The 56,160-nt window shown below is 42.0% G+C and carries 57 protein-coding genes and 2 tRNA genes; 26 read left to right on the top strand and 33 right to left on the bottom strand.

All coding sequences use genetic code 11. From position 1 onward, the window contains the following. Positions 1-263 (top strand): hypothetical protein (locus tag ABWK04_08970; protein MEZ0362004.1); only part of this gene is annotated, 263 nt, incomplete at its 5' end. 87 nt (positions 264-350) lie between these two features. On the opposite strand, the gene ABWK04_08965 is transcribed toward ABWK04_08970, so the two are convergent. From ABWK04_08965 to ABWK04_08955, 3 genes are read right to left on the bottom strand one after another with little or no spacing between them, the layout of a single operon-like run. Then, positions 351-1,070, bottom strand: coding sequence for a Crp/Fnr family transcriptional regulator (locus tag ABWK04_08965; GenBank protein MEZ0362003.1), 720 nt, complete (start codon positions 1,068-1,070; stop codon positions 351-353). Then, complete coding sequence (locus tag ABWK04_08960; protein ID MEZ0362002.1) at positions 1,028-2,107, bottom strand: aminopeptidase; 1,080 nt, start codon at positions 2,105-2,107, stop codon at positions 1,028-1,030. The genes ABWK04_08965 and ABWK04_08960 overlap by 43 nt, the downstream gene beginning before the upstream one ends. A 33-nt stretch (positions 2,108-2,140) precedes the next feature. Further along, positions 2,141-3,712 (bottom strand): MlaD family protein, encoded by a 1,572-nt coding sequence (locus ABWK04_08955; protein MEZ0362001.1) that lies wholly within the window; start codon positions 3,710-3,712, stop codon positions 2,141-2,143. A 110-nt stretch (positions 3,713-3,822) separates the two neighbouring features. On the opposite strand from ABWK04_08955, the gene ABWK04_08950 reads away from it, so the two are divergent. Further along, positions 3,823-4,029, top strand: a complete 207-nt coding sequence (locus tag ABWK04_08950; GenBank protein ID MEZ0362000.1) for a hypothetical protein — start codon at positions 3,823-3,825, stop codon at positions 4,027-4,029. Here ABWK04_08950 and ABWK04_08945 read toward each other — a convergent pair. The 12 genes from ABWK04_08945 to ABWK04_08890 form a co-directional block, all read right to left on the bottom strand. Then, complete coding sequence (locus tag ABWK04_08945) at positions 4,021-5,604, bottom strand: alkaline phosphatase D family protein (GenBank protein ID MEZ0361999.1); 1,584 nt, start codon at positions 5,602-5,604, stop codon at positions 4,021-4,023. The two genes, ABWK04_08950 and ABWK04_08945, sit on opposite strands and share 9 nt — an antisense overlap. A gap of 1 nt (position 5,605) precedes the next feature. Further along, entirely contained in the window at positions 5,606-6,355 is a 750-nt protein-coding gene (locus ABWK04_08940; GenBank protein MEZ0361998.1) for a TonB family protein, read from the bottom strand. Next, complete coding sequence (locus ABWK04_08935; GenBank protein ID MEZ0361997.1) at positions 6,352-6,777, bottom strand: biopolymer transporter ExbD; 426 nt, start codon at positions 6,775-6,777, stop codon at positions 6,352-6,354. Before ABWK04_08935 ends, ABWK04_08940 begins: the two co-directional genes overlap by 4 nt. Further along, positions 6,774-7,205 (bottom strand): MotA/TolQ/ExbB proton channel family protein, encoded by a 432-nt coding sequence (locus ABWK04_08930; protein MEZ0361996.1) that lies wholly within the window; start codon positions 7,203-7,205, stop codon positions 6,774-6,776. The genes ABWK04_08935 and ABWK04_08930 overlap by 4 nt, the downstream gene beginning before the upstream one ends. Position 7,206: 1 nt before the next feature. Further along, the gene (locus ABWK04_08925; protein ID MEZ0361995.1) at positions 7,207-9,471 is read right to left on the bottom strand and encodes a TonB-dependent receptor; all 2,265 of its coding nucleotides are present in this window, start codon (positions 9,469-9,471) and stop codon (positions 7,207-7,209) included. A 79-nt stretch (positions 9,472-9,550) separates the two neighbouring features. Further along, complete coding sequence (locus tag ABWK04_08920) at positions 9,551-9,889, bottom strand: SCP2 sterol-binding domain-containing protein (GenBank protein MEZ0361994.1); 339 nt, start codon at positions 9,887-9,889, stop codon at positions 9,551-9,553. Then, complete coding sequence (locus tag ABWK04_08915) at positions 9,873-10,130, bottom strand: hypothetical protein (protein ID MEZ0361993.1); 258 nt, start codon at positions 10,128-10,130, stop codon at positions 9,873-9,875. Before ABWK04_08915 ends, ABWK04_08920 begins: the two co-directional genes overlap by 17 nt. After that, positions 10,127-10,408 (bottom strand): hypothetical protein, encoded by a 282-nt coding sequence (locus ABWK04_08910; GenBank protein ID MEZ0361992.1) that lies wholly within the window; start codon positions 10,406-10,408, stop codon positions 10,127-10,129. The genes ABWK04_08915 and ABWK04_08910 overlap by 4 nt, the downstream gene beginning before the upstream one ends. 4 nt (positions 10,409-10,412) lie before the next feature. Next, the gene (locus ABWK04_08905) at positions 10,413-12,500 is read right to left on the bottom strand and encodes a heavy metal translocating P-type ATPase (protein ID MEZ0361991.1); all 2,088 of its coding nucleotides are present in this window, start codon (positions 12,498-12,500) and stop codon (positions 10,413-10,415) included. Next, the gene (locus ABWK04_08900; protein MEZ0361990.1) at positions 12,497-12,700 is read right to left on the bottom strand and encodes a hypothetical protein; all 204 of its coding nucleotides are present in this window, start codon (positions 12,698-12,700) and stop codon (positions 12,497-12,499) included. Before ABWK04_08900 ends, ABWK04_08905 begins: the two co-directional genes overlap by 4 nt. 12 nt (positions 12,701-12,712) lie before the next feature. Then, entirely contained in the window at positions 12,713-13,027 is a 315-nt protein-coding gene (locus ABWK04_08895) for a hypothetical protein (GenBank protein ID MEZ0361989.1), read from the bottom strand. 10 nt (positions 13,028-13,037) lie between these two features. Continuing rightward, positions 13,038-13,406 (bottom strand): hypothetical protein, encoded by a 369-nt coding sequence (locus ABWK04_08890; protein MEZ0361988.1) that lies wholly within the window; start codon positions 13,404-13,406, stop codon positions 13,038-13,040. A 169-nt stretch (positions 13,407-13,575) separates the two neighbouring features. On the opposite strand from ABWK04_08890, the gene ABWK04_08885 reads away from it, so the two are divergent. Both ABWK04_08885 and ABWK04_08880 read left to right on the top strand, forming a co-directional pair. Next, complete coding sequence (locus ABWK04_08885; GenBank protein ID MEZ0361987.1) at positions 13,576-13,968, top strand: PA2779 family protein; 393 nt, start codon at positions 13,576-13,578, stop codon at positions 13,966-13,968. Continuing rightward, entirely contained in the window at positions 13,965-14,444 is a 480-nt protein-coding gene (locus ABWK04_08880; protein MEZ0361986.1) for a C39 family peptidase, read from the top strand. The genes ABWK04_08885 and ABWK04_08880 overlap by 4 nt, the downstream gene beginning before the upstream one ends. Here ABWK04_08880 and purC read toward each other — a convergent pair. The 5 genes from purC to ABWK04_08855 form a co-directional block, all read right to left on the bottom strand. Continuing rightward, complete coding sequence (purC, locus tag ABWK04_08875; GenBank protein ID MEZ0361985.1) at positions 14,435-15,133, bottom strand: phosphoribosylaminoimidazolesuccinocarboxamide synthase; 699 nt, start codon at positions 15,131-15,133, stop codon at positions 14,435-14,437. The genes ABWK04_08880 and purC overlap by 10 nt on opposite strands. Before the next feature lie 42 nt (positions 15,134-15,175). Beyond that, a complete protein-coding gene (locus tag ABWK04_08870) occupies positions 15,176-16,423 on the bottom strand; it encodes an outer membrane protein transport protein (protein MEZ0361984.1) in 1,248 nt (415 codons plus the stop codon). Positions 16,424-16,539: 116 nt separating this feature from the next. After that, the gene (locus ABWK04_08865; protein MEZ0361983.1) at positions 16,540-17,274 is read right to left on the bottom strand and encodes a 6-carboxyhexanoate--CoA ligase; all 735 of its coding nucleotides are present in this window, start codon (positions 17,272-17,274) and stop codon (positions 16,540-16,542) included. A gap of 2 nt (positions 17,275-17,276) precedes the next feature. Next, positions 17,277-18,794, bottom strand: a complete 1,518-nt coding sequence (locus ABWK04_08860) for a YifB family Mg chelatase-like AAA ATPase (GenBank protein ID MEZ0361982.1) — start codon at positions 18,792-18,794, stop codon at positions 17,277-17,279. A 232-nt stretch (positions 18,795-19,026) separates the two neighbouring features. Continuing rightward, positions 19,027-19,584: a flavin reductase family protein gene (locus tag ABWK04_08855; protein ID MEZ0361981.1), complete on the bottom strand. Its 558-nt coding sequence runs from the start codon at positions 19,582-19,584 to the stop codon at positions 19,027-19,029. Positions 19,585-19,770: 186 nt separating this feature from the next. On the opposite strand from ABWK04_08855, the gene kdpA reads away from it, so the two are divergent. From kdpA to ABWK04_08810, 9 genes are all read left to right on the top strand, one after another. Then, positions 19,771-21,441, top strand: a complete 1,671-nt coding sequence (gene kdpA, locus ABWK04_08850) for a potassium-transporting ATPase subunit KdpA (protein ID MEZ0361980.1) — start codon at positions 19,771-19,773, stop codon at positions 21,439-21,441. Positions 21,442-21,444: 3 nt separating this feature from the next. Next, positions 21,445-23,484 carry a potassium-transporting ATPase subunit KdpB gene (gene kdpB, locus ABWK04_08845; GenBank protein MEZ0361979.1) on the top strand — a complete coding sequence of 680 codons (2,040 nt, stop codon included), beginning with the start codon at positions 21,445-21,447 and terminating at the stop codon, positions 23,482-23,484. Between the two features lie 3 nt (positions 23,485-23,487). Beyond that, on the top strand, positions 23,488-24,069 hold the full coding sequence (gene kdpC / locus ABWK04_08840) for a potassium-transporting ATPase subunit KdpC (GenBank protein MEZ0361978.1): 582 nt from the start codon (positions 23,488-23,490) through the stop codon (positions 24,067-24,069). Next, entirely contained in the window at positions 24,047-25,306 is a 1,260-nt protein-coding gene (locus ABWK04_08835; protein MEZ0361977.1) for a histidine kinase, read from the top strand. Before kdpC ends, ABWK04_08835 begins: the two co-directional genes overlap by 23 nt. A 46-nt stretch (positions 25,307-25,352) precedes the next feature. Continuing rightward, on the top strand, positions 25,353-27,107 hold the full coding sequence (gene ilvB / locus ABWK04_08830; GenBank protein ID MEZ0361976.1) for a biosynthetic-type acetolactate synthase large subunit: 1,755 nt from the start codon (positions 25,353-25,355) through the stop codon (positions 27,105-27,107). Positions 27,108-27,120: 13 nt separating this feature from the next. Continuing rightward, on the top strand, positions 27,121-27,696 hold the full coding sequence (ilvN, locus tag ABWK04_08825; GenBank protein MEZ0361975.1) for an acetolactate synthase small subunit: 576 nt from the start codon (positions 27,121-27,123) through the stop codon (positions 27,694-27,696). Position 27,697: 1 nt separating this feature from the next. Next, positions 27,698-29,164 carry a leucyl aminopeptidase gene (locus ABWK04_08820; GenBank protein MEZ0361974.1) on the top strand — a complete coding sequence of 489 codons (1,467 nt, stop codon included), beginning with the start codon at positions 27,698-27,700 and terminating at the stop codon, positions 29,162-29,164. After that, positions 29,155-29,226, top strand: a tRNA-Ala gene (locus ABWK04_08815). Before ABWK04_08820 ends, ABWK04_08815 begins: the two co-directional genes overlap by 10 nt. Before the next feature lie 77 nt (positions 29,227-29,303). Continuing rightward, positions 29,304-29,387: transfer RNA gene (locus ABWK04_08810), tRNA-Leu, on the top strand. Here the strand turns inward: ABWK04_08810 and ABWK04_08805 are convergent. The 10 genes from ABWK04_08805 to ABWK04_08760 are packed head-to-tail and all read right to left on the bottom strand — an operon-like array spanning position 29,369 to position 39,925. Continuing rightward, the gene (locus ABWK04_08805) at positions 29,369-29,722 is read right to left on the bottom strand and encodes a DUF190 domain-containing protein (GenBank protein MEZ0361973.1); all 354 of its coding nucleotides are present in this window, start codon (positions 29,720-29,722) and stop codon (positions 29,369-29,371) included. The genes ABWK04_08810 and ABWK04_08805 overlap by 19 nt on opposite strands. Then, entirely contained in the window at positions 29,719-32,715 is a 2,997-nt protein-coding gene (locus ABWK04_08800) for a DUF2309 domain-containing protein (protein MEZ0361972.1), read from the bottom strand. Before ABWK04_08800 ends, ABWK04_08805 begins: the two co-directional genes overlap by 4 nt. Position 32,716: 1 nt before the next feature. Then, entirely contained in the window at positions 32,717-34,990 is a 2,274-nt protein-coding gene (locus tag ABWK04_08795) for a proton-conducting transporter membrane subunit (protein ID MEZ0361971.1), read from the bottom strand. A gap of 25 nt (positions 34,991-35,015) precedes the next feature. Continuing rightward, on the bottom strand, positions 35,016-35,906 hold the full coding sequence (locus ABWK04_08790; GenBank protein ID MEZ0361970.1) for a CobW family GTP-binding protein: 891 nt from the start codon (positions 35,904-35,906) through the stop codon (positions 35,016-35,018). A 3-nt stretch (positions 35,907-35,909) separates the two neighbouring features. Then, on the bottom strand, positions 35,910-36,203 hold the full coding sequence (locus ABWK04_08785; protein ID MEZ0361969.1) for a hypothetical protein: 294 nt from the start codon (positions 36,201-36,203) through the stop codon (positions 35,910-35,912). 2 nt (positions 36,204-36,205) lie between these two features. Next, entirely contained in the window at positions 36,206-36,430 is a 225-nt protein-coding gene (locus ABWK04_08780; protein MEZ0361968.1) for a ferredoxin oxidoreductase, read from the bottom strand. A gap of 26 nt (positions 36,431-36,456) precedes the next feature. Beyond that, complete coding sequence (locus ABWK04_08775) at positions 36,457-37,140, bottom strand: 2-oxoacid:acceptor oxidoreductase family protein (GenBank protein MEZ0361967.1); 684 nt, start codon at positions 37,138-37,140, stop codon at positions 36,457-36,459. After that, the gene (locus ABWK04_08770) at positions 37,137-38,003 is read right to left on the bottom strand and encodes a thiamine pyrophosphate-dependent enzyme (GenBank protein MEZ0361966.1); all 867 of its coding nucleotides are present in this window, start codon (positions 38,001-38,003) and stop codon (positions 37,137-37,139) included. The genes ABWK04_08775 and ABWK04_08770 overlap by 4 nt, the downstream gene beginning before the upstream one ends. 21 nt (positions 38,004-38,024) lie before the next feature. Continuing rightward, positions 38,025-39,194, bottom strand: coding sequence for a transketolase C-terminal domain-containing protein (locus tag ABWK04_08765; protein ID MEZ0361965.1), 1,170 nt, complete (start codon positions 39,192-39,194; stop codon positions 38,025-38,027). Between the two features lie 17 nt (positions 39,195-39,211). Further along, the gene (locus ABWK04_08760; protein ID MEZ0361964.1) at positions 39,212-39,925 is read right to left on the bottom strand and encodes a carbon monoxide dehydrogenase beta subunit family protein; all 714 of its coding nucleotides are present in this window, start codon (positions 39,923-39,925) and stop codon (positions 39,212-39,214) included. A gap of 146 nt (positions 39,926-40,071) precedes the next feature. Between ABWK04_08760 and ABWK04_08755 the strand changes: the two genes are divergently transcribed. The 3 genes from ABWK04_08755 to ABWK04_08745 are packed head-to-tail and all read left to right on the top strand — an operon-like array spanning position 40,072 to position 43,370. Then, the gene (locus ABWK04_08755; GenBank protein ID MEZ0361963.1) at positions 40,072-41,895 is read left to right on the top strand and encodes a 2-oxoacid:acceptor oxidoreductase subunit alpha; all 1,824 of its coding nucleotides are present in this window, start codon (positions 40,072-40,074) and stop codon (positions 41,893-41,895) included. Positions 41,896-41,907: 12 nt separating this feature from the next. After that, complete coding sequence (locus ABWK04_08750; protein MEZ0361962.1) at positions 41,908-42,795, top strand: 2-oxoacid:ferredoxin oxidoreductase subunit beta; 888 nt, start codon at positions 41,908-41,910, stop codon at positions 42,793-42,795. After that, entirely contained in the window at positions 42,792-43,370 is a 579-nt protein-coding gene (locus tag ABWK04_08745; GenBank protein ID MEZ0361961.1) for a pentapeptide repeat-containing protein, read from the top strand. The genes ABWK04_08750 and ABWK04_08745 overlap by 4 nt, the downstream gene beginning before the upstream one ends. Here the strand turns inward: ABWK04_08745 and ABWK04_08740 are convergent. Both ABWK04_08740 and ABWK04_08735 read right to left on the bottom strand, forming a co-directional pair. Beyond that, complete coding sequence (locus ABWK04_08740) at positions 43,355-43,534, bottom strand: hypothetical protein (protein ID MEZ0361960.1); 180 nt, start codon at positions 43,532-43,534, stop codon at positions 43,355-43,357. The two genes, ABWK04_08745 and ABWK04_08740, sit on opposite strands and share 16 nt — an antisense overlap. Beyond that, positions 43,527-44,399 carry a class I tRNA ligase family protein gene (locus tag ABWK04_08735; GenBank protein MEZ0361959.1) on the bottom strand — a complete coding sequence of 291 codons (873 nt, stop codon included), beginning with the start codon at positions 44,397-44,399 and terminating at the stop codon, positions 43,527-43,529. The genes ABWK04_08740 and ABWK04_08735 overlap by 8 nt, the downstream gene beginning before the upstream one ends. Before the next feature lie 40 nt (positions 44,400-44,439). On the opposite strand from ABWK04_08735, the gene murC reads away from it, so the two are divergent. From murC to ABWK04_08720, 3 genes are read left to right on the top strand one after another with little or no spacing between them, the layout of a single operon-like run. Continuing rightward, a complete protein-coding gene (gene murC / locus ABWK04_08730; GenBank protein ID MEZ0361958.1) occupies positions 44,440-45,798 on the top strand; it encodes a UDP-N-acetylmuramate--L-alanine ligase in 1,359 nt (452 codons plus the stop codon). Further along, a complete protein-coding gene (gene recJ / locus ABWK04_08725; protein ID MEZ0361957.1) occupies positions 45,795-47,447 on the top strand; it encodes a single-stranded-DNA-specific exonuclease RecJ in 1,653 nt (550 codons plus the stop codon). The genes murC and recJ overlap by 4 nt, the downstream gene beginning before the upstream one ends. Beyond that, positions 47,434-47,919, top strand: a complete 486-nt coding sequence (locus ABWK04_08720) for a metal-binding protein (GenBank protein MEZ0361956.1) — start codon at positions 47,434-47,436, stop codon at positions 47,917-47,919. Before recJ ends, ABWK04_08720 begins: the two co-directional genes overlap by 14 nt. Here ABWK04_08720 and ABWK04_08715 read toward each other — a convergent pair. After that, positions 47,914-49,227: a nucleotide sugar dehydrogenase gene (locus tag ABWK04_08715; GenBank protein MEZ0361955.1), complete on the bottom strand. Its 1,314-nt coding sequence runs from the start codon at positions 49,225-49,227 to the stop codon at positions 47,914-47,916. The genes ABWK04_08720 and ABWK04_08715 overlap by 6 nt on opposite strands. Before the next feature lie 21 nt (positions 49,228-49,248). On the opposite strand from ABWK04_08715, the gene thrS reads away from it, so the two are divergent. The 7 genes from thrS to ABWK04_08680 form a co-directional block, all read left to right on the top strand. Next, the gene (gene thrS / locus ABWK04_08710; protein MEZ0361954.1) at positions 49,249-51,162 is read left to right on the top strand and encodes a threonine--tRNA ligase; all 1,914 of its coding nucleotides are present in this window, start codon (positions 49,249-49,251) and stop codon (positions 51,160-51,162) included. Then, a complete protein-coding gene (locus tag ABWK04_08705) occupies positions 51,159-51,947 on the top strand; it encodes a universal stress protein (GenBank protein MEZ0361953.1) in 789 nt (262 codons plus the stop codon). The genes thrS and ABWK04_08705 overlap by 4 nt, the downstream gene beginning before the upstream one ends. Continuing rightward, positions 51,926-52,588, top strand: a complete 663-nt coding sequence (locus ABWK04_08700) for a lysophospholipid acyltransferase family protein (GenBank protein ID MEZ0361952.1) — start codon at positions 51,926-51,928, stop codon at positions 52,586-52,588. Before ABWK04_08705 ends, ABWK04_08700 begins: the two co-directional genes overlap by 22 nt. A 32-nt stretch (positions 52,589-52,620) precedes the next feature. Next, positions 52,621-53,301 carry a thioredoxin family protein gene (locus tag ABWK04_08695; protein MEZ0361951.1) on the top strand — a complete coding sequence of 227 codons (681 nt, stop codon included), beginning with the start codon at positions 52,621-52,623 and terminating at the stop codon, positions 53,299-53,301. Next, the gene (locus tag ABWK04_08690; GenBank protein ID MEZ0361950.1) at positions 53,288-53,611 is read left to right on the top strand and encodes a tetratricopeptide repeat protein; all 324 of its coding nucleotides are present in this window, start codon (positions 53,288-53,290) and stop codon (positions 53,609-53,611) included. The genes ABWK04_08695 and ABWK04_08690 overlap by 14 nt, the downstream gene beginning before the upstream one ends. Then, complete coding sequence (locus tag ABWK04_08685) at positions 53,575-54,333, top strand: DUF3108 domain-containing protein (protein ID MEZ0361949.1); 759 nt, start codon at positions 53,575-53,577, stop codon at positions 54,331-54,333. Before ABWK04_08690 ends, ABWK04_08685 begins: the two co-directional genes overlap by 37 nt. 27 nt (positions 54,334-54,360) lie before the next feature. Then, the coding region (locus tag ABWK04_08680; GenBank protein ID MEZ0361948.1) for an endonuclease MutS2 at positions 54,361-56,160 on the top strand (1,800 nt) is incomplete at its 3' end.

The raw sequence follows: 56,160 nt of genomic DNA, 5'->3' as shown, positions 1-56,160 counted from the left end.
CGCAAGAGAAGTTTGAGTGTAGGTTATGTGGTAGGAAGCTGAATGCGGATGTGAATGCGTCCAGAAACCTGTCTGACCGTGTCAGATGGGGGATGCATTTACGCCGTATTCCGCAAGCCCTTGTCAGGCAGGTGGATAGGTTTTTGAAGAACCTGTCTGATGAGCGGTTCAAGTGCCTCAGGAGTAAGGCACTGGGCTTACTGTCTGAAAATCCTTATTTTAGAGGGTTTTCAGGCACAGCCCTAAACCCGATGCATAGATAGATGTCTATAAGTGGGATATCTGTCTATGCAAAGGGATACTCTTTGACGCTATGCACGACTGGGGAATTGAGTATACAAAAGCTTCATCTAAATGACGAGCTTTTCCAGTTCCCTCCTTTTTATGATCTCTATGTAGCCTCTTTCTGTGTTTATAATACCTTGCTTTTTCCATTTGCTCATAACCCTTATGGTAGTTTCAACAGTTGTTCCGGTCATTTCTGCTATGTCAAGCCTTGTGAGAGGTGCTTCTATGATTATTGTGTCTTCATACTTTTTACCGATCCTGTCAGCTATCTCTAAGAGTACCTTTGCGATGCGCTCTTCCACCTTACCTCCTGCTATGCTTTTTAGGGTCTCGTAAGTCTGTATCAGGTTGGCTGTGGCTTCGCAGGTCATCTTTATAGCTACAGCAGGATGTTTTATAGCGAGGTTTATAAAGTCTTTGTTAGATATATACAATGCCTTTGATTCGGTCATGGATTTTGCCGTGTATGTGTTTTTAGGAGCTTTCTTGCCCCACTCTATCCATCCGAAAACATCTCCAGGATAAACGAGCCTGACTATGACTATCCTCGCATCTTGCGTCTCCTTCAAGAGCTTTATAAGACCTTCTACGAGTATGTATATGCCCGGTTCAGCTTCCTCCTCAAAGAAGATGTATTCATTCCGCCTAAATTCTTTGAGTTGCATATACTTTACAGCATCCTTTAGCTCCTCCTCTCCAAGACCCTCAAACATGTGGACATTTTTGAGCATGTCCAGCTTTAAGTGCATATCTTCCCTTTCTCTAAGAGCCTCTTTTGCCATCCTTTACCTCCTACTATAACTTCTGGTTGAAAAACTACGTAATCGGTGTGAAAAGGTACTTTGTTTTTACCACCGAAAGTGTGGTTGTCTCCTATCGCTATATGGATTGTCCCCAATATTTTCTCCGCCTCAAGCACGTTGTCAGCCCTTTTTGCTCCAGGATTGGTTCCAATGCCGAACTCGGCTATAAATCTCGCCTGATCGTATTTTTTAAAAATATCTTCAAGAGTATGTCTGTATGGCTCAAAGCCTTCTATCTCTTCAACAGCACCGTCCTTAAACTTTAGGCTTATAGGTCTTTCAAGCTTTCTATTAGGACCGTATGTGATCACGAGCCTCCCGTATGCTGATGTTTCAATTGGTGCTACAAAACCTTCACCTGCGGGTAGGTTGCCAAAATCTCCACCTTTGTGAAAGATACCTGTATCTGCTATAGCCCTTCTCCCATTTAGCGAGAATTCCACATTCGTACCTTCAGCCCCTCTCACTACAGCCCACTCCGCTTCTGTGAGTATGTCCGCAACATCCGTACTTAATCTGCTCACAGCTTCCCAATTTACATTCATAGGACCTTCAAACATGCTCGGTTCAAAAAGTGGCATAGATGCGTATCTTACCCTAAAGCTGTCTGTAAGTACTTTTCTGTAAAAGGTGTGTGTGGTAGAGTAGTAGGGAAAGGCAACTACTACGTGCGGGACGTCATTCGCGTAGTTTTTGAGGATGCTTATAACTTCATGCTCCGAATAAGGCTCTTTGTTAAGGACTTTTTCAAGAAGATTTGCTTCTTTGAGCATGTTTATTGCGCTATCCCCAAAGGTTATCCTCCATACTTCCTCTGGTGGTTCTGTGCCATGTACTTTCAGTGAGGGATAAACTAAGTACCTTACCTTAGGAGTTATCCGCTTAGCCACATCCAAAAATTCGTATAGAAGTTCAACAAGGTAATCCTTCTCGTCATCCGTTAACAAAAGTATACTCTCCCATTCTCTGAGATCCATATTCACCCTGTAGAGCCTATAAATATGATCTTCATACATGGCACTCAATAATAAAATTTAGATCAATTTCCTTCAAGGCAAGGGTATTTTTAAGGCGCCCAGTAGGTACTTAAGATCGTTGTCGGTAAAGAGAAGTCCTACACCACCAAAAGCGCCTCTGAGTTTAGGATTGAGAAGGTCATCACCACCAAAGCGCACAAAGAGAGGTCCGCTTACTTTGTAGTTTACGCCCACTTGAAAGTTCGGTTTGAGGTTTTTATCTTGAGGTCTGTCCCTTCTCCCAAAGTCCCATAAGTCTGATGTAAATGTGATCCTGTTGCTGTATATAAGATCAGCTCCTATGCCTCCAGTGGATTCTTTGAGACCTCCTCTAAGCACAACGTATTTATCTTCAAACAGCGGGAAGATTCTCGCATACTGCAATGTGAATTCAGGTTTGAACTCTTTTTTTACTATGGTTTGATTTGGTAATATCTCCTCCCTGTAAACTCTACCTCTTGAATTTCCTACCACTTCAAGTAAATAATACTTGCTGTTATCGGGTTGAAGAGTCACACTTATCACACCTTTAGAATCCCCGCCTTTATAAAGCTCTCCCCTGAAGCCTATGTAAAGATTGGTTTTATCAGCAACTTCTCCAGCCTTTGCAAAGGTTTTTGTAGCCGATGTTATGTTCGTATAGAGCTCTTCATCCTTTATGAGCTTCCCAAGAGTACCTTCCCCTCTCTCTATACGGGCGAGTATTCTGTGGAGGTCTTCCGAACTTTTTTTGAGTGAAGTGGTAAGATCTGCGAGGTTTGAAGTGGTACTTCTCAAGTTGTCCCTGTTTTCCGCAACCACGAGGTTTAAGTTCCTTGAAAGGTCGTTGAGATTTTTCACAAGCTCAGGAAAGGTGCTTTTGAGACTTGCGGACAGATCCCTAAGATTTTCAACACTTTCCCTTATGTCCTCTCTGTTTTCAAGAGCTAACCTGTCAATATCTCTGGAAAGCCTTTCTATGGAAGCTATAGTAGAGGGGAGGCTTCTGTTCAAGTTTGCGACCAGAATATTCAAATTGGCTAAGGTTTCCCTCAGATTCTCCCTGTTTTCAAGAGCCATTTTATTGAGATTATCCGAAAGAACCTCAAGATTTTGGACTATCTTTCTTATGTCTTCCCTGTTTTCTGTCAGTATGAGTTGGAAGTTTTCCACCATAAGTCTTACAGCTTCTGATGTGTTTGTAAGCTCTTTCACAAGCTTATCCGTATCGGCGTATCCGTACGTTTTCTGTATAACCTCCCCTTCAGATAAAGTGCCAGAAGATGGGTCGCCGGGATTTATAGAGAGGTATTTATCACCCATTAGTCCAAGAGTACCTATCTGTGCGCTCGCATCTCTGTACAGTCTTATACTTTTGTCTACTTCAAAGATCACCTCCACTTTTCCATCTTTTAATTCCACGCTTCTGACTTTTCCGCTCTTTATTCCCGCTACCCTCACTTCAGCACCTTTTGAAAGACCTCCCACGTTGTCAAAGTACACTCTGTAAACTTTAACGCCAGGCTTGAAAAAGGGTATCTCTCCAAAAGTCAGCACGAGGAAGGCAAAAGCAAGAGAAACAGCAGTTACTAAGGCACCGACCTTAAATTCGGTGGAAAATCTCATGCTATCATTATATTATTTCTCAGCAATCTGTTATATTTTTTTTTGCTTGGTCTTAGAGGATAGCTTCTTAACGATTTCTTAACAATTTATCTTTACGATCAATACCGGCTATGAAAAATAGAGTTGAAGAACTTATAAGCAAGATTGAGGCGGAAAAGGAAGGGTGCAGGAAGCTCCTGAAAAGAGGAGAAAAGTCAAGAAAGCGAGAAAGGGACACTTTTCTTACAGAAAAGGACAGAACCATACTGATTGGGTCCTTTGTGGCGGGTGGATTGTTAGAGAACCTTATCACTAAGGCAATAAACAGGTTATTCTAACATTAAGGGTCTGCCTCTCTCATAGCTGAGACTTGCAAGTAAGCTTTTGGGAGCTTGTTTTTTATACTTATCGACTGAATAAAACTTAACACGTACCTTTTCTTTACTAAGCTCAAGCACAGAATATCCCCACGTCTTCTGATTTAAGAACCTTATCCAAGGGTTTTGAGTTAATTCCACCTCTGTGATTTCTTCTATAGTTTTATACTGAGGAAAATCTCTCTTCCACCAGCCTGCTTCTGAAGTGTTTATAGAGGATAAGGCACCTGTCATGAACTCAGCTCCTAAAACCCTTTCATAACTAGGTCTGAAGTCTTCTGGAATGTCTGAAGCCATAAAGGCATGTCTATCACCCGTCAAGACTATGAGGTTATCTATGTTTTCATTCTTTAAAAACTCTATTATCCTGCTTCTTTCACCTATGTAGCCATCCCATGCATCTGTACTACTATACAAACCATCTATCCTTGAAAGAGCAAACTGTACCTCATTAGCCCAAATTTTCCAGCGAAAGTTTCTTTCGGAAAGCCTACTAAAGAACCATTTTCTCTGTTCCTCTCCCAGCATTGTGTGAGTTATCTGTGTTGAACAACCGGGAGACCTATACCTGATAGGACACTGCTTTTGCCGGTATGAGCGTTCGTCGGTGCATATAAGATGAGCGAGGTTTCCTACTTTGAAATTCCTGTATATGCTTATCCATTCAAGAGGATTCTTACTGTCAGCGCTTAATTTTACCACCGCAGGTGTGTATTCGTACCACGCTTTAATGGAAGCTCTTTTTAGCCTTAAACAAAACTCTCTATTATTTCTTATGCTTTCAGGATAGCTAACAGGTACCCAATACTGCCTATCGTAGTCATAGTAGTAGTCGTTTGCAAACTCGTGGTCGTCCCATATGTATATGAAAGAATGCATAGCGCGCGCTATCTGATAGTTAGGGTCAGAAAGGTAAGTTCTGTAGAGATGGCGGTAGTCTTCTAAGCCTATGGCACATGGTTGCCCAGATGGAAGGTTTAGTTTTCTATCAGCTATCTTTGCTCCGTAGATGCACTCGTATATGGCGTCCCCAAGGTGCAGAACAAAACCAATATCTTCTTCCTCCGCGATATGTCTAAAGGCTGAATAATATCCATCTTCGTAGTTCTGACAGGTTATAAAGACTATGGAATAGTTATCCACTTCCTTATCGGGTAAAGTTTTGAACCTTCCCATTCTCTTTACCCCTGCATACTCAAACACATAAAAGTAAGTTCTGCCGGGTAGCAGGTTTCTTATCTTTAACCTAACTGTATAGTCGTTCATCGGGCTTATGTAATTTGTAGGCACTTCATACTCCTTATACAGTTCTTTTCCTTCTAACAGTACATACACCTTTAGGTTCTTAGACAACCTCGCATGTACAGAAGGCTCTATACGCGCCCAAAGAAGGATGCTCTCTTGGGTAGGGTCTCCGCTTGCTATACCTTGAGGAAAGACCTCCACGCTCTCTTCTGAAATAGCCACAAAAGGATGGAGTAGCAGGAGGCTGATAGATAAACCAGCTATCTCTAAAAACTCTCTCCTCGTAAGCATATCAATCCTCCAGTTTGTATTCTATGACTACTTGAAAGGTGTATTCTTCTCCGCTGGGTAAAGGGGGAAACTTTAGGGATGATATGAGTTTTTGAGCTTCTCTGTCTAGTATGAAGCTTCCGCTTGAACGCACTACCTGAAGATTTTTTAACCTTCCATCCCTGTCCAGAGTAAGCCTCAAAGTTACTTTCCCTTCAACACCATATCTTTTTGCCTCTTCTGGATAGACCTTCTTTGCTTCTATAAGCCTCTTTACTTTGAGAAGGTATTCAGCAAAGGGGTCCTTATTTGGTTTTGTAGGTGGGCTGGTCTCTTCTTTTTCAGGTTTGTGCGACTGCTCTAACTTTGGATTCGCCTTGTCTTCTTTTATCCCCGTCTTCTCTGAAGGGCTTTGTATTGCTTGTTCCTGTTTCTGTTCCTTTATTTCTTCCTCCCTCTCGTTGAGCTCTTCTATGGGACTTTTTATGAGTGGGTTTTGAATAGGTGTAAGTTTAGGTTTTTCTGTTGCCTGGCTTTTGGAAGGCTCCTTTCTTATAAATTTTTCTGTTTTCGTGGTTTTTGTAGGTTCTTTTGTTATTTTCTTTGTATTTTCCTGCGGAAGTTCGAGTAGTTTAACCTGTATATACTGAGGTTTGCTTTCTTTGTATGCTACGAGGGCTAAAGGAAGTTTGAGAAGGAAAAAGAGTGAAAGCGAGCTAACAGTAAGGCTAAGTATAAAAGCTTTTATTCTGTCTTCTAAGTAGGTGTTCATTTTTTCTCACTTGCAATGCCTACGTTGGATATGCCTTCCATCTTCATAAGGTCGAGTACCTGCATAAGAGGCTCTACTTTTGAGCGCTTGTCCGCTACTATTAAAACGCTTTCTATATTTTGCCTATTTTCTCTTATATAGTTTCTTATAGCCTGTAATCCCTCTAAATTATTTTCAGCCTTCACTCTTCCCTCCTGGTCAATATACACCCGTAAAATTTTTGATTTTCTCTCCTCTTGAGCTGTCTTTGTAGCTGGAAGTAGGATAGACTGCTGGAAAAGGGGTATTACGTTGAGGGTATAGAGGATAAAAAACACTAAAAGAAACAGCATCACATCTATAGTTGGTACTATCTGTATTTCCTCTTTGCCCTCTTGCTCTTCTTCCAAGAGGAGTATTAATAACTTAAGCTTTTCCATCATTTTAATACCTCTTGGAGTATTGTGGCTTTTATGCGTTCTCTGTACTGGTGTAGTCGTGAAGAGAAGAGCTTGAAGAAAAGATAATTCCAAAGAGAGAGAAGGATTCCTACCGCTGTTGCTACCAGGGCAAAGCCTATGGCAGAGCTTATTTGAGAAGCATTGGATACACCAAGCTGTGTAAGTTTGTTGAAGGCTTCTATAAGTGCTATTATGGTACCCAGCAGTCCTACGAGGGGAGCGGTAGTTGCAGAAAAGTCAAGCCACCAAAGACCTTCTCTAAAAAGGTGCATCCACTCATAAGCTTCTTGAGGAGATGTTTGCGGTCTTCTTCTTAACTGTAAAAACTTAAGCACTATCACGTAATTAGAAGCCAAGAACATAAGAAACATACCTACAAAAACAATCTTGTGTAAAAGCTCGAGGCCCATCTCAGAAACTCCCTTTTAAACCAACAGCCACACTGAAGGGCGCACCCACGTAGTATGTTCCGCTAGTATCTCCTACCGATATCCTGCCTATGTACTTCTTATCAAATAGGTTTCTGATATCGATGTATAGATTTGCGTATCCCTTGTATATATCCCTGCTTATGTAGAGGTTTGCAAGGGTATAACCTCCCACTTTTTCCGTATTTGTAAGATTTCCGTACCTTGAACTTATGTAAATTACGCTGGGTCTTACATCAAATCCCAAAATCATGTAGTCCATACCCAACTTAAACATGTATTTGGGCGTATCTGGAACAGTTTTGTCTTTTATGTTTATGGGTTGATTTCCGCTATAGTAGAGTTCATCTTTAAACTTGGCTTCGTTGTATGAAAAAGAGCTGTATAGACTAAGACTTTTGAAGATGTTGGCACCTATCTCCAGTTCAGCACCGTAAGCTATTACCTTTCCTGCATTTCTGAGGTATATTAGGTTAGGGTCCGTGGGGTCCGCAATCCTTATTAACCTATTTTTGTAGTCAACGTAATAAGCGGAAGGTACTATGTATATACCGCCAAAGTCAAACCTTATGCCAATATCATAAGAGTCGGACTCTTCTGGCTTTAACTGGTCTGCTACAAACTGCGCGCTTATGTTCGTTGGTATGGCTCCTATAAAGTTCTGTGGAACCCTGAAATTCTTAGCGTATGCGAAGTAAGGATACACCACATTTGAAAGCTTGATGCCTATACCGATGTTGGGCAAGATGCGTCTGTAGGTCTTTATGTAAGAGGTATTACTGTCTTTTTTAAGATTCGGATAGTCAAATATGTTGTCCTCTGGAAGGTAAGGCAGACCCTGAGTAGAGTAGTTTGTAAAATCTCTTTTTACCTGAGCAAATCTCAAGCCGAGATTTAGGTCTATCCTGCCTCCAAAGAGGCTTCTTAAGTCCGTAAATACGTATGGCGTGTTGGTAGTTGTTATGGTCTTTTGTATGTAGTTGTATTGAAAGCGGGGTGTTCCAACTGTATTAGTTAAGAGGGTAAAGGAGTCATTAGGGTTTACCCTCACCGGTCTTGAAGGCTGCCACTGTTTTAGCTCTGACCTTTCGTACCAATAACCCGCATAGAGCTCTCCGTAAGGCACGTCAAACCTTAACTCTGTGATGACTCCTGGTCTATCCGTGTAGTTAAAGGACTCTCTGAAGGCTATATAGGTATTCCCACCAGAGGTAAAGGTGGTGGCTGATGTGCCACTTCCCCTTCCGTACCAATAGTAAGGCTTTAGGATTAGCGTTATGTTCTTTGCCACGTCCAGTTCTATGTTCGCTCTTGCCTCCCTGTTTATGTAGGGGTTTTTATAAAACTTGTAATAGTTAAGGTTGTTATCCCTTATAGCTGGGTTGTTGTGAACTGTACCGTTGCCACCTGGGAATATGAGCCTGTCCGTGTAGTCAAACCTTCTGTATCTATCCAAATCCATAGCCTGTGCATAGTTTAATCCCCTGTAGAAATAGTTAGTTTGAGCGTTGTTGTCAAAGTAGAACTCCCACCTTAGCCTTCCTAGATTTTGAGCAAGTCCAAAGGCTAAGTGGTCCCTGTAGTCCGGGTTTTTACCAGGACCTTTCCACTTTTCAGCGCTGGTATGCGAAAAGGAGATGAAACCCTTAAGGTTTATCTTCGGTATCAGTCCCGTATCAAGCCTAAGGTACTCTCTAACAAAGCTGAAGCTACCCGCGGAAAGGTTATAGCTATACCTTAGTTTGTTACTCGGAGGTTTTACCCTAAGTTTTATTGAGCCACCTATATCTACGTAGAAAGGTGACCTCTTTCCTACTGCTCCCCTCTCTACTGTGATGCTTTCAAGGTTTTCTACATCCACGTACTCATGAGGATATAGGGCAAAGTTTCCCGAGTCGTTTAAAGGCATACCGTCTAATGATACGCCTATCTGCGTGTTATCAAAGCCCCTTATTCTAATAGAGCCTCCACCAAGACCGTAAGGGTCGTCCGTCTGCACGTTCAAGGATGGTGTGAGTTCTACCGCTTTGAAGATATTTACGGAGCCCGCACCCGACTGTTTTGTAAGCTCTTCGCCTTTTATAGTGGTTTCTGTGCGCGGAGTTGCGGTTTTTTTCTCAACAGGTAGTTTTTGTCTTTCTTCCTCACTCCTCTTTTCTTTCACTTCTACCTGTATCTGGGTTTCTTGAGCCAGCGCGTTCAAACAGCTAAGAGACAGAACAGCACCGATGAGGTACCACCTTCTCATCGTTTTACCTCCTCTACGATTTCGTTCTATATACTACTGATTTTTTGTTAAGATTCTGTTAAGCGTCCGTTAAAGTTTTTTAAACAAAGAGTCTATTTAGAGTATCAAGCACGTTAAGATAGTCTCCTTCTACTCTTAACCTGCCTTCTAAAAGATACCTCACCACTTTTGAGGGCTTTTCTATAAGTCTTAGAAGGTCTTTGTATGCTACTATTACCTTGTTTTTTACTTTTATTGAGTCTTCTACGAAATGTATGCCTTCTTGATTTATGAGAAAATAGAAGTTTTTACCGTCTTCTAACCTTACTTCAAGAAGGATAGGCTCCTTTATCTTTTTGAAGGCTTCCTTGTGCTTTTCCTGCGTATGATGGGCTAAAAGTTTCAGCTCCCTTAATACTTCTTCAGTACTCGCTCTCAAGACTTATAACCTTCTCATCTTGAGATAACCTTCTTATTATTTCCTCTAACACCTCAAAGGCTCTTTCCTCGGTGGAGTATATTCCGAGTACCGCAGGAAGCAAAGGCTGGCTCATGTAAGCCACCACCTTATACACTATCCTTTTCTTGCCCTCCACCTCTATCTTTGTTTCCTCCACAGAAAGAGATATTAGGTGGAGGGCGTTTAAATACCTTCCGCTTCTTGTTTTAATAAAGTTCATTCTTGTTTTTTCTCCTCTTCTTTTTGTTCTTCCTTAAAAGCCTTCTTTGCACCTTCTACCGCACCCTCTACTGAGTATTTGACTACCTTAAGAGCCTTTTCACCTATCTCCGCTGCGGTTTTAACGATATCTTTGCTTAAGTCTAACACCTTGTTTAGAGCCTCTGATGGTAGTTCTTTGAGGCTTTTTTCTTCTGTAGCTCCCAACTTCTTCTTTAGTTCTTCCAGCTCTTGCTTTATTTTTTCTAACTCCTGAGCTAAGTCTTTTCTTTCTTCCATGATACTACCTCCTTTTGGTTTTTTTTATTGAGTATATACTTAAGGCTACGGTAACGCCGTTATTTATAAGAGTAGAAATAGTAGGTCCAAAAAGACCCACCACAGAGCCGAATAAACCTACCGTGTTGGCAAATGTATTTATGGCATATATCTTCCTTAGCTTTTCCATCGTATATTCCGAAAGCTCCACGACATCTATTAAGTGCCAGAGGCTATCTCCTATCACTATATCTGCCACTTCTATGGCTATGTCTGTACCGCTTCGTAGGGAAATACCTACGTGGGCGGAAGTCAAAGCTGGAGAGTCATTCACTCCATCACCAACAAAGGCTACTATTCTACCCTTTCCCTTTAGCTCTTCCACAATCTTCGCTTTTTCCGCAGGAAATACGCGCGCATAAAACTCATCTATGCCCAACTCTTCTGCTATATACTTTGCGATACCTTCATTGTCTCCTGTACACAGTACAACTCTCTTGCCTCTTCTCTTTAGTTCAGCTACTACATCCTTTGCCTCCTCTCTCAGTGGGTCCTTAAAGGTTAAAAGTCCTACTATCTTCCTGTCTTTTACCAAATAAAGCACGGATTTGGCTTCCGCGTGAAACCTATCCACCATATCCCTTATTTCCGGGTCTATCTTAATGCGTTTCTTCTGCATGAAGCGCGTGCTACCTAACAAATACCTCTCGCCAGATATGTCTCCTTCAACACCAAGACCTATATGGTACTGCGAATTTTTCCTTGGCATAAGCTCAAGCCCCCTTTCCTGTGCAAGCTTTACTATAGCCTTAGCCACAGGATGGGTTATCCTTTGGTCTAAAGATGCAGCGTAGAGGAGTGTATCTTCCAGACTTAATTCAATTCCAACCACATCTTCTATTTGAGGACTTCCTATAGTGAGAGTGCCTGTTTTGTCAAACACGAAAGTATCCACCCTTGATAAGGTTTCTAACTTGCTACCACTTTTTATGAGAACACCGTAGGTAGATGCATAAGATATACTGGATAGTACCGCCAGAGGTGTAGAAAGGTGTATGCCTGTATGGTAGTCTATTATTAGAGTAGAGGTTAGCCTGCTTACCTGCCCGCTCAGGGCAAAGGTGCCAAGACCAAGGGCTAAGGTGGGGAGCACCATCCTGCTGGCCGTCTCTTCTGCAAGTCTTTGCAGGCCTATGGGTTCCTTTATGCTTTCCTCCACCAGCCTTGCTATCTTTGCCACCACCGTCTCCTCACCCACCTCCTCCACCCTTATGTAGAGCTTTCCGTCCTCTACAAAGGTGCCCGCATAGACCTTATCGCCCGCCTTCTTATGAACAGGGTTTGACTCCCCTGTAAGAGAAGCCTGATTGACGAGGGCATCACCCTCCTGCACCAACCCGTCTGCGGGTATCTTCTCCCCCGCATAGACCACAATAAGGTCTCCGCTTTTTAAATCTAAAGCTTTTACCTTGATAGCTTGTCCATCTCCGATTACAAGCCACGCGGTATCCTCTCTGTAAGAAAAGAGCCTTTCTATTTCCGCGTAGGCTTTTTTCTCCACTTTTTCCGAAAGATAGTCTCCGAGGACAAGCAAGAACACCATAGTATGAGCGGACAGAGGGCTTCCCGTAAGGCTTGAAAGCACTATGGCAGAAGAGTCAAGAAAATGCACGTCAGGCTTCAGAGCTTTGAGGGAGCTTAAGCCTTTTTCCAGTATGGGCTTTGCAAGGAGAAGCGTTATGGCAGACAGCAGAGGACTGGGCAGAAGCCCCCTGGCAAGATAGGGCAGAAAGCCAAGAGAGGTCAGAAGCAGCCCCCTTCCAGCTTTGGTTTCTTCCCTCCTTTTCTCCACCTTCAGCAGGGAAAGGTCTCTTAAAAAAAGCTCTCTTGCGGTGGAGGCAAGGTAGTTTAAAAACTCAATAAGGTCAAAGCTGTCTGGCTCATACTCTAAGAGGAGCCTTCCGCTCCTTTTTGAGTAGGACACCTTCTTCACACCGCCAAAACGAGAAAAGCTCTCTTTCAGAACCTCTTCAGGATAGTGCAGGTGCTGGAAGAGGTAGGAGCTGAGCCTGAGCCTGCCCGGTGAAAGGTTTTCCAGCCTGTAGGGTATCATTCTTGCCTGTTTTCCTGCTGGAGCTTCAGCTCAAGGGCTTTTACCATAGCCTCTATTTCCCGTTGGGTTTCCTCAAACCTTCTTTTTTCCTTTGCCCTATCTAACATGTAAAGGGCAAGCACGCCCAAGCCAAAGCCTAAGGCAAAGCTAAAGGGTCCGGAGCAGAAAAACCTTCCAAGCACTGAAGCAACTCCGTTCATCTTTTTACCTCCTCATATTCTTTCCTTTATCCTCTGGAGTATCTCCTGCTGTTTCTGCAAGATTTCCAGCTTTTTCTCCACCTCAAGCCTGTAAAGGTGCCTGGCTTCTGAAATTACATCCTCCCAGAACTCCTTGCCCTCCTCCATGTTTCCGCTCAGCCACTGCTGAAAGGCTATTACTTCCTTTGTGGTAGAGACAAGTAAAGGTCTTGCATCCTTCATTATTTTGCTCAGAACTACAAGACCAGCAAGAGTACCAAAACCATAAAGAAGCATGTTGGTAGAAAGGCATCCACCTACAGTGGAAGGCAAGTTAAAGTTTAGCATATACCACCTCCTAAAATTTAGTTTTTAGATAGGGTATCAAAAACATGCTACAAAAACCAAAGGAAATAAGTCCCGCAGGCAAGCCTAACATGAAAAGGCTAAAGCCCAGCTTTACCGCAGGATGTTTCAATAGAGGCTGTATGTAGAAGTGCAGGTCTTCTTTATTTATATGAACCTCTTTAGGTTTTAAACTCTCTATAAGTCTTTGAGCAAAACTGCCCTCTTGAAACTTTATAAGCAGTGTCGTAGTATTTTCCTTGTATTCAACCCCTAAAACCCCCTCCAACTCCGCCGTAAAACGGGCAAAAAGGTTCCTGCCTTCTCTTGTGCTAAAGTAGAGTCGCGCTTCTCCTTGCTTTCTGGCTACGTATTCGATCATTATTCTTCTTTGTAATTTATCATAACCTTATTAAGAATTTGTTAAGAAAGGCAAAGATCAGAATATCTCTCCACAAATCTTTGAGGCGGAAGGAAAGCCAATATATAAATTACTGCTTTTTTAAAAAATTGAAGTATAATATTTCAAAACTGCACTGGGGGTATTGGCTATGATGAAGTATCTAAGGAAGCCAGCTCTTGTACTTGGTATTACCGGTACTTTTTTCTTTACGAATAGCGTACCTGCTCTTGCAGGTCTTGTAGAATCAAAACCTGCTTTTGATACGGTAATTTCCCGAAGGGATCAGGATATGCAAAAGATACAGAGAGCTCTTGAAAGCAAGATCCTACAAGAGAAATTAAAGGCATACGGTCTTAGTAAAGAGGAGATACAGAAAAAGCTTTCTGAACTTAACGATGAGCAGATACACATGCTGGCAAAAGCTTCTGACAAAGTATTGGCAGGTGGTGACGGTATAGGAGTAGCCATAGCTGTGGTCGTTCTCCTCATACTTATAGTCATACTCTTGAAACTGCTGAATAAAGAGATCATCATAAGGTGAAAAGATCTTTAGCCCTTCTCTTCCCCTTTCTCCTTTCTTTAAAGATCCTTGATGTGCCTTTTGTCAAACAGAAAGATGATTATTGCGGTCCTGCATCCTTGAGCAGTGTCTTTGAATACTACGGAGTTAATCAAACTCAGGATGAAATAGCTAAAGCGATTTATGAGCCTAAGCTCAAAGGTGCTCTCATAACGGATCTTGAAAATTACGCAAAAAAGCTGGGCTTTAAAACAAGACTCTTTCAGGGAAGTCTTGAAGATGTGAAAAGGTATATAGATGAAGGGAGACCTGTGATTTTACTTGTTGATATGGGTTTTATGTGGGTAAGCGTTCCTCACTATATTGTAGTAATCGGTTATGATAAAGATCGTATATATGCACATACGGGTTACGAAAGCAAAAAGGCTTTTGGTTACGCTGAACTTGATAGAAAGTGGGCAAAAATGGGAAGGGTAGGGCTTGTCATCTACCCGTGAATTTTTTCAAGCACTTTTCTGTATCCTTCAAGCAGGTCTCCAAGGTCAAACCTGAATCTATCTTTGTCCAGTTTTTCTCCAGTCTTTTCATCCCACAGCCTGCATGTATCAGGGGATATTTCATCCACAACAGCCAAATTCCCATCAGGTAATTCACCAAACTCAAGTTTAAAGTCTACAAGCAAAAGCCCGTGTTCTTTAAAGAAGGTTTTGAGTACTTCGTTCACCTTAAGAGCCATGTTCCTAAGCAAGTGTATTTGTTCCTCTGTTAAAAGGTTAAGTAAGAGAATATGCTCATGGCACAATAGAGGATCGTGAAGAGCATCGTTTTTATAAAAGAATTCTACTATAGGTCTTTCAAAAGCTTTACCTTCTTCTAAACCGAGTCTCTTGCATATACTTCCCGCTGCTATGTTTCTAACCACCACTTCCACATCAAATCTTTTGGCTCTCCAAACGAGCATCTCCCTATTGGAGAGTTTACGTATAAAATGGGTTTTTATTCCTTTTTTCTCAAGTATTTCAAAGATGATGCTTGATATGGTGTTGTTAAGATCTCCTTTACCTTCTATATACGCCTTTTTTGTAGCGTCAAAGGCTGTAGCTGTATCTTTAAAGTAAAGTATGTATCTGTCTGGGTCTTCCGTTTTGTAAACTATCTTGGCTTTGCCTTCGTAAAGCTTTTCCATGAATAACATTATAGGCGGGGAGAGGTTCCCCCGCAAGATAGCTTAGAACTTCCAATTGAGACCAACAGATACAGCGTCCTGAGCGTTCTTACCTTGAACTACAAAGCCAAAACCCATGTTGTCCGTTGCGGTAACTGTCTTTTCGAAGGCATGTTTGTATGCCAAATCCACGCTGAAGGTCTTAGTAAACTCGTATCCCAAACCTAAGGTTATGTGCTGTTCCGCAACTGCAGGAAAACCTATAAGGTTAAAGAAAGCCACATTAAAGTCGCTAAAAGGTACCGCAAAGTTTGGAATGTTATTGGCGTTCATGAGGTTCTTAGCGCCTCCCCTTATGGGAGATTTACCATAGTTGTAACCTGCCCTTAGAGCCAACTTGGGGATGGGTCTGTACTCACCACCAAGAGCTATCACCCATTGATCTTTCCACTGGAACTCTTTATAACCTTTTGCGTTTTTCCAATTTATCCACCTTATGTCCAATCCCACCTTGAGGTTCTGCATAGGTTTTACACCTACACCGAAGGCAAACTCCTGAGGTTGTGTAAGCTTGAGATCTTCAAACCTTCCGTCACCGTTGCTATCAAAAACCCTTTTATAGGTCATAGAGACTGGGCTTTGATAAGTCAAACCTGCAAAGACAAAATCGTTCATATCGTACGCTATACCTACCTGCGCACCTATACCGTAAGTTTGAGACTGTCCTCCCCCCGCATTCCAACAGTTTGTAGTGAAGGGTTGGCACATATTAGCTCCCATGTCCAGCGAGCCGTAGGCTATGTGTATCGCACCTGATATGGATATTGCATTATTTACTTTGTAAGCGACAGCTGAAATGATCCTCATGAACTGCAAGGTAGTGTGCATATTTGCAAGCAGAGGGTTCTTGTTCCTATAATCTACACCCATACCGGAAACACCAAAGGCACCTATACCGAAAGTGAGCTTATCGTTTATCTGGTGAACTATACCCACTTCAGGAACTACGAAGGTTTTAGCCTGGCTCGTTTCCTCTACAGGGGAAGGTGCTGGACCAAGAGGTGTTACGTTACTTTTACCTTTCACGTGAGGCATAAAGAGTATTCCGCCAAAGCTCAAATTAAAGCCCTTGTAGTAACTCATCCATGCTGGGTTTCTAAATATGGCATCTGTGGGACCTACCGGCATACCTACGCCTATACCACCCATACCTCTTGAAGCTGGTGATACTCCAATGAGGTTGTCTCCATTGGTAGCAAAGGAAAGCCCCGCTACGGAGAGAAGTCCTGAAAGCAAGAGAAACTTCTTCATCTTACTACCTCCCTTTTAGGTATTGACTCTTTACATTATAAGGGCAAAGTGTATTAAAATCATTCAACTTGCTTATAACGTTTTAAGCCAAATTTATATAATGGTATAAGAAATTCCTAAAAAAGCTGTTCTATGAGCATCACTTTCCTTTCCAGGCATTCTATAAGCTTCTGTAGGTCTGTCCTGTTTACAAAGTAAACTCTACCCCCTATGGGTACGTTCTCTTCCTTCATAGGTTTTATTCTTACATAACCGAGTTCCTTGCTCGCTATATAACCTGTTATGTATTCTGGATCGTCACTCCAGCATATTTCCGCTATAATACCGCAATGTATATTCTTTGTAGCTATAGCGAGGGCATCTACGAGCCTTTCCAGATAAACTTTTTTTATGCCTCTTTCCTTCAGAGCTTCTTTTACTGCGTTACGATTTCTCCAATCTATCCTTGTTGTCCTTATACCCCTTTCTTGATCAGGCTCAAGCCTTTCTCCAGTCTTTACATCCATAAGTACAGCACCTCTCATATTTCCACCCTTAGGGTTTGGTCCTTCACTTAGCAATTTCAACGCCTTTTTTGTTATCTCTTCACTTATACCCGCATCTTTCAGCTTTTTTATGACAAATTCGTGGGCTTGTGATACGTTCGCAAAGTCGTAACTTTTTATGGGAAGAGATTTGGGTATGACTTCAAGACTTTCAACTCTCTCAACGGTTATGACTATCTTGTCATACCTTTTTGGTCTTTTTAAAAGCTCAACAACTACCTTTTCAAGCTCGTAATGGGGAATTATCCTTTCTGCACCAGAAACGTGCCTTCCGTCAAGTTCTGCTCTCATCCTAACGCTACGCATGATCAGACAAGGAGCCTCTCTTCAACCCTAAACTGCAAAGCTTCGGATAGGTGATGTGTCCTTATGATCTCGTCTCCTTCTAAATCGGCTATAGTTCTTGAAACCTTTAAAAGTCTCATGTAAGACCTCCCGGTTAGGTTTAGTTTCTCCATAGCGTCACTTAAAAAGATCTTTGCATCTTTATCCATCAGGCAATATCTTTCCACATCCTTTTCACTCATTCTCCCATTGAAGAAAATAGGTTTGTTTTTGAACCTTTCCCTCTGGATGTCAAAAGCTTTTCGTATTCTCTCTCTAATTTGAGCTGATGTTTCACCACTTTTCATACCCAAAAGTTCCTCCTTATCCACGGGATCTACCCACACCTTGAGATCTATACGATCAAGTATTGGTCCAGATAACTTAGATTGGTAGTTTCTTATTTGTGATGGACTGCATGTGCATACTTTAAAGGGGTTTCCGTAATTTCCACAAGGGCAAGGGTTTATGGCTCCGACCAATAAAAACTGTGCAGGAAATCTTACTCTTCCGCCTACCCTGGTTATATTTACGTAACCATCTTCTATAGGTTGTCTGAGTACTTCAAGAGTTTTCCTGCTAAACTCTACCATCTCATCAAGGAATAGGATTCCTCTATGAGCTAAGCTTATCTCACCAGGCATAGGGAAAGTTCCACCGCCGATGAGGGCTACATCCGAAGCTGTGTGGTGTGGTGATCTGAAAGGTCTTTTCGTTATTAAAGCACTAGTCAAAAGCCCCGCTACACTGTATATCCTCGTTATTTCAAGCGCTTCTTCAAGAGTTAAAGGTGGCATAACTGTTATCATTCTCTTGGCAAGCATGCTTTTACCTGTACCGGGAGGTCCTATAAACAGTAAATTATGCATTCCTGCACAGCTGATCTCAACAGCCCTTTTTGCAAGGGTCTGCCCATAAACATCACCAAGATCCATCTCAAAGCTTTCACTGTCTTTGAGAAGGCTCTCAACATCCACCTTCACAGCCGGCTTTGTCCTTTCACCCTTCAAATACTCTACAAGCTCTTTTATACTGCTAAAACCGTAAACCTCTACCCCTTCAACTATACCACCTTCAAATACATTACTTTCAGGTACAAAGAACTTTCTGTATCCTCTTTCCTTTAAGGAAAGCACTATAGGTAGTACACCGTTTACCTTATTTATCTTTCCGTCGAGGGAAAGCTCACCTAATATCACCGTATCTTCAGGTACTTGCAACACATCCAGCGTCTGCAGTATGCCCACCGCTATGGGAAGGTCATAGAGTGTTCCCTGTTTTTTCAAGTATGAAGGCGAGAGATTCACCGTTATCTTTTTAGGAGGTATGGTATATCCGGCATTTTTTAAAGCGGACCTTACTCTATCCTTAGCTTCGTTTATCGCTTTGTCCGGAAGCCCAACTACAGCAAACTGTGGAAGTCCTGGAGCTACATCAATTTCCACATCTACCTCAAAGCCATCTATACCAAGCACGCCTCCGCTTTTTATCCTACAAAACATGGTTTAATTATAGTAGATAATACGCCAGGTGAGAAATTCTATACCAAACCCTTCAAGGCTTGCTTTAAGAAAATCTAAGGATAAAGTTTAAGGAAATAGAGTGATATTTTTCATCCTGCGAGCAGAGGTTGTGAGTTGAAAGATCTGACTGGCTATAGCTTTTTTTAGAAAGGGGATGCTAACATGAACCGATTCCTCACCCTGTGTACGCCTATGTACTCTTAAAGTTCTTCTATCCTTGAGCTATCTCAATGATTTTGCAGAACCTTCCCGAGAGCCTGCCCAAGGGCTTTAGAACCTCATAGTTTAAGCTTTCAGCTCCCGCGAAAACAACCCTGCCAAATATAAGGTCGTAGTTAAAAAGTTCCTCATGTTTTATAAGCACGCACTCAAGCCAAGCCTTTGCCTTAGCAACCCTTGGCACCTTTACCCTATAAGACCTTGCTTTTTGAATTCCCAAAGTCTCAAACTCGCTTATATGGGGCGGATAGTCTTCTGAGCTCTTCTTTACAAGCTCAAGAAACTCTTCAGAAACAAAATTTATAACAAACTCTTTTGTTTCCAATATGTTCCTGGCAGTGTCCTTCCTTCTTCCATCCTCTCTTTTGGAGACAGATATGATTACCACAGGCGGTTCGTCACACACCGCGTTATAAAAGCTAAAAGGAGCAAGGTTTGGGATACCCTCAGAACTTACACTTGAGACCCAGGCTATAGGTCTGGGGATCACCAAATTGGTAAGTACATGATAAGGGTCAAAACCTTCTGGATTTTCCATATCAAAAAGCATGCAATATAATATAAAATATCCCAAATTAAGGTTCAAGTTTGGCTAAAATCTCTCAACATACAATAAAATTTGCAAAAAAGGTAACGTTTTTATTATCTAATAAACGCATGAATGAACTTGACAATATATCTTTTTAGGTTTTATATTTTTGAACTTAAGGATTAACAGAATGAGGAGGTGTTCACAATGGAACTCTTAAGTTTCCTATTCTTTATTTCCCTTTTAATCCTTACAGGACCTCTTTTAGGACTCTATATAGCAAAAATCTTTAGCGGAAAACTCCTTCCGGGTGAAAGGTTTATATACAGGCTATTAAGAATTGATAAAGATGAAGAGATGGATTGGAAAACCTACGCTTTTAATCTCCTTGTATTTAACCTTATAGGTCTTATCGTTCTCTTTTTAATACTAATCTTTCAGAACTTCCTGCCACTTAATCCTCAGGGTTTTAAAGGGTTTCCCTGGGATTTGGCATTAAACACAGCGGTCTCTTTCGTTACAAACACCAACTGGCAAGCGTACAGCGGAGAGAATAGTGCAAGCTATATCTCACAGATGCTTGGATTTACGGTACAGAACTTTCTTTCGGCAGCTACTGGTATAGTGTTAGCGGTCGTAATGGCAAGAGGTATAAAGAGGACGGAAACTTCCTACATAGGCAACTTCTGGGTAGATATAACAAGAGCGACCCTCTATGTGCTTCTGCCTATAGCTTTTGTGAGTGCCTTTTTTTTGGTAAGTCAAGGAGTACCTCAGAACTTGGACCCTTATTTAAAGGTTCAGCTACTGGACCCTGCCATCAAAGGCAAGGAACAGACGCTGCCCATGGGACCAGTTGCCTCGCAGGAGGCCATAAAGCTATTGGGTACAAACGGCGGAGGCTACTTCGGAGCTAACTCCGCACATCCCTTTGAGAATCCCACTCCTCTCAGCAATCTCTTTGAGTCTCTTTTGATGCTTCTTATACCCTCGGCTATGCCCATTGCCTTTGCAAAGCTTACAGGGAGGAAAAAGTTCGGATGGGTAATATTCGGAGTGATGCTCTTTTTATTCTTTTCTGCTCTCTTGCTTCTTTATTACTTTATGTCTATGCCCCACCCTGATTTTGCGAGGATGGGTGTGGAAGGTCCGTACGTGGAGGGTCAAGAGACGCGCTTTGGCGTGTCTGGAAGTGCTCTTTTTGGAGCCGTTACAGACTCAGCCGAGACCGGAGCGGTAAATGGTATGTTTGACTCTTACCTTCCCTTAGCAGGTATGGTACTTATGCTTTTGATGGGTGTAAGTTCCGTCTTTGGCGGTGCAGGTATAGGTTTGGTCAATATGCTGGCTTATGCAATAATAGCCGCCTTTATAGGCGGTCTTATGGTAGGAAGGGTGCCGGAGTTTCTACAGAAAAAGCTATCACCCAGAGATATGTGGGCGAGCGTTGTGATAGCCTTTACCTCTACCGTGTTAGCTCTTGTCTTTACTTCCATAGCTCTTTATACCAAGGTGGGCACGAGATCTATTTTGAATGCGGGTCCTCATGGTATCTCAGAGGTCTTTTACGCATACCTTTCTACCGCCAACAACAACGGAAGTGCTTTCGCTGGTCTTGATGCAAACACACTTTTTTACAACCTTACCACTGCTTTTGTTATGTTTATAGCTCGCTTTATTCCCGTCATTATGTCAGTTTATCTTGCCGGTAGTTTTGCAGAGAAAAAGCAGGTACCTACAGGGCAAAGCCTCCAGCAGGAAAGCTTTACCTTTGCAGTATGGTTCATATTCATACTGCTCCTTTTAAACGTTCTTGGCTTCTTTCCAGTGCTTTCCATGGGACCCATCTTAGAGCATTTGCTGCTTTACGGAGGTTAAACTGTGCATAGGAAGGAACTTGTTTTAGAGGCACTAAAGGGCACCTTCGTAAAGCTAAACCCTATAGAGCTTAGATACAACCCAGTTATGCTCTCAGTGGAGCTGGGAGCCTTTCTGGTATCTGTAGAGTTTTTTTTGGCGCTTTTTGGAATAAAGAAGACACCTGTATGGTTTACAGGCTCTACCGCCCTTTGGCTGTGGCTCACCATACTCTTTGCCAACTTTGCCGAGAGCCTATCTGAGATAAGCGGTAAAGCTCGTGCAAAATCCCTAAGAAGCTATCAAGCCACGTTAAGTGCCAAAAGGCTAAAGGAAGCGGATTTTGAAAGCCTTTATGAAAGGGTAAGCTCTTCGGAACTTCGTAAAGGAGATTTAGTTCTTGTGGAGGAAGGAGACATAATACCAGGAGACGGTGAAATCCTAAAGGGAGCTGCCATGATAAACGAAGCGGTGGTAACGGGCGAGTCTGCTCCCGTCATAAGAGAGGCAGGGTCGGACCGAAACGCGGTAATCGGAGGTACGAAGGTGGTTGCAGGCAAAATAGTGGTAAAAATCACCGCAAATCCGGGAGAAACCTTTATAGACAAGATGGTATCTATGATAGAAGGTGCAAAGCGTAGAAAAACCCCTAACGAGATTGCTCTGGAGGTGCTTCTGATACTCCTAACTTTGGTCTTTCTGGTGGTAGTAGTAAACTCGTGGGTGCTTTCTAAGTATCTATCCAATTACAGCGGTCGGGGAGAGCCTATGTCTTTGACAGTTCTTGTAGCTCTCTTTGTCTGCCTTGCACCTACGACGATAGCGGCGCTCCTGCCTTCCATAGGCATAGCAGGTATGAATAGGCTCTTTAGGCACAACGTGGTAGCCCTCTCAGGACGAGCGATAGAAGCGGCTGGCGACGTAAATGTGCTTTTGCTTGATAAGACAGGCACCATAACCTTAGGGAATAGGATGGCAACAGAGTTTATCCCCGTAGGAAACCATAGGGAAAAGGAGTGTATACGGACAGCTATGATTGCCTCTATAGCTGATGAAACACCAGAAGGAAAGAGCATCATGGAGCTTTCTAAAAAAAGGCTCGGCGTTCGTTCAGAACAATTGCCAAAGAATGTGAAAGTTATCCCTTTTACACATGAGACGAAGATGAGCGGTGTGGAGATAGAGGGGCATGTATACTACAAGGGTGCCTTTAGTGCTGTCAAACAGTACCTTCAGAAGGCAGGAGGAACAGTACCTCACGAGGTAGAGGAGATAGTGGCAAAGGTGGCTATGAGAGGAGATACTCCTCTGGTGGTGCTGAAGGACAAAGAAATCGTAGGGGTGGTGGTGCTAAGGGACATAATAAAAGAGGGTATAAAGGCAAGGCTCGCGAAGCTAAGAAGTATGGGGATAAAATCCATAATGATAACAGGAGATAACCCATTTACCGCTGCGACTATAGCAAGAGAGGCGGGTGCGGATGATTTTGTGGCAGAGGCAAAGCCCGAAGACAAGCTAAAACTTGTAAAGAAGCTCCAACAGGAAGGCTACATAGTGGCTATGACGGGAGATGGCACCAACGACGCTCCAGCTCTTGCACAGGCTGATGTGGCGGTCGCCATGAACGCAGGCACGCAGGTAGCAAAGGAAGCGGCAAACATTATAGACCTTGATTCGGACCCTTCAAAGCTCTTAGACATAGTAGAAATAGGCAAAAGCATGCTCATAACCAGGGGAGCCCTTACCACCTTCTCTATAGCTAACGACATAGCCAAGTATTTCGTCATAGTACCCGCAGCCATAAGCTCTATATACCCACAGCTAAATGCCCTTAACATACTAAAGCTGGAAAACCCATACGTGGCTATACTCTCTGCTGTTATCTTCAACGCCCTTATAATACCTCTGCTTACACCCCTGGCTTTAAGGGGTGCCTTTTATAAGCCCCTTTCACCTAATAAGCTCTTCCTCTACAACCTTCTCGTTTACGGACTTGGAGGGGTAGTAGCACCCTTCATAGGCATATGGGTTATCTACTACGCAATATACTTTTTTGTGAGGTGAGACATGAGCGGATTTTTTAAGACCTTGAAAGTCTTTCTCCTGCTTTTTGTCATAACTGGAGTGATATATCCGCTTTTAACCACAGGCATAGCGTCCTTTATGTTTCGGGAGAAGACAAAAGGAAGCATAATCTACTATAAGGGAAAGCCAGTGGGCTCAGAGTTAATCGGGCAACCCTTTATAAGCGACTATCTCTTTTGGGGCAGACCCTCAGCGGACAACTACGACCCTCTCAACAGTGGTGGTTCAAACCTTGCGCCCACAAATCCAGAACTTTACAAACAGATAAAAGCGAGGATAGAAAGGCTAAGGAATAGCGGTATAAAAGAGAAGATATCCTCCTATCTTGTCTTCTCCTCCGGGAGCGGGCTTGACCCTCACCTTCCACCTGAAGCTCTGCTAATTCAGATACCTCGTATCTCCGAAAGGACAGGTCTTTCTAAGGATGAGTTGGAAAGGCTGGTAATTAAGAACACAGAAGAAAGAAGTTTTGGCTTTTTTGGTGAAAGAAGAGTAAACGTTTTGAAGCTCAACTTAGACCTTTTAAGCCTCTTGGAAAGCCATGGTAATAGAAGACTACCCTGAAGAAAGACCTCTGCCCGAAGAGCTGTTAGAGCTTATAGAAACGGAAGCAGAACCACAGGTAGGAAGGGGCAATTTTATTGTCTATCTTGGATATGCACCAGGGGTTGGAAAGACCTATTCCATGCTGTACGATGCTCATCTATTAGTGGCTGAAGGTAAGGATGTGGTGGTGGGATATGCGGAAACCCACGGAAGACCAGAAACGGAAGCTCTACTTAAAGGTCTTGAGGTTATACCCTCCATCGTGGTTGAATACAAAGGTTTAAAGATAAAGGAGGTAGATTACGACAGGATAATAGAAAGAAAGCCTCAAATCGTTATAATAGACGAGCTTCCGCATACAAATCCACCAGGCTTTCCTGAAGAGAAACGTTATCAATCCATCCAGAGGGTGCTTAAGGCTGGCATAGATGTATGCACCGCTATGAACGTCCAACACTTAGAAAGTCTTAAGGATATTGTGTATCAGATATGTGGGGTAGAGGTAAAGGAGACTATCCCAGACCCATTCATAAAGGGTGCGAAGGAAATAAAGCTTATAGATCTTCCTCCGGAAGAGCTGTTAAAGAGGTTGAGGGAAGGAAAGGTTTACGTTAGGGATATGGCAGAGGAAGCCATTAAAAGGTTCTTCAAACTAAGCAACTTGATAGCTCTGAGGACCCTTGCCCTTAGGGTGCTTGCAGACCAGCTTGACCAGACATTAAAGGAATATCTTCGCAAACGCGGTGTATCAGGTCCCTTAGGATTGAAGGAGAAGATACTTGTAGGCATATACGCTAGTCCTTACGCTTCACATTTAGTAAGAAAAACCTATGGACTGGCTTCGGAGCTTGGAGGGGTTGAGTGGGTAGCTCTGTATGTGGAAACCGAGAAAGCAAAAAGCTTTACAGAGGAAGAAAAAAGGTGGCTAAGGGAGGCAATGGAAGTTACCCAAAAATTGGGTGGAAGGGTAGAGGTAGTGAAGGGCTACTCTGTAGCCCGAGAGATAATAAAATACGCCAAAAAGGAGAACGTAACCAAGATAATTCTTGGAAAACCCAGAAGGGAAGGTGCGCTCAGAAGTACCATATACAAAGAAATTATTCTCCAAACGGAAGGCATAGACATATACCTTATAGCGCCAAAAGGTGGTGTGAAGGAGCCGAGGGTAAAAAGAGAGGGGATCATATTAAGCTTTTTGAATATGGTTAAGAAATTTTGGAGTGGTCTGCTTCCTAAACACAAATTTCACAAATAGTTTATATTTTATACTTTTATAATTTCCGTAAGCGGAGGTTTTTGGTATGGTAAAGAAAGGAGCTGATATAGTTATAGAGACTTTAAAAGAGGAGGGCGTTGAGTACATATTCGGGCATCCCGGCGGTGCAATAATGGAGGTTTATGACGCTCTTTACAGAGATGGAACTATAAAACATATACTTACTAGACACGAACAAGGTGCAGGACATATGGCTGAAGGTTACGCAAAAGCCACTGGAAAGGTGGGAGTTGCCATGTCCACATCAGGTCCTGGTGCTACCAATTTAGTAACCGCTATAGCTGATGCATACATGGATTCAGTTCCTGTAGTTTTCATAACCGGACAGGTACCAACCCATCTTATAGGTAACGATGCCTTTCAAGAAGTGGATATAGTAGGCATAACAAGACCTATAACCAAACACAACTTCTTAGTAAAGAGGATAGAAGACCTACCTCTCATACTTCGGCAAGCTTTTTACATAGCTAAGACGGGTAGACCTGGACCAGTTTTGGTGGATATACCAAAAGATATAACACAAAAACTTTCCCAAGTGGAGATGCCTTCATTGGAAGAGGTTAAAAACTCACTACCCGGATACAAACCCCATGTGGAAGGAAATATACAGCAGATAAAGAAAGCCGTAAGACTAATAGCGGAGGCAAAAAGACCAGTTCTTTACGTTGGAGGTGGAGCAGTTCAAGCTGAGGCTCAGGCGGAGCTTTTAGAACTCGCCGAACTTATGAGTATACCCGTTACTACAACAAACATGGGTAAAGGCTCCTTTCCAGAGCTTCATCCCTTAGCTCTTCACATGCTCGGTATGCACGGTACATACTATGCAAATATGGCGGTTTATCACTCGGATCTTCTTATAGCTGTAGGTGCAAGATTTGATGATAGGGTAACTGGAAAGATAGAGGAGTTTGCACCTCAAGCTGCTATCATACACATAGACATAGATCCCGCTTCTATATCCAAAAACATAGTGGTGGATGTACCAATAGTAGGTGATGTAAAAGTGGTTCTCAGAAAGCTCATAGAGGAGATCAAAAAGGAAGGTATGAAAGTCCTCTTTCCCGAAGATAGGCAAAAGTGGATAGGACAAATAGAAAAGTGGAAAAAACTCCACCCACTGACTTACAGAAACTCAGATAAGGTGATAAAGCCACAGTATGTTATTGAAGAAATATGGAAGGTTACAAAGGGTGAGGCTATAATAGCTACTGGTGTAGGACAGCATCAAATGTGGGCTGCTATGTTCTATAAGTACTCCTACCCAAGACAGTTTATAAATTCCGGCGGATTAGGTACTATGGGTTTTGGTCTACCTGCAGGTATCGGAGCCAAGATAGGTAGACCGGAGAGAGAAGTTTTTGTAATAGACGGTGACGGCTCTTTCATGATGACTATGCAGGAGCTTGTGACCGCTGTGCAGTATCGTGTACCTGTAAAGATAGCTATAATAAATAATGGATACTTAGGTATGGTACGTCAGTGGCAGGAACTGTTTTACGAAAAGCGATACTCTGAAGTGGATCTGAGTGTACAACCGGATTTTGTAAAGCTTGCGGAAGCATGCGGTGCAGTAGGTTTCAGAGCAGAAAAGCCTTCTCAAGTGAGGGAAATACTTGAGGAAGCCATGAAGATACAGGATAGACCAGTTGTGTTAGATTTCCACGTAGATAGAGAGGAGAATGTGCTTCCCATGGTGCCTGCGGGTAAGTCTTACAAAGATATGATACTGGAAGATGGCAAAAAGGGTATTGAGGCTGATACTATGTACCTCGTAGGATAATGGAGGTTATAAAATGAGTGATACCATAGGAAAGTCTGATGTAACGACTGTAAAGGCACCGGCTTTAAGGGAGATTAAAAAGGGTACTGTCAGAAAACATATAATAACTCTGCTTGTAAGAAACGAGCTTGGTGTTCTTGCAAGAATAGCCACATTAATAGCTGGTAAAGGATACAACATTGAAGGTTTATCTGTAGGTGAGACACACGAGAGGGGTCTTTCCCGTATGACCATTGAGGTAATAGGTGATGATGTAGTGATAGATCAGGTGGTAAAACAACTGAGAAAGCTCATAGATACTATACGGGTGAGGGATCTTACCGATCTGCCACACATAGAGAGGGAGTTAGCCCTCGTAAAGATACACACATCAACGCCCAGAGCAAGGGACGAAGTACTGAGAATAACGGAGATATTCAGAGGAAGGATAGTGGATGTATCTCAAAGTACTTACACGGTTGAAATAACTGGTACGGAGGACAAAATAAACGCTTTTTTGGAACTCGTGAGACCTTTCGGTATAATGGAAATGGCAAGAACGGGGAAGGTGGCTTTAAGGAGGGAAATGGCAAGTAGCGAGGAGGACTAACATGGAGGTGGTTTCTTACGAAAAACCTTATGAAGAGGTAAAAGATACACCACTGGGCATTTTTGTATTTGAGGAAGACTTCGGAAACCTGCGGTACGTTGGTGCCTTTGCAGAAAAGATAGAGAATATATTGAAGGCTGAGAATTTCAAAGGGAAGGAGGACACGATTATAAAAATACCCTTGCTTGAAGATGATACGGTGAGAACCTTTTACATAATTGGTCTTGGCAAAAAAGACAAAGCAGGTTTTGACGAATATAGAAGAGCTGGAGCCATTTTCGTCAAAAGACTAAAAAAGGACAAAATTTTGTCAGCGTGTGCGTATGCTGGAGATAGATTAGATTACAAGAGGAGCAAAGCGATAGCGGAAGGTCTCCTTTTGGGAAATTACAGCTTTGAAAAATACAAAAGCAAAAAGGATGAGGAATATACCAGCGTGCAGAAGGTGAACCTTTATGGCGGGTACGAAGAAGGAATAAGGGTAGGTAAGATCTTTGCAGATGGGCAGATTTTCGCAAGGGATCTCGTAAATGAACCTGGCAATGTAATAAACCCTTTAACGCTCGCACAGATAGCTCAGGATCTGGCAAAGGAGTACGGTCTTGAGTGCAAGATATACGATGAAAAGCAGATACAGGAGATGGGTATGCACGCTTTATGGAGCGTTGGTAAGGGTTCTGCTACACCTCCAAGATTTATACACATCATTTATAAGCCTGAAGGCGAACCGAAGGATAAAATAGCCTTGGTGGGGAAGGGTCTCACCTTTGATAGTGGTGGACTAAATATAAAGACTGGTGAGTATATGAGAACCATGAAAATGGATAAATCGGGTGCATGCGCTGTGCTTGGTATTATGAAGGCACTCGCCTTGTTAAAACCGCAGGTAGAAGTCCATGGTATAATAGGCGCTGCGGAAAACATGCCCAGCGGTAGCGCATACAGACCCGATGACATAATAAGGACTATGAGCGGGAAAACCATTGAAGTAGATAATACCGACGCTGAAGGTAGGATTACCCTCGCCGACGCACTCCATTATGCTTCCAACTTGAAGCCTACATATATAATAGATATGGCAACACTTACGGGAGCTTGTATAGTTGCTCTTGGTGAGTACACAGCCGGACTCTTTACAAACGACGATGCTTTTGGAGATAAACTTTTGGAGATATCACGGGAAACTGGGGAGAGAATGTGGAAGCTTCCCATGGATGACAAAAAACTCAGAGAAAAACTCAAAAAGTCAGACGCGGATATCGTGAACACGGCGGGAAGATATGGAGGAGCCATAACTGCAGCTATGTTCCTTGAAGAGTTTGTGAGTGAAGGTATAAAGTGGGTTCACCTTGATATAGCAGGTCCAGCATACTTGAAAGAAGAATTCGGTTACTACTCTAAGGGAGCTACAGGCTTCGGGGTAAGAACCTGTCTTGAATATATTCTAAGCATAGACAAGGGGACGTAGCTCAGTGGGAGAGCGCCTGCATCGCAAGCAGGAGGTCGGGGGTTCAACTCCCCTCGTCTCCACTTTGAATCTTAGTATGAAGGAGCATCTGTTACATCTTCCACTAATGGAGAAGGCATATTATAATTCCTATATTTGAGCGGGTGTGGCGGAACTGGCAGACGCGCGGGACTCAGGATCCCGTGGAGGCAACTCCGTGAGGGTTCAACTCCCTCCACCCGCACTCATACTTACATCGCCAAACTTTGTTAATCTACTGACCATCACACTGCTGACAAAAACAACACCGGAGTGTTTGTTGAGGAAAGGCGTTATCCCCTCAAGCACAACCTCCACCAACTTCTCAGGCATTACAGATACTATCATAACCAGAGTATCCTCCTCATTGAAAAGTAGGTGACCTTCGTGAAAACCGTGACTTCCCTTACCAGATAAGTTATGTATTATGGTGTAGCCACTCACTCCTGCTCTTTCAAGAAGATCAATGACAAATTCTAAATCTTCGCCTTTTACTATAACTTCTACCTTTTTCATCTCGTAAAGGTTTATACTCTTCATACTTGCACCTCCATATTTTTTAGATATTCAATCCAAGCTCCTTGAGAGTATCTATAAAAAGCTTTTTCTTCTGGGTCAAAAATTACAACATTTATCCACTCGTTTTGCATAAGTTCCCTTATCTTTCTTATTCTATTTAAAATGCCTTTTGCAAACTCAAGAGGCGCTTCTATAACAAGTGTAAGCCTTACTGGTATGTGGAATGGTCTTCCTTCCTTCAACACCGTTTGAGATGGCAAGCCTATTCTCAGGTCGCTGAAATTTCCAGTCATAACGCCTATTCTTCCAACCACATTGTGATAAACCTTGCTACCGCTACCGTATGTCTCGTTATCCACTGTTGAAAAATAATATTCTGAATTTATCCATTGACCTACAATCGCTGGACCCGATAGTATATTCTCCAACAAGAAGCCTTTTCTATCAACGCTGTAATCGTAAGAGTGTAAAAATACCCTTCCACCAAAATCGGAAAGCTTTGTAATACTCCTCCTGCCTATTATGAAGGCGTAATTTCCGGAAAGACCCCATTCCGGTCTTACTTCCGACCAGTCGTATGCTTTTGTATACACTTCCTTCTCACTTTTTGCTTCTAAGGATATTGCTCTCTCTTGTGCTGTCAATCTTTTTACTTCCTCAAGGTCTTTTTTGATCCTGTCAAGAAGAGGTATATAGCGTGCAGGCATAAATTCAAGGTCATAAAGCGTAACCTCGTCGGTAGTTGTGTTGTGAACACCTGGGATAAATACTGTATCATCAGGTATATCAAGTCCATGCTTCTGAGCCATTATCCGTCTTACAGCAGGGTCGTTCGCCATGATGCAGAAAATTCTCGCATTGTATATTCCAGAAGATCCACCGCAGGCACCACAGTCCAGAGCAGACTCGTAAGGATTGTTTTCTGACCTGCTTTCGTGTCCAAGCACTAAAACGATAGGGGCAAAGTCCTTAACCAAACCTATGCTTTTGAGAGCTGTGGAGATAAGAAATGCCTGCTCTTCCTTTGTAAATCCTACACTCCTAAGTCTTTCTTTGAAAATCTCCACAAAGCCTCTGTCTACTCTGTACTTTTCTCTGAGTAATTTAACAACACTTTTGATATCTTCAGAGACTTCCTCTTCGTGGTTTAGACAAGCTTCAAACACTCTTTTAATAGTATTGTGGTCTATATTTTTCAAGCCAACTTCTTCTTTGAGCACATTACCTATGAGGTTTGCATAGTAGGTAAAAAGGATTTCTTCTATCTCCATTTCAGAAAGCTTATTTACTATTATGGAAGTTTTAGTGTGTGTATCCCATAAGGAGTCTTTAAATCTTAAGTACAGTTGAGGGAGGAAGGTTTTCCCTACAAAGTCAAAACCAAAAGCAAAACCCATCATTTCAACTGCAACGAAGGGCGCAAGTATATGGTCTTTTACGCCGTGCAGAACCTCACTTGCAGCCTCTGTCCTCTCTATACCCTTCTTGGTGTAAGGGACCTCAAAGGCTACATTTCTCGGCGTTACTATCACAGGGCATAGGAATTCTTCGTGACCCTTATCTAAATTTACCAAAGCCACAGGCACACCAAAAAAGCCTGCAATACCAAAGGTTTGATAGTTGCCTGCCTTCTCAAAGTGTCTTCTAAACCTTTCCGAACGAACGTCTATGCAAAAGAAGGCTTGTGCGAGAGGTTTTTCTTCACTCTTTTCTGTACTCAAAGACTTCACAAGTGTTTCAATATGAGTATCTTCAAGAGCTTTCAGATAAATATATCCCTCCTCCTTTTTAAATTTTTCGTAAACTTTCACAAGCTCCAGCACTTGACTGGAAGTAAGACTATCCACATCAATTCCCAACTTTTTGAGCCATTTTTGTAAAAAGAGGTGGTAGCTTTTTGCAAATATCTGAGCCTTCAGATTTACGTAATCCAAGATGCCATTTTCAGGATGGCGTAAGTATCTTTTGGAGTCTTCGGCTAATTGCGGTGGGCAGGTTTTTGTGCTGAACTGATACATAAGGTAAGCTCTGTATTCTTCCTTTCTTAAAAACTCCTCAAGTCCTAAGTAGGTAGGTTTGAAAGGTAGGTCTTTCTTAACTGCATCTATTACCGACTTAGCTATAAGGAGTCTTATGGCGGTATAATCCACCGTATCAACAGGATGAACCTTTTGCCAGTAGTAGTATTTATTTTGAGACCTCCACTTTATAAAACCTGCTATACCTTTTAGCCTTGAAAGTTCCAAGCTTATGTAGCCTTCCCAAAGAGATTCGGGCAGTTCAAAGGATTTCAGAACATGATCAATAGCTTCTTCCGGCTCTTCAAAAGCTTCTACCATAAGCTTGAGATTTCTTCCCGTCCAAAGGAGGAACCTGAGATTCTTTTTTGCCAATTCCCTCCATGCCTTGTATAAGCCCACAGTCCTTATAGGCATATCTATAGTAGACTGTCCCTCGTCCAAAAAATCAAAAGCGGTTTTTATCGTAAGCTCATCTATGGTTCTGTCCAAATCCTTTCCAGTAAGTTGTTTGATTATATCTTGGAGAGTGTGTTTTACACCTACGCTCAGAAAAAGCTCTCTACATACCTCTGAAGGGTTTTCCGTGAAGTGTTCGCACAGCTTAGTAAAGATATCCTCCCGGATCTTTCCCTTGTAAAGGAGGTTCAGAGCAGGACCGTTTAAATCATCAGAACTGAAAAGGACAAATAGTAAGTCCTCGTAAGGCAGATTTTCCTTTATCTCCAATGATGATAGGAAATTCTTTATGTGGTTTCTAAGAAAGTTTTCCTTTATGTATCCTTTTTTGTAAAGATACCTGTAGTCTTCCCTTCTGAGATAGCCCCTGCCTCCAAAGAGAAGCTCTCCATCCTTTACAGCTTCTTTAAAGTTTTTATGCTCAAACCCCCTGAGGGGATTACGAGTTATGAAGGTTCTCATGGGCCAAAAGTAGGCTATAGGCTCTGAAGCTATATTCACAAGCGATCTAATATAAAGTTTCCTGCCTTTTTCCATACTACTTCCTCCATAAGATATCTATGTAATAAATATCTTCTCTGGGTTTGCCGTAAAGCAATCTGCACAATGAGTTTGTAATTGCAACTCCAAACAAGAACCATCCTAAAATGAGAAGGAGTAGTGGTAATACAGATACCTTCAAAAGAGCCTCAAAAAGTGTGTAAAAGGTGGGCATAGGTGGTATAAGGCAGGCGTATAGGGATACAAGTATCAGAAGGAGTGAAAAGATGGGCATCTTTTCTATAAAACCACCTGCGTATTCAAAACTTGCATTTCCGAAGACTTTCTTAAGATAAATGCTGAGTAAGTATACAAAAAGCGAAGCTATAGCGGTTATAATAAAATGTTCTTTCCCTACTATCCACACCATACTCACAAGTGCGGGATAAAGCTCGGCGGTCATATCCTTAAAAGTCTGGCTTGATATAGCCCTAAGTGAGTGTAAAAACATCGTAAAACCAGCAAGAGCATAGAAGAAGCCCCAAGAGGGTATATCAAAAACTTGAAGGGTAATAAAGCCCATCGTAAGAATTAGAGGGTACAGTCCATAGTTTCTGATCAGGTAAGAGGTCAAGAGACTAATAGGGAATATGGGAACAAAAAGCGCAAGAAGGATTACCTCAAAGGGAAAGCCCTTAGAGATGTTTCCTACGGAGTAAAAGGCATACATAGGCATTGCGCCAATAGTCGCCACAGAAACAGCACGCGCCAACTTATGAAAGCTCTCGCCCACAAGCCTGTATATATCCGGGAAGTAGAGTTCCCTTGATAGATGAGCATAAAGGCTTAAATGAAGTCTGATAGGTTTTTCCTTGTCGGCATAATATATGAGTACCCAACCTGAAAGAACGAGTATTAAACTGAGAATAATGCCAGCGAAGAATACTGGAATATTGGAAAAAGCCCTTTCAAAAATCATAGTTTGAAGGTTTTCGTAAGGATATATCCATGTTTGCAAAAGTTGTCCAGCAAGAACATACACGCTTAAAAGAGCAAGGAGGGAAATAGCACCCGCAAAAGCTGTAAGAAAAGGCTTTTCCCTGCCAACTTTAAAAAGGTTAAGTAATATCTGGGCTGAGGTTACCCACCCAAAGAAAAGAAGAACAAGCGGAGCTTTGTATTTGAAGATATCCTTTTCAAAAGCGAAATGGGTAATAAGCACTAGAAGGAGTGGCACAAACACAGTTATAATGATGTAAAGAATCACAGGTATCTCTTTGTGATGAATTTCCTTTTTTACCAAAGCATCGTACACTTCATCCCTTGGAATGTTTGTATCTTTCCTCGCTTCGTGTATGACTCCTCCCGAAGATAAAAAGAGCGTTGCCTTGAATATGCCGTGCGTTATCATGTGATACACCGCAAGGGCAAAAGCACCAACACCTATCTCCATCATCATGTATCCCATCTGCCCTACGGTAGAGTATCCGAGAGCTTTCTTTACATCATTTTGCATAAGCATAAGCATAGAGCCCAGTATGGCTGTCACTATCCCCACAAGGAAAGATATGCTAAGTCCGTACTGGTCGTGTGGAAACAGAAAAGAAAACCTGTTTACCAAAAAGGCTCCGGCGTTTACGATACCTGCGTGCATTATGGCAGAAACAGGGGTAGGTCCCTCCATACTATAAACGAGCCAGAAATGGAAAGGGATCTGAGCGGACTTTATTAAGGCACTAAGCACGACAAGTAAGGTTACGATCCACAGTTCCTGTACTGGCGTTCTTTGTGTAATTTCAAGAAGCTCACTAATACTAAAGGTACCGTAGAGTTTGTAAAGTATAAGTATTGCTAAGAGAAGAGGAATGTCGGCAAGCCGGTGAGTAAATAGAGCGGTCTTTCCAAAATATATAGCTTCGTACCTCTTATGATTGTGAGTTAAAAGTAAATAGAGTATTACCCCCATCAGGTGCCAGGAAGTGAAAAGCAAAAGTGTATTATCTGAAAGCACAAGGAGGAGAAGGACAAAGGTCAAAAGGTCAAGCAATACAAAGAACCTCTTAAAACCTGTCTCATCCTTCATATAGTTAATTGAGTATTTGTGAATTACTAAACTAACAAACAGTATGTAAGCTGTGAGCAAGCTACCAAGTCCATCAAACCTCAACAGGTGTATATGTACCTCACCTTTTGCAGAAAAAAGAACGTACAAACTTATCAAAAAGGAAACACCCACAAATAGAGTACTCAATCTTGCGTAACGCTTTCCATTAACAAAGGGTGAAAACAATATACTCAAAAAAGAAGTTAATAATACAGCATACTCAAACATCTTCTTCCTCCTTGACCTTGCTTACTCAGTTGGAAGAACTTACGATCACCACAAAAGATTTACCTTCATAGTCGGGTATAGTATAGCTCATATCTATACTACCAAAAGCGTAATTAACAACAACTGGAGCCGGAGATTCCCTCAGCCTTACTATACCCTTTGCCCTTATTACATCTTTTGATAGACTCTCTATAAACTGCATAAAATTTTCGTACTCTATAGGTTCTTCAAAGTAACGTATCTCCTGCTTAAGATTGTGTTCGTGAGATTCTTCTTCTTTGATGGAAATTCTTTCTTTCAGTGTAAAAATGCCCTCAAACACCTCAGGTGGGAGTTTGCCGTGAGTGGTTCTGTAGAGTCTAAAATCTTTAAAGATTGGCTCACCTGTAAAGAAGTTCTTAAGTCTGTAGAAATGCCACAGATTGATGACTTCCTTTTCTATATTTTTTAAGATCTCACCTTCCACAAGATCCGTCTTGTTGATAACAAGCACGTTAGAGCTTCCTATCTGGTGTCTTGCAGTGCTTTCCTTACTGTATTTTTCAAAGTTAAAAGCATCTATGAGACATAAAACACCTTCAACTGTACAACCAAGGCTTTGCAGACTTATTATTACGGGAAAGGGTTCTGCTCCACCTGAGGTTTCAACAAAAAGTAGTTCAGGATCGTACTTTTGTTTTATCTCGGAAAGGGCTTTTTCAAACTCGGAATGCAAAGTACAGCATATGCATCCTTCTGGAAGCTCTATAACTTCGGAATAAGCGTTTTTAAGTATCTTACCGTCCACCCCTATCTGTCCAAACTCATTCACTATCAATGCCACCCTTCTTCCAGAGAAGAACTCTCTCACAGAATTCAAAAGAAGTGTAGTCTTTCCACTTCCCAAGTAGCCCGTAATTACGAAGGCTGGAAGCATTAGCTACTCTCCTCCGTATTCTACCGAGTCTATCTCCTCCATGAACTGCTGGATTTGAAAGGATACAAAATTAGCCAAATCCTTTACATCCTTTTCCCAATACTCTGGGTCTATGTCTATTTCCTTCTCATACACATCGTGCCCTTCTATTACATATTTCACCTTTATGTATGGATACTTTCTAACCTCACAACCTTCATCTACATCGTTGGGAAAGCACTGTTCAATGTCAAGGTCTGGGTTCACCATATCTCTCTTTATCTCTTCAGTCAGTTGCTTAAATTTCTCCTCTACCATACTTAATCTCCCGCGGTCATCATAACCATCTGTATGCAGTTCCTTTTGAGTAAGTCCGAGCAAACATATACGCATATGGCACAGCCTTTACACCTTGAGTAATTAACCCATGCCACATGCTTTGAATCATGATACATCAAAGTGTTCGGCTCAGGACAGAAAAGCACACACTGCTTGCAGTTATACTTGGCACAATCCATTTCGTTTACATCCGCAACATAGTACATACCTCAGATAACCTCCTGAAATAAAATTAAACCGTATAAGCTTCCTCTTCCACCCAGCCCCTTTCTTCGGCTATCCTGAAGGCTTCCCTTATCACCTGCATGTTCTTTTCCAGAAGCTCCATCTTCTTCTTGAACTTCTTCTCTATGGCACTATCCAGAGCCGTAGTTCCACCAGAAGCCACAAAGGTGTTTCCTAAAAACCTTTCTCTTACCGCCTGCTCTATATGGTCAAAGCCTACAAGCCTAGTTATGCCAAAAAACAGTCCTATCATTGCCATGTTTGTGGCAAGCTCCGTTCCCGCAATATCAAGGGCAAGCTTTGTGGCTGGGAACATATAAACCTTGGTATTAAGCTCGTTGAGGATTTTCCAATCTTCCTCGGGAATTATATCAATGTCTGTGTTTATTATAACCGTCCCTTCTTCCTTAAGTCCAGAGTAAAAGGGCATGGTGTAAGACTTTCCGTGAGTGATGACCTGAGGGTGGTAAATCATGATAACATTCGGATAGACCACTTCACCCACCTCATATATGGGCTGGTCTGAAACCCTCACATAGGCTTCCACCGGTGCCATCCTCTTTTCAGAACCGAAGAAGGGAACAAGGGTAGCATATTTGCCTGCTGCGGACATGGCATTTCCTAAGATGTGGGCGGAGGTGACCACCCCCTGCCCACCAACGCCGGCTATTCTAATGTTATACCTCTTCATGCCTTAACCTCCTCCGGCTTTCTCTCTATCTCTTCAAAGAACTCTTTCACTTCGTCCGTCATCCACTCGTAAAAGCCAAAGTCCTGCTTTTCTCTTTTTCTTGCATCCTCAAGCACCTTTTCTGTGGGTATGGAGTATTCAATGTTGCAGGAGGTATAAGCATGTATGAAGGTGGGACCGAAGTGCCTTGCGGCGAGTATAGCCCTTCTTATGGTTTTGGCTATCCTCTTGGGATTTGTGGGAGCCAGCTTTGCCACATAGACACAGCCGGCGGTCTTTGCCAGCTCCACCGCGTTTATCTTGTCAAACTGTTTTCCTTTCGGTGCCATCTTTAACTGCACACCTTTAGGAGACATACCGCTCTCCTGCCCTCCTGTGTTTCCGTAGACTTCGTTGTCCACCATTATGGTGGTGAATTTCTCACGCCTGAACCAGGAGTGCATGGTCATACCAAAGCCTATGTCTATAAGACCACCATCCCCTGCTATAACCACAACATCCTTGACCTTATCGGGGAACCTAATGGTTAAAGCCCTCTTTAGACCGGAAGCCACCGCGTTGGTATCTCCGTAATTTCCGTATATGAAGGGAACCGCCGCCTGAGATAGAGCAAGCCTTGCGCATCCTGCTGTGCCTATAACAATGGTGTCTTCTGGGTTAGGAAGTGCTGCGTAGAAGACCCTTATGAAGTATGCCATGAAACAGCCTGCGCACATGGGATGCTCTTCTACAAGCTCTTTGAACTGTCCGAGCATCTGCACATCTATCTGCTTGCCAAACTGCCCATACTGGACTAAATCCACATAGTCCTTCGGCATGTATTTTTCAAAACCTGGTGAAATCCTTACATACTCCAAGCCCATGATAGAACCTCCTTTAAGTTTTTATACAACTACCTTCTTTTCCTTCTTTATACCAAAGGCGGAATAAACCTTTTCCATGATAAGCTCCACAGGTAGGGTCATACCACCATATACCCTTGGACCACCGATTACCTTGTGGTTGTCGGGTATGGTAGCCTTTACTTCCTTTGCAAGCCAGCCTACAATGTTGTGCTCTGGCACTATGACCGCCTTTGCCTTGGAAAGCACTTCTCTTATTTCTTTTTCGGGGAAGGGTCTTATGGACTTGACCTTTACAAGTCCCACGTTCAGACCTTCCAGCTGGGCATACCGAACCGCTTCCCTTCCTTGAGCTGCTGCACATCCGGAAGCCACTACAAAAACCTCCGCATCTGGATTTACCACTTCTATAGGTCCTCCAAGGTACTTGTATATATATTTCATAGCCCTCACATTTGAAGACCAAACCTCCTGTTGCCAGACTGCGTGTATAAGGTAACTCATAAAGTTAGACTTCTGAACGGGGGCATCCCTCTGAATCCTTGCGGGCGGTATCTCACAGTCGGTGGGAGGCACGGGCGCCTTGTAGGGGTCTCTGGGCGGGAGCTTCATGTCTTCAGGCGTCATATTCACATAGCCTTTCGCGTGAGTTACGAAAAAGCCCTCCGTGCATACAGCTATGGGTATATACACATCCACCTTTTCAGATATGACAAAGCTGGCAAGGGTAAAGTCAAAAACATCTTGCTGGTTTTCCGCATGAAGAACCACCATTCCACAGTTAAGCAGGTATGCTATCTCCACATTGTCTGGCTGTATGGAAAGGGGTGCATTCACAACCCTTGTTAAAACACCAAGAACCGCAGGTATTCTATGACCGGGCCAAGAGGCTATAGCTTCAATACCTCTAAGCAGTCCTGGTCCTGAGGTGGCAGAAAAGGCTCTTGCTCCGCCCCTTACCGCACCCGCTATGGCAGACATGGCACCGTATTCTTCTTCTGCTCTATAATAGTCTTTTAAATAGCCCTGAGCCCATATATCTCCTACAAGGTGCATCACTTCAGACTGGGGTGTGATGGGATAGGCTATGGCTATATCCACATTGGCACGTTTTACCGCTTCTGCCATAGCTTGGGCTCCCGTTATAAACTTTCTCTCTCTTGGTGCTTCTAAAAGAAGCCAATCTGCATCTACAACCTTTTGTTCCGGCATGATACTACCTCCAACTTTTATTCACTTTCTGTGACATGCTCACCCCTTCTGGGTATGAGCAGATAAGAGTACTCTCCGTAGTCAAGGACGGAAAGGGTTTGATATTCTTCTTTTGGCAGTGATGGATTTTCAGGTGGAAGCTTTGGCTCCCACTTTATTCCAAGCTCTTCCCTTACCTTAACTAAAACGTCCTTAAACTTCCTTATCTCTTCAGCATGCGCATCCCTTATGGACACCATGGCGTCCTCGTGTCCCATCTCCGCACACAGGGCTATGGTAAAGCAGTTCGTTCCTGCTCTTATCATTCTTAAGGATAGGTTTGCATAGTGACAATGAATCCCCACGAATATAGCCGCTTCTATCTTGTTGTGAAGTATGGTAAGGTTTGGATGGTTCGGGTTTATTTCCGCCTCCGGGTCTATTTTTGGATATTTGGGTCTGTAGTCGGGCATGGGTATTATCCTGCAATTGGGGATTTCCATAGCGAGTTCAAGCACTGCCTTAGCTTTTTCCATGGCGCCGGCGTTCCAGCCCCAGAGTATTAGAGGACCGGGGAATATGGTGGGGTTTCTACGAGTGAGCATCGCCTTTGCCGCTTCTCGCATAGCAATCTCTTCATCAACTATCTTTCCATAGAGAAGCGCCTTGCCGGGAGGTGGTAATTCCACACCCTCAAAAGCTGGCGGTGTGGGTATATAACCTGCCGGTCCTGGAACTACTTCCATAGGCATTCTTTACCTCCTTGCTTTTGGATTATCAAAAAATTAGCATGTACTAAAGGGTTGTCAAGTGGAAAACTTATGATATTTATCGTAATGATTTATATCTGGTAAAATATTACTTACTTTTTAAATTATTCTCTGTTAGGAGGTAACTTATGGCATTTGATTTGACCATCAAGATTGGTGGCGAAGGTGGTGAAGGTGTCATCTCAGCAGGAGATTTTTTAACAGAGTCTGCAGCGAGGGCTGGTTACTATGTGGTTAACTTTAAGAGCTTTCCAGCCGAGATAAAGGGTGGATATGCTCAATCCACAGTGAGATTTTCAGATAAGAAGCTTTATACAACTGGAGATGGCTTTGATATACTCTGCTGTTTTAACGGAGAGGCTTACGAATTCAACAGAAAACACTTAAAACCCGGTACCGTATTGGTTTACGATTCTTCAGATTTTGAACCTGAAAAGCACGAAGGTGTTATTGTGTATCCTGTCCCTCTCTCTTACCTCGCAAAGGATGTAATGAAGGCATATATAACTAAGAACGTAATAGCCTTAGGAGTGCTTTGCGGATTGTTTGACATACCTATTGAGTCCATAAAGGATTCTATAAAGGCAAAGTTTTTCAGGAAAGGGCAACAATTGGTGGAACTTAATTATAAGGCTTTGGAGACAGGGGTAAATTATGTCAAAGAGAACTTAAAGAAAATAGATGGGTATACTTTCCCACCTTCAAAAGAACCTAAGGACGTGGTGATAATGGAAGGCAATCAAGCCATAGCCAAGGGTGCCGTGGTGGCAGGTTGCAAGTTTTATGCAGCTTATCCAATAACACCAGCTACCACCGTAGGAAATTACATAGTTGAAGACCTCATAAAAGTTGGGGGATGGCTGTATCAGGCTGAAGACGAAATAGCATCTTTGGGTATGGCTTTGGGAGCTTCTTTTGCAGGTATGAAGGCTATGACCGCCACCTCTGGTCCTGGTCTTTGTCTCATGACTGAGTTCCTATCTTACGCGGGTATGACTGAGCTTCCCATAGTGATAGTGGATGTGCAGAGGGTTGGACCTGCGACAGGTATGCCTACAAAGCATGAGCAAGGGGATCTTTACCACGCTGTATATTCGGGACACGGTGAGATACCGAGAGCTGTACTTGCACCCACAAATGTAGAAGAAAGTTTTCACCTCACCGTGGAAGCTTTCAACTTAGCAGAAAAGTATCAGATACCCGTTATAGTGCTTACAGATGCATCACTTTCTTTAAGGGCGGAAGCTTTCCCTACACCGCAGGTAAAAGATATAAAGGTTATAGATAGATGGGTTTACAGCTTAGAGGAAGACAGAGAAGGTAAATTCAGAAAGGCTGGAAGGTTTTTAAGGTATGCTCTGTTTACTGAAGATGGTATAACACCTATGGGTATCCCTGGAGATCCGAATGCCATACATGCCATAACAGGGCTTGAACGTCAGGAAAATTCAGACCCAAGAAACAGACCCGATATAAGAACTTGGCAGATGGAAAAGAGGTTCAAAAAGATGAAGAAACTTTTGGATGAGGACGCAGAAAGATTTTATGAAATTGACACACCCTTTGAAAAGGCTGATATAGGCATCATATCGTGGGGTCTTACCGCATCCGCTACAAAAGAGGCGGTTGAAAGGTTGAGGAGCAAAGGCAGGAGGATTAATGCTATGTATCCAAAGCTACTTTGGCCTGTACGAACAGACATAGTTGAGAACTTTGCAAAGAAATGTGAAAGGATAGTAATGCCAGAAAGTAACTGGAGCGGTCAGCTTGCCACAATATTGAAAGCCGAAGCACATATAAGACCAATAAGTTACTGCATTTACAGAGGGGAACCCTTTATACCCAAAGAAATAGAGGAGTTTTTGGAGTATCTACTTGAAAATCCTCACATTGAAGAAGGCAGATTAACACCTGCGGATCTGTATGGTGAGAAAGCCTACGGACTAATTTAAAGGAGGTGAATTATGTTGGAAGTACATCTGAGACCTGCAGACTACAAAAGCGATGTAGAACCCACTTGGTGTTCTGGGTGTGGTGATTTTGGCGTGGTGGCAGCTTTGACAAGAGCTTATTCGGAACTTGGTTTGAAACCAGAAAACATAGTCTCAGTCTCTGGTATAGGGTGTTCTTCAAGGCTTCCGCTTTTTGTTAAAAACTACTCGGTACACTCCTTGCACGGAAGAGCGATCCCTATAGCTATAGGTATTAAGTTGGCAAGACCCGATCTCACAGTGATAGTAGAAACCGGTGACGGAGATCTATTTTCCATTGGTGCTGGGCATAATCCTCACGCAGCTCGTAGAAACATAGATATAACTGTCATATGTATGGATAATCAGGTTTACGGTCTAACGAAAAACCAGATATCACCTACGTCAAGGGAGGGACTTTACGGTTCTCTCACCCCATACGGTTCTATTGATAGACCTGTAAATCCTATAGCTACTATGCTTTCTTATGGTGCTACTTTTGTCGCTCAGACCTACGCTGGGAACTTAAAACATATGACGGAGATAATAAAGCAGGCTATAATGCATAAGGGATTTTCTTTTGTAAACGTAATATCACCATGTCCCACTTTCAACAAGGTGGATACCTTTCAGTATTATAAAGGGAAAGTGAAAGACATCAACGAGCAAGGACACGATCCATCAGACTACAGAAAAGCTCTTGATCTTGCCTTTCATGATCTGGATCACTATTACGACCCGAATGCCCCGGTGCCTATAGGTGTATTTTACAAAGTACAGATGGAAACATACGAAGATAGAATGATGTCTGTAAAAAGGCGATACAAACCTGTGGAAGATGTGCAAACTATTATAGATGTGTGCAAACCTAAGGCTATATGAATTACGAAGATCTGGACCTTTCGTTTAGGGAGTTTGAGAGCCTGATTTTACAAAAGGGAAGTTTTAGAGCCTCTACACTTACCTGCGCCAGATTCACAAAATGTACGCTTATAGATGTTGACTTTTCAGAAGCCTTTTTAGGTGAGGTCGTCTTTCAGGACTGCCTGCTTGATAAATGCATTTTTAACTATGCAAATCTGCAGAGAGCTAAATTTATAAGGTGCAGCCTCACCAACTCATCCTTTTCCAGAGCTTTCATGGGACAGGCGAGTTTTATGGGATGCTTTATAGAGAAGTGTGATCTTTCGGTTTGTCAGATACCTGACGGAGAGTTTATAAATACACAGATACTTAGCTCCTCTTTCGAAAACTCATATGTAAGGTCATCCACTTTTGAAAATACACTATTGAAAGACGTTGATGTATCATATGCCGATCTCAGAAAGGTAAGTTTCAGAAATACCACTTTTGACAACATAAAAGACGAGGGATCCATCTTTTACGGTAAAAAACCATGGGGTGGGGAGAACCCTCCATCATCATGGAACGAATTTGAGAGCTATGGTTTTGATTGATCTTCCTTAATCTTTCCCTCTTTTAGTTTCTCATACCTTGGAATTACCCTTTTGTAAAGGGCATTGGCTAAGAATACGATTATTAAAAGTAGAGGAATACCTATTAAAAACATCGCAAAGATCAGTTTTACCAGAAAAAGAAGCCATGCCAAAAGGTTATCCATCTTTCACCACCAAATTAAGGAGTTTATTCTTAACATAGACGATCCTCTTTAGCTCTTTGCCGTCCAAGAGCTTACTGACTTTTTCGTTTGAAAGGGCTATGGATTTTACAGTTTCCTCACTTGCTTCTACGGGAATCTTTATATGCGCTCTTAGTTTCCCGTTTATCTGTACCGGGATCTCAAGTTCTTCTATCTTTATAACTTCCTCGTCGGGCTGAGGGAAAGGATAAAAAGCCATTGATTTTTTTTGTCCTAGCCTGCTCCATAGCTCATCACATATATGGGGAGTGATCGGATAAAGCATGAAGAGAATGATCTCAATACTTTCCCTCAAAGCTTTGAAATCGCTTTCTTGCTTTGGATCAAAGTCCTGAAGCGTATTCATCAGCTCCATTATGCTGGCGATAGCTGTATTAAAGGACAGATCTTCCATATCGGAAAGATACTTTTTCAGAGTCTGGTGTGTTCTTCTCCTTATTTCCTTCGCGCTGCCATCAAGACCTGAAAGCTCATCTTTTGTGTAATTCACATGTGCAATATCTTCAAGGTATTTATGAAAATAGTTCCAGAGTCTTCTCAAAAATCTGTAAGCTCCTTGTACACCCTCATCCGTCCATTCAAAATCCTTCTCTACAGGACCCGCAAAGAGAATGTATAGTCTTATGGTATCAGCACCGTAAGCTTTTATAGCTTCTTCCGGGTCCACAGTGTTGGCTTTGGATTTGGACATCTTAGCAGGTTCGCCTATTTGATCTTCTAACTCTTTCACAAATCGCTCGTCATACATACCGAGTTTTTCAAGAAGAAATCTGAAGTTATCCCCAACGGAAAGGTTATGCTCCTTCAGAAATTCTCCGATCTTCATAACTCTATTTTACCACCTTACCTTTATAATTTTAATTCGGATGTTCAGAGAAAGGATAAGAAGGTTTCACTTTGTGGGTATTGGTGGTATAGGCATGAGTGGGATAGCTCAGGTACTTCTTGAGATGGGTTATAAAGTTTCGGGATCCGATCTTAGGGAGAGCAAGAACGTGGAGCTTTTGAGAAAAAAGGGAGCTAAGATTTCCATTGGACATAAGCCTGAAAATGTGGAGAATGTGGATGTGGTAGTTTATTCATCCGCTGTATCTGAAGACAATCCGGAGATAATTCAAGCAAAAAGGATGGGTATACCAACAATATCCAGGGGGGAAATGTTAGCCGAGCTTTTCAGAATAAGGGAGGGTATAGCGGTTTGTGGTTCTCACGGAAAAACTACAACAACCTCTATGATAGCGCACATAGTACATGATGCTGGATACGATCCTACAGTGATCATAGGTGGTGTTTTGCAAAAATTTGGTGGGAATGCAAGATTTGGAAAAGATGACCTTATCATATCTGAAGCGGATGAGAGCGACGGTTCTTTTTTAAAGCTTATGCCGACAGTGGCTGTAATAACCAATATAGACAGAGAACACCTGGGATACTATAAGGATCTTGAAGAGATAAAATCTGCTTTTTTGAGGTTTGCAAACAGTGTTCCTTTTTACGGGTTTTGCGTTATGAATGCGGATGACGAGAACTCTAAAGATGTGATGAAGAAGGTCAAGAGGCGCCTGATAACCTTTGGTATAAAGGAATCATCTGATGTGATGGCAAGAAGCATAAATATTGAAAGGGGGTGTTACCAGTTTGACCTTTATTTTTATGAAAAACCTTTAGAAAGGATAAAACTTTCAGTAGCTGGAAGGCACAACGTGTATAATGCCCTTGCAAGTGTGGCGGTCAGCTTGCAGATGGGGATTTCTGTAGATACAATAAAAAAAGCCTTAGAGACCTTTAAAAATGCGGAAAGAAGGCTTGAGTTCAAAGGTTACTTCAATGGTGCTTTAGTTTACGATGATTATGGACACCATCCTACAGAAATAAAGGCGGTTATAAGCGCACTCAGGGAGATGTATCCGAAAAAAAGGCTTCTACTCGTTTTTCAGCCTCACAGGTATTCAAGGACTTATTACCTCCTTGAGGAGTTTGCCCAAGTTTTAAAAGAGTCCGATGTATGTTTTTTAACGGATATATACTCCGCAGGTGAGGAAAATCTTTACGGTGTCTCGGCGGAAGTTTTAGCAAAACTTGCAGGATGCAATTTTTTTGAAGACAGAGCTGAGCTTTTCAATGCCATCAGAAGGGAAGCAAGAGACACAGATGTGATACTCTTTATGGGTGCTGGAAGTATATCCAAATGGTGTGAGGAATTTTTGGAGCCTGTAAAGATATGAGAGGCATATCTGGAAGGGAGTGGGTTATCCTGAGCCAGCTGATAACTCCACAGAAGGATATGCAGGAAAAGTATGGATACCTGATCGCTCAAATACTCGCCAACAGAAACTTAGATGATAGGGTGTTTGACAACCGGCTCAAAAACCTCCTACCCTATTACCTCATACCAAACATAGAACAGGCTGTGGAAAAGATAGTAAGAAGCGTAAAAGAGGGCAAAAGGATAATTATCTATGGGGACTATGATGTGGATGGTGTGACGGGAAGTGTTATACTGTATGACTTTTTAAAGAGAGCTGGTGCAAAGGTTTACTCCGTACTCCCCACAAGACAGACGGGTTACGGACTTCGTAAAGAGATGGTGGACACTTTTGCCAAATATGCACAGCTTCTTATAACGGTTGATAATGGCACAACAGCCATTGAGGAATTAAAAGATTCAAAGATAGAAACCATCATAATAGACCATCATAATCCCCATGAGGAATTACCCAAAGCGCTGATAGTAAACCCTAAGATAGATCAAACTACACCCGATGAACTAAAAGAGATATCCTCCGTAGCTTTGAGCTTTTATCTGGTTGCAAGGTTGAGAAAAGAGCTTGAGATAGACATAGATGTAAGAGATTACCTTTACCTCACAGCCATAGGTACTCTCGCAGATGTTATGCCTTTGAATCCTTTAAACCGCATACTCGTATCTAACGGTATAAGGATGCTCAACTACATAATGACAGGAGGAGAAACCAAAGCATACGGTATAAAGGCTTTAATAGAAGGTATAGGCATAAGAGATGAGATCACCTCAAGGGACATAACTTTTTCCATAGCTCCGAGGCTTAACGCACCTGGCAGAGTCTCCAAACCAAAGATAGCGATGAATCTTTTACTTTCAAAGGATGAAGCCACTGCAAGGATGTGGTTCAGAAAGGTAGAGGAAGCAAACGAGTACAGAAAGTATATCTCCAGTATAGCCTTTGAAAGAGCTATGAGTGAAATACACTCTCAGAGAGAGAGAAATTTTCTGGTTGTGCGTATGGGTGAATGGGCAAGCGGTGTAGCCGGTATAGTGGCAGGTAAGCTTTCAAGTACACTTTCAAAGCCTTCAGCTGTCTTTTCAGTAGGGAAAGAGTTTGCAACAGCTTCCGTAAGAAGCGTGGAAGGTATAAATGTTTACGAAGGGTTGAAAAAACTCTCACACATGTTTATAAGATGGGGAGGGCATACAGGTGCTGCGGGTTTAACTATAAAGATCGAGTATTTGAACAATTTTGAGAGGATGATTGACGAAGTGTTTTCGGAAATAAAGAGGGAAGAACCACGACTTTACATAGATATGTTTCTTAATCCTCTACATGTAGATGAAGCTATAGTCAGAAGTCTTAAGATGCTTGAGCCTTACGGCGAAGGTTTTCCACAGCCCGTGTTTGTGTCTGATCCTCTCAGGATTGAAAAAGTGGAAACAAATAACGGTAGGTTAATTTTAAAGGCATACCCTAACATAACTTTCATCAGTTATAACAACATCTGGGGAAAAAAGATACAAGGAGTGCTATCCTCAAATAAGAGGATAGTTTACAGCATAGATACGAGAAGAGGTAAAGTCTTTAACCTCTTAGATATAGAGGATAGCGATGGCTTTGGGTAAAAGTCACGACATGGTAAACCTGCTTTTGCTCCCATTGTCCCTTTACTTCATACCTAAGGAGTTCTATCTTCCCTTTAGCTTAGGCTACATTGTAGGTACTTTTTTCCTTTCTCCTGATATTGATCTTAAACATTCCAAACCATCTAAGAGATGGAAGTACTTAAAAGTCCTATGGTTGCCTTATCAAAAACGTTCAAAACATAGAGGAACGAGCCATATACCTATCGTAGGAACTTTTTTAAGACTCATTTATCTAAACCTCGTGGTACTGTTTTTTTACTTTTTTCTGGTAGGCATTTTCAGTTATGTGAGTCCTGAGCTTTCCCGTATACTGCTATCAATTGATCTTGAAGGTTTCTTTCGATATCTTGCTAAAAGCGAATCAAGTTTTTACTTTCTTCTGGGTCTTATTGTATCGGAGATACTGCACGTGCTTCTTGATTTTTTGTTTACTCTTAAACGCCTATTATAGCCTCCAGTATATAAAACCCTCTTTAAAAGCTGTATTTCTATCATAAATACCCTTTACATCAACGAGTATATAAGGTTTCGTCATTACCGACTTGTAAAAGGACAGATCATAGCTCTCCAAAAAGGTGTCGTGTTTGACTGCCAGTATAACACAGTCATAGGGTTTGTGTGCCTTTATGTCCTTCAAAAGATCTATGCCATACTCTTGTCTTACTTCTTCATCGTTAGCTACCGGATCATACACGTAAACCTTTACACCAAAATCCTCAAGTTCTCTATAAAGCTCGTAAACTTTGCTGTTTCTTATGTCGGGTACATTTTCTTTAAAGGTTATACCCATAAGCAAAACCTTAGCCGAGTTTATACTTTTACCGCCTTTTATGAGGAGTTTAACCGTCTGATAGGCTATATAAGAAGGTACACTTTCGTTTATCCTCCTACCAGCCAGAATAAGCTCAGGAACATGCCCTACCTGTAAAGATTTATGTGCCAGATAGTATGGATCTACGGGTATACAATGCCCACCTACGAGTCCGGGTTCAAATTTTAAAAAGTTCCACTTAGTACCTGCGGCTTTTAAAACCTCTTTTGTGTCAATATCTAATTTATGAAAGATCATGGAAAGCTCGTTCATTAAGGCTATGTTTATATCCCTTTGTATATTCTCTATGACCTTTGCAGCTTCAGCAGTCCTTATATCAGGCGCTTTATAGATGCCAGCCTTTATGATTTTGCCGTAAACGGATGCCACCAGCTCAAGAGTGTTTTCGGTATCTCCTGCAACGACCTTCACGATATTTTCTACAGTATGTTCCCGATCACCGGGGTTTACCCTCTCAGGTGAATATCCTACAAAGAAATCCCTCCTCCATTTTAGTCCGCTTTCCCTTTCAAGTATAGGAACACAAACCTCTTCGGTAGCTCCAGGATAAACGGTGGACTCGTATACTACAACGCTATCTTTTCTCAAATATCTTCCCACTGTAGTTGACGCATCCCTCAAAAAAGAAAGATCCGGATTTTTCAGCTTGTCAACAGGTGTAGGCACAGCTACTATTATGAACTTAGCTTCGGATATACGCCTTTCGTCATCTGTGAACTCAACACCTGAGTTGAGAATTTCCTCTTTACGAAGCTCACCCGTGATGTCCAGACCAGAAATAAGTTGCTTTATTCTTGAAGCCTTTCTGTCATAACCTATAACTTTGAAGTGCTTAGAAAAAGCAACTGCAAGCGGAAGACCTACATAACCCATACCCACCACGCAAATTTTTTCTCTACCTTCAAGTAGACTACTATACTCAAGCATCATTTTATATACTATTAAAACATGATAAGGGTGATAATAAACGATAAAGTTTACGAAGTAGAAAAAGGTACACCACTGGGAGAGATATATAAAAAGGCTGGCATAAAAGATGCCTTAGGTGGGAAGGTTGACGGTAAGGTATACGACCTTCAAACACCTATAAGGAAGGATGCTCATGTGATACCAATATACAGGGATGATCCTGAAAGTCTGGAAATACTTAGACACTCTTTGGCTCATATAATGGCACAAGCGCTTAAGGAGATTTACGGTAAAGACAGAGTTCATCTCGGTGTTGGTCCCACTACTGAGGAAGGTTTTTACTACGATGTGGAGATAGAAGGTGTGAGACTTAGCGAGGAAGACCTTCCCAAGATAGAAGAGAAGATGAGAGAGATAATACAGAGAGATTATCCTATACTCAGGAGAGAAATTGACAGGGAGCAAGCCAAAAAACTCTTTGAAGAACTCAAAGAAAGGTACAAACTTGATATCATTGAACGCATAAGCCCGGAAGATGTTATATCTGTATATGAGCAAAACGACTTTGTGGATTTATGCAGAGGACCTCACTTACCATCAACAGGCATGACAGGTGCTTTCAAACTCACTCACCTAAGCGGAGCTTATTGGATGGGGGATGCTTCAAAACCTATGCTCCAAAGGATCTACGGTATGGCTTTTTGGGATAGTAAGGAATTACAGGAAAGGCTCAATTTTTATGAGGAGGCAAAAAAGAGAGATCACAGAAAGCTTGGAAGGGAGTTAGAACTTTTCCTCATAGATGATGATGTAGGTCCAGGTCTTGTTTTGTGGCTTCCAAAGGGAGGCGCCTACAGAAAGGTACTTGAGGATTATTGGAAGGAAGAACACGAAAAGAGAGGCTACCAGTTTGTTTATACACCCCATATGGGAAACGCAAAGCTCTGGCAAATAAGCGGACACCTTGATTATTACAAACCCAACATGTTCCCTTCCATGCAAGTGGAACATGAGGAGTACTTTGTAAAACCTATGAACTGTCCTTTTCATATAGCTATATACAAGAGTAGGGTAAGAAGTTATCGTGAACTCCCCCTAAAACTTGCGGAGCTGGGAACTGTGTACAGATACGAAATGTCAGGTGTTCTGCACGGACTTATGAGAGTGAGGGGATTCACCCAGGATGATGCTCATATAATATGTACACCTGAACAGGTGGAAGGTGTCATATACGAAACACTTGAGTTTGCAATTTCTATGCTGAGAGATTTCGGCTTTAACGAGTTCAAAGTTTACATATCCACAAAACCTATTGATGCTATTGGTTCAGAGCAACAGTGGGAGCTTGCGGAAAGATCGCTCAAAAAAGCTGTAGAAGTTATGGGGATTGACTACCAGATAGACGAAGGTGGAGGAGCCTTTTACGGTCCAAAAATTGATGTGAAGATAAAAGATGCCATAGGAAGGCTCTGGCAATGTTCAACAATACAATTTGATTTTAATTTACCTGAGCGTTTTGACATGACCTACGTAGGTCCTGACAATAAGAGACACAGACCTTATATGATACACAGGGCGCTTCTGGGATCTATTGAGAGATTTACCGGAGTGCTTTTGGAACATTACGCAGGTACGCTCCCTGTATGGCTTTCTCCAATACAGATAAGGATCATACCTATATCGGAAAAGCATATCAATTATGCAAAAGAGATTGAGCGAAAGCTAAAAGATGAAGGGCTGAGAGTTGAAACGGATGATAATCAAGAAAGATTGGGTGCAAAAATAAGGGATGCGGAGCTTCAGAAGATACCCTACGTTATAGTTATAGGTGACAAGGAATTAAAGGAGGGTAAAATATCCGTGAGGAGTAAGAGGGACGGTAATTTAGGTAGTATGCCTCTTGATGATTTTGTAAAGCTCGTAAAAGAGAAGATAAGAACAAAGGCGACATGATAAATAAACCAGCTGTATATATAAACATGGACGAAAAAGAAAAGGGTTTTTTAGAGTACGCAAGCTATATTTTGAAAAAACTCAACTTAAAACCATTGATAGTGTTCTCAAGGGACTTTCTGTCCGACCCTTTGGGTTATATAGCGCAGAGGCAGGAAAAGAGGATTTACGATGAGGTGAACGAGTTCGTGAAGGAATACTTTGACGGGTTTGAGATTTACGTGAGCTTTGAACCCGCAGATAAGACTGTGGACAGGATACTTTCCGGGTACGATGTGGATATAGCTTTTGTAAGGTATAAAAGACAGCTTTTAGGCAGATCTCTATCGGAAAAAGTTATAGATAATGTAAGGGTATGGGTATACAAAGATGGATGCTCTCCTCAGATTAATGCAGTATGTGTTCCATTAGACTTTTCTGATAGGTCCATCAAACAGTTGGAATTTCTAAAATATCTGAAGACTCACTTTCCTATAGAATTTAGACTTTTACACGCTTTAAACACAGAAAGATTGAAAGACAAGCTAACCTTTGACGAGTATCTGAGATTGGTAAAAGACAAAAAGGATGAGGCTATTCACCTTTTTAAAGAAACCTTCGGGGAGCTGGAACTTGATATTCTCTTCCTTGAAGGAGATCCATATCGCTCTCTTTCTGAACATATAAACTCGGAAAGATACGGACTCACGCTTATGAGTAAAAGAGGTAAAGGAATGGCTAAAATCGTAGGTAGCGTATCACGCTATCTTTTAAGGAGTGTAAAATGCCCACTGATTGTCCTATAAGCCTGTTTTCAAAGGTATTTCTTGCACCCATGTGTCCGGTCGTGAAAATGGTTTTTAGAAATCTGTTTAGGATAAATGTTTACGGACTTAAAAATCTTCCCAAAGATAGCTATATAGTAGCATCCAACCACAGAAGCTATCTTGATCCACCAGTATTGAATTCCGTCTTCCCAAAACACCTTACCTTTATAGCTAAGGAAGAGCTTTTTAAGATACCCTTTTTGGGTCCTCTTTTGCCACACATGGGAGCTATACCCATAAAGAGAGGATCCGGAGATATACAAGCCCTTGAACTTTCCCTTGAGCTTCTAAATAGAGGGTGTAACCTTTGCGTATTTCCCGAAGGAACAAGAGCAAACCCAGGAGAGTTTTTAAAGCCTAAACTTGGGGTTGGACTGCTTGCTATAAAGAGCCAAAAACCCGTAGTACCTATTTACATAGATGGAACTGACAAGGTTCTGCCCAGAGGCAAAAAAATACCCTCAATAGGACACCCGATAAGCGTTTACATAGGAAAACCCAAAAGGTATGACTTTTTGGAAGATAACCTGAGAGGATACAGAGAAGCATCAAATATTATAATGGAGGAAATAAAGAGGCTCTCAAAACATGGACAAGAGGAAATAAAGGGTTATATTTAAGAAAATAATTATATTCTTAAGGAGGTGTGAATATGCTTTTGAGCCTTGAAGTGAGATCTCAGCTCAAAGACATACTTTCCAAGGAGCTTGAAAAGGAAGTAAAGCTTAAGCTATTTTCTCAGGCTATAGGCTGTGAGACATGTTCCGTAGCAGAGGAGCTTCTCAAAGAAGTATCACAGGTAGAGCCTGAAAAGATAGAACTCAGCATCTACTCACCTGTTTTAGATAGGGATATATCCCAAGTCTATAATATTGATCGTGTCCCCACCATAGTGATAGAAGGGGATAAAGATTACGGTATCAGGTATGTAGGGTTACCTGCAGGTCTTGAGTTTAGCACACTTGTGCAAGGTATAATCCAGGTATCTAAGAGGGTTCCTAAGCTTTCTGAGAAGACACTTGATATGCTCAAAACCGTGGATAAACCTATTGAAATTATGGTGTTTGTGACAACATCCTGCGGTTACTGTCCATCAGCCGCCGTTACCGCTATGAACTTTGCCATAGCAAATGACCACATAAAAGCTATTATTGTGGATGCAAGCGAAAATGTGGATCTCGCTGAGAGATTTCAGGTTGTCGGTGTGCCTAAGATAGTGATCAACAAAGGTTTGGTAGAGTTTGTAGGTGCACAGCCAGAAAATGCCTTTTTAGGATACATCATATCCGCATACGAAAAGTTGAAAAGGGAAGCAGTAAATGGACAGGCTTGAGTATTTTCTTGAGCTTTTCAAAAAAAGCCCGAACAATCCTATGGTACACTATTCTTTAGCCATTGAGTACCTAAAAAGGAAAGATTACGAAAAGTCAGCCCAACACATGGAAACTTATCTGAAGATGAAGGAGGATGAAGGTGCAGGTTACAAGCTACTTGCCAAATGTTACGAAGAGATGGGGCAGTACGAGAAAGCCATAAATACGCTTGAAGAAGGTATACAAAAGGCTTTAAAACATAACCATCTGTCCATGGCGGAGGAGATGAGATCTTGGCTGGAAGACTTAAAAAGGCTATACTCTTTCTGATCCTTTTACCTCTGTTGTCATTGGCTGAAGAGCTTACCGCATGCTACAGAGCTTATTTTTTCTTTTTACCGGTTGCTGAAACGTGCATAACTTATGAGGATAAAGGTACTGACCTATACGTATCAAGTACAGTAAAGACAATAAATGTGGGGAAGCTCGTAAAGAGAGTGTACAACAGAGGACAAGCTATAATAGAGAAAAATCCGCTAAGTCCTATAAATTTTAAATATTATCAAGAGGAAGGAGAGTTTAAAAGGTATCAGGAGTACGTATTCAAAAATGGAAAGATATACGTGAAGGAAATAAAGTACAAAAAGCTCAGCGATGAGGTTGAACGGAGTGAGGATAAAGTTTACCAGTATTCTAACTATGTAGAACCTTATACTGCGAGCCTTTTGCTCTACAGGGACTCCGCAATAAAAAGCTACGGAACCATCCTCATGTTTTATGACGACAAGGATTACGTACTTCCTTACTCTGTAATAAAGAGAGAGTATACGGAAACACCTGCAGGCATTTTCAATACGAGAGTTGTTGAAGTGTATCCTAACATAAACACGAAGGGACTTTTGAAGCCTAAAGGTAAGTGGTATCTATGGTTAGACGAGGAAACATACATACCTGTTAAGATGCAGTTGAGTTTTGTGATAGGTAGTACTGAGGCTATCCTAACCAAAGTGGAGGGAGATACGCAACTCCTCAGAAGAGTGTTAAAAAAATAATGCTTACGTTATCATTATTTCTTAAGGATGAGGGACAAAGACTTAGAGAGGTTAGAGTTCTTTAAGGTGTTGGAAAAGATAAAGGAGTTTACAAGCTCCAAAGCCACAAAGAGGTTTATAGATGGGCTAAAACCCATAAGGGATGCGGAACATTTAAAAAAAGAGATAAATGTCACCGCTGACTTTATGAAGATACAGGAAGATGTACCCATTTACCCCTTTGACGATGTGGAGGAGCTTATAAAAAAAGCTTCAATAAAGGATGCCGTATTAAGTGTAGATGAGATACTTTCCCTTCTGAAGGTTATAAAACTCATAAGGGAAGTTAGAAAAGTTATAGGCAGTTACGTAAGCACCTATACGCACCTTCAAACCATTGTAAAAAATCTTCATTTATTTTCTAACCTTGAAAGCTTAATAGAATCATCTTTAGATCTCAGGGGTTTTGTAAAAGATTCAGCAAGTGAAGAGCTAAGCACAATAAGGCAAAAGATAAGAAGCGTGGAAAAGGAAGTGATGAAAAGGCTTGAAAGTCTACTTTCAAGACCAGATGCTTCAAGTTTGTTCTCCGATAAATTTGTAGCCTTTAAAAACAATAGATACGTTCTTCCCGTTAAAACCGCAGAAGCTAAAAAGATAATAGGCATAGTTCACGGTACTTCATCTTCCGGCTTTACAACATACATAGAGCCACACAATGTGGTTGAACTCAACAACAACCTAATAACCTTAAGGGGGGAGGAAGAAGATGAAGTCAAAAGGATACTCAGGAGGCTGACTTCGTATATAGGTGAGCATGCAGGTAGGCTTCACGATGCCTTTGCGGCGCTTGTGAAGGTGGACTTTCTGAAAGCCGTAGCTAAGTTTTCTAAGCTTACTGATGGAAAATTGATAAACTTGGGAGAAAGGATAGAACTCAAGGAGGTGAAGCATCCGCTTTTAGTGTTTTTAAAAGAAAAAGTTATACCTATAGATATAGTTCTCTCGGAAAAAAGGGGACTGCTCCTGACAGGACCAAATACTGGTGGTAAGACTGTAGCTCTCAAAACTCTTGGACTTTGCTGTTTGATGTTTCAGTGTGCTCTTCCCATTCCCGCAAGTAGTGATAGCAAATTACCCATTTTTGAGAATGTATTTACTGACATAGGTGACGAGCAGAGTATACAGCAGAATCTTTCTACTTTTTCCGCTCATATATCCAACATAGGGGAGTTTCTACCGCTTGTCAACGACAGATCACTGGTCTTACTTGACGAACTTGGTGCAGGTACGGATCCGATGGAGGGTTCAGCCTTAGGAATAGGGCTTTTAGAGTACCTGCGTTTGAAAGGTGCGTATGTGTTTGCTACAACGCATCACACACCTATAAAGCTCTATGCGATCAACTCCGACTATTATACTCCAGCTAGTGTATCCTTTGACATGCAAACTTTAGATCCTCTTTACACAATACTGTACAACACGGTTGGTGAGAGTATGGCTTTTGAGATAGCAAAACGCTACGGAATACCTTATGAAGTTCTAAAGATGGCACAAAAGAAACTTCCAGAAGGCTCAAAGGAATATATGCAAGCAAAGGAAAGTTTGGAAAATTATGTAAGAGAATACGAAGAGAAACTGAAACAGGTGGAGAGTTTAAAGATCCAGTTAGAAAAGATAAAAAAGGAGCAAGAGAAACTCCTTTATGAGCTTGAAAGGCAAAAAGAGCAGGGATGGGAGAAAGTTCTTAAGGATGCCCTTGAATACCTGGATAAACTCATGAAAGAAGGCGAAGAGCTGTTAAAAAGTGCAAAGGAGAGACAAAAGATCAGAGAGTTTATAAAGGAA

It is taken from the genome of Hydrogenobacter sp. (genome assembly GCA_041287335.1).
Classification (GTDB): Bacteria; Aquificota; Aquificia; order Aquificales; family Aquificaceae; genus Hydrogenobacter.
This window is presented reverse-complemented; position numbering and strand designations above follow the sequence as displayed.

Excerpts from the sequence above, each read along its gene's own strand:
- ABWK04_08965 (MEZ0362003.1), bottom strand. The coding sequence starts at position 1,070 with ATGGCAAAAGAGGCTCTTAGAGAAAGGGAAGATATGCACTTAAAGCTG.
- ABWK04_08960 (MEZ0362002.1), bottom strand. The coding sequence starts at position 2,107 with ATGTATGAAGATCATATTTATAGGCTCTACAGGGTGAATATGGATCTC.
- ABWK04_08955 (MEZ0362001.1), bottom strand. The coding sequence starts at position 3,712 with ATGAGATTTTCCACCGAATTTAAGGTCGGTGCCTTAGTAACTGCTGTT.
- ABWK04_08950 (MEZ0362000.1), top strand. The coding sequence starts at position 3,823 with ATGAAAAATAGAGTTGAAGAACTTATAAGCAAGATTGAGGCGGAAAAG.
- ABWK04_08945 (MEZ0361999.1), bottom strand. The coding sequence starts at position 5,604 with ATGCTTACGAGGAGAGAGTTTTTAGAGATAGCTGGTTTATCTATCAGC.
- ABWK04_08940 (MEZ0361998.1), bottom strand. The coding sequence starts at position 6,355 with ATGAACACCTACTTAGAAGACAGAATAAAAGCTTTTATACTTAGCCTT.
- ABWK04_08935 (MEZ0361997.1), bottom strand. The coding sequence starts at position 6,777 with ATGATGGAAAAGCTTAAGTTATTAATACTCCTCTTGGAAGAAGAGCAA.
- ABWK04_08930 (MEZ0361996.1), bottom strand. The coding sequence starts at position 7,205 with ATGGGCCTCGAGCTTTTACACAAGATTGTTTTTGTAGGTATGTTTCTT.
- ABWK04_08925 (MEZ0361995.1), bottom strand. The coding sequence starts at position 9,471 with ATGAGAAGGTGGTACCTCATCGGTGCTGTTCTGTCTCTTAGCTGTTTG.
- ABWK04_08915 (MEZ0361993.1), bottom strand. The coding sequence starts at position 10,130 with ATGAACTTTATTAAAACAAGAAGCGGAAGGTATTTAAACGCCCTCCAC.
- ABWK04_08910 (MEZ0361992.1), bottom strand. The coding sequence starts at position 10,408 with ATGGAAGAAAGAAAAGACTTAGCTCAGGAGTTAGAAAAAATAAAGCAA.
- ABWK04_08905 (MEZ0361991.1), bottom strand. The coding sequence starts at position 12,500 with ATGATACCCTACAGGCTGGAAAACCTTTCACCGGGCAGGCTCAGGCTC.
- ABWK04_08900 (MEZ0361990.1), bottom strand. The coding sequence starts at position 12,700 with ATGAACGGAGTTGCTTCAGTGCTTGGAAGGTTTTTCTGCTCCGGACCC.
- ABWK04_08895 (MEZ0361989.1), bottom strand. The coding sequence starts at position 13,027 with ATGCTAAACTTTAACTTGCCTTCCACTGTAGGTGGATGCCTTTCTACC.
- ABWK04_08890 (MEZ0361988.1), bottom strand. The coding sequence starts at position 13,406 with ATGATCGAATACGTAGCCAGAAAGCAAGGAGAAGCGCGACTCTACTTT.
- ABWK04_08885 (MEZ0361987.1), top strand. The coding sequence starts at position 13,576 with ATGATGAAGTATCTAAGGAAGCCAGCTCTTGTACTTGGTATTACCGGT.
- purC (MEZ0361985.1), bottom strand. The coding sequence starts at position 15,133 with ATGGAAAAGCTTTACGAAGGCAAAGCCAAGATAGTTTACAAAACGGAA.
- ABWK04_08870 (MEZ0361984.1), bottom strand. The coding sequence starts at position 16,423 with ATGAAGAAGTTTCTCTTGCTTTCAGGACTTCTCTCCGTAGCGGGGCTT.
- ABWK04_08865 (MEZ0361983.1), bottom strand. The coding sequence starts at position 17,274 with ATGCGTAGCGTTAGGATGAGAGCAGAACTTGACGGAAGGCACGTTTCT.
- ABWK04_08860 (MEZ0361982.1), bottom strand. The coding sequence starts at position 18,794 with ATGTTTTGTAGGATAAAAAGCGGAGGCGTGCTTGGTATAGATGGCTTT.
- ABWK04_08855 (MEZ0361981.1), bottom strand. The coding sequence starts at position 19,584 with ATGCTTTTTGATATGGAAAATCCAGAAGGTTTTGACCCTTATCATGTA.
- kdpA (MEZ0361980.1), top strand. The coding sequence starts at position 19,771 with ATGGAACTCTTAAGTTTCCTATTCTTTATTTCCCTTTTAATCCTTACA.
- kdpC (MEZ0361978.1), top strand. The coding sequence starts at position 23,488 with ATGAGCGGATTTTTTAAGACCTTGAAAGTCTTTCTCCTGCTTTTTGTC.
- ABWK04_08835 (MEZ0361977.1), top strand. The coding sequence starts at position 24,047 with ATGGTAATAGAAGACTACCCTGAAGAAAGACCTCTGCCCGAAGAGCTG.
- ilvB (MEZ0361976.1), top strand. The coding sequence starts at position 25,353 with ATGGTAAAGAAAGGAGCTGATATAGTTATAGAGACTTTAAAAGAGGAG.
- ilvN (MEZ0361975.1), top strand. The coding sequence starts at position 27,121 with ATGAGTGATACCATAGGAAAGTCTGATGTAACGACTGTAAAGGCACCG.
- ABWK04_08820 (MEZ0361974.1), top strand. The coding sequence starts at position 27,698 with ATGGAGGTGGTTTCTTACGAAAAACCTTATGAAGAGGTAAAAGATACA.
- ABWK04_08805 (MEZ0361973.1), bottom strand. The coding sequence starts at position 29,722 with ATGAAGAGTATAAACCTTTACGAGATGAAAAAGGTAGAAGTTATAGTA.
- ABWK04_08800 (MEZ0361972.1), bottom strand. The coding sequence starts at position 32,715 with ATGGAAAAAGGCAGGAAACTTTATATTAGATCGCTTGTGAATATAGCT.
- ABWK04_08795 (MEZ0361971.1), bottom strand. The coding sequence starts at position 34,990 with ATGTTTGAGTATGCTGTATTATTAACTTCTTTTTTGAGTATATTGTTT.
- ABWK04_08790 (MEZ0361970.1), bottom strand. The coding sequence starts at position 35,906 with ATGCTTCCAGCCTTCGTAATTACGGGCTACTTGGGAAGTGGAAAGACT.
- ABWK04_08785 (MEZ0361969.1), bottom strand. The coding sequence starts at position 36,203 with ATGGTAGAGGAGAAATTTAAGCAACTGACTGAAGAGATAAAGAGAGAT.
- ABWK04_08780 (MEZ0361968.1), bottom strand. The coding sequence starts at position 36,430 with ATGTACTATGTTGCGGATGTAAACGAAATGGATTGTGCCAAGTATAAC.
- ABWK04_08775 (MEZ0361967.1), bottom strand. The coding sequence starts at position 37,140 with ATGAAGAGGTATAACATTAGAATAGCCGGCGTTGGTGGGCAGGGGGTG.
- ABWK04_08770 (MEZ0361966.1), bottom strand. The coding sequence starts at position 38,003 with ATGGGCTTGGAGTATGTAAGGATTTCACCAGGTTTTGAAAAATACATG.
- ABWK04_08765 (MEZ0361965.1), bottom strand. The coding sequence starts at position 39,194 with ATGCCGGAACAAAAGGTTGTAGATGCAGATTGGCTTCTTTTAGAAGCA.
- ABWK04_08760 (MEZ0361964.1), bottom strand. The coding sequence starts at position 39,925 with ATGCCTATGGAAGTAGTTCCAGGACCGGCAGGTTATATACCCACACCG.
- ABWK04_08755 (MEZ0361963.1), top strand. The coding sequence starts at position 40,072 with ATGGCATTTGATTTGACCATCAAGATTGGTGGCGAAGGTGGTGAAGGT.
- ABWK04_08750 (MEZ0361962.1), top strand. The coding sequence starts at position 41,908 with ATGTTGGAAGTACATCTGAGACCTGCAGACTACAAAAGCGATGTAGAA.
- ABWK04_08745 (MEZ0361961.1), top strand. The coding sequence starts at position 42,792 with ATGAATTACGAAGATCTGGACCTTTCGTTTAGGGAGTTTGAGAGCCTG.
- ABWK04_08740 (MEZ0361960.1), bottom strand. The coding sequence starts at position 43,534 with ATGGATAACCTTTTGGCATGGCTTCTTTTTCTGGTAAAACTGATCTTT.
- ABWK04_08735 (MEZ0361959.1), bottom strand. The coding sequence starts at position 44,399 with ATGAAGATCGGAGAATTTCTGAAGGAGCATAACCTTTCCGTTGGGGAT.
- murC (MEZ0361958.1), top strand. The coding sequence starts at position 44,440 with ATGTTCAGAGAAAGGATAAGAAGGTTTCACTTTGTGGGTATTGGTGGT.
- recJ (MEZ0361957.1), top strand. The coding sequence starts at position 45,795 with ATGAGAGGCATATCTGGAAGGGAGTGGGTTATCCTGAGCCAGCTGATA.
- ABWK04_08720 (MEZ0361956.1), top strand. The coding sequence starts at position 47,434 with ATGGCTTTGGGTAAAAGTCACGACATGGTAAACCTGCTTTTGCTCCCA.
- ABWK04_08715 (MEZ0361955.1), bottom strand. The coding sequence starts at position 49,227 with ATGCTTGAGTATAGTAGTCTACTTGAAGGTAGAGAAAAAATTTGCGTG.
- thrS (MEZ0361954.1), top strand. The coding sequence starts at position 49,249 with ATGATAAGGGTGATAATAAACGATAAAGTTTACGAAGTAGAAAAAGGT.
- ABWK04_08705 (MEZ0361953.1), top strand. The coding sequence starts at position 51,159 with ATGATAAATAAACCAGCTGTATATATAAACATGGACGAAAAAGAAAAG.
- ABWK04_08700 (MEZ0361952.1), top strand. The coding sequence starts at position 51,926 with ATGCCCACTGATTGTCCTATAAGCCTGTTTTCAAAGGTATTTCTTGCA.
- ABWK04_08695 (MEZ0361951.1), top strand. The coding sequence starts at position 52,621 with ATGCTTTTGAGCCTTGAAGTGAGATCTCAGCTCAAAGACATACTTTCC.
- ABWK04_08690 (MEZ0361950.1), top strand. The coding sequence starts at position 53,288 with ATGGACAGGCTTGAGTATTTTCTTGAGCTTTTCAAAAAAAGCCCGAAC.